69 protein-coding genes and 1 tRNA gene (2 of these 70 cut by a window edge) are annotated in these 51371 nt (G+C 65.0%); 26 read left to right on the top strand and 44 right to left on the bottom strand.

The window, feature by feature from the left end; genetic code table 11:
• Positions 1–664, top strand: partial view of a Gfo/Idh/MocA family protein gene (locus tag ACSQ3M_RS10200; RefSeq protein WP_436149945.1) — the 3' portion only. 329 nt of this gene lie to the left of the window's left edge; only the last 664 of its 993 coding nucleotides appear in the window; the start codon falls outside the window, past its left edge; it ends in the stop codon at positions 662–664.
• The gene (locus ACSQ3M_RS10195) at positions 661–1410 is read left to right on the top strand and encodes a dienelactone hydrolase family protein (RefSeq protein ID WP_436149944.1); all 750 of its coding nucleotides are present in this window, start codon (positions 661–663) and stop codon (positions 1408–1410) included. The genes ACSQ3M_RS10200 and ACSQ3M_RS10195 overlap by 4 nt, the downstream gene beginning before the upstream one ends.
• A 547-nt stretch (positions 1411–1957) precedes the next feature.
• Here the strand turns inward: ACSQ3M_RS10195 and ACSQ3M_RS10190 are convergent.
• Genes ACSQ3M_RS10190 through ACSQ3M_RS10180 form a run of 3 tightly spaced genes read right to left on the bottom strand, consistent with a single transcriptional unit; the run spans position 1958 to position 3352 of the window.
• Positions 1958–2737, bottom strand: a complete 780-nt coding sequence (locus ACSQ3M_RS10190) for an SOS response-associated peptidase (RefSeq protein ID WP_436149943.1) — start codon at positions 2735–2737, stop codon at positions 1958–1960.
• Positions 2730–3119 (bottom strand): hypothetical protein, encoded by a 390-nt coding sequence (locus ACSQ3M_RS10185; protein ID WP_436149942.1) that lies wholly within the window; start codon positions 3117–3119, stop codon positions 2730–2732. Before ACSQ3M_RS10185 ends, ACSQ3M_RS10190 begins: the two co-directional genes overlap by 8 nt.
• Positions 3116–3352 carry a hypothetical protein gene (locus ACSQ3M_RS10180; protein WP_436149941.1) on the bottom strand — a complete coding sequence of 79 codons (237 nt, stop codon included), beginning with the start codon at positions 3350–3352 and terminating at the stop codon, positions 3116–3118. The genes ACSQ3M_RS10185 and ACSQ3M_RS10180 overlap by 4 nt, the downstream gene beginning before the upstream one ends.
• Before the next feature lie 72 nt (positions 3353–3424).
• On the opposite strand from ACSQ3M_RS10180, the gene ACSQ3M_RS10175 reads away from it, so the two are divergent.
• Together ACSQ3M_RS10175 and ACSQ3M_RS10170 are read left to right on the top strand one after the other, a co-directional pair.
• Positions 3425–3733: a hypothetical protein gene (locus tag ACSQ3M_RS10175; protein ID WP_436149940.1), complete on the top strand. Its 309-nt coding sequence runs from the start codon at positions 3425–3427 to the stop codon at positions 3731–3733.
• Positions 3734–3737: 4 nt separating this feature from the next.
• Complete coding sequence (locus tag ACSQ3M_RS10170; RefSeq protein ID WP_436149939.1) at positions 3738–4106, top strand: hypothetical protein; 369 nt, start codon at positions 3738–3740, stop codon at positions 4104–4106.
• Here the strand turns inward: ACSQ3M_RS10170 and ACSQ3M_RS10165 are convergent.
• On the bottom strand, positions 4093–4338 hold the full coding sequence (locus ACSQ3M_RS10165; protein ID WP_436149938.1) for a DUF982 domain-containing protein: 246 nt from the start codon (positions 4336–4338) through the stop codon (positions 4093–4095). The two genes, ACSQ3M_RS10170 and ACSQ3M_RS10165, sit on opposite strands and share 14 nt — an antisense overlap.
• A 73-nt stretch (positions 4339–4411) precedes the next feature.
• On the opposite strand from ACSQ3M_RS10165, the gene ACSQ3M_RS10160 reads away from it, so the two are divergent.
• Entirely contained in the window at positions 4412–4672 is a 261-nt protein-coding gene (locus tag ACSQ3M_RS10160; protein WP_436149937.1) for a DUF7696 family protein, read from the top strand.
• A gap of 141 nt (positions 4673–4813) precedes the next feature.
• Here the strand turns inward: ACSQ3M_RS10160 and ACSQ3M_RS10155 are convergent, their stop codons facing one another.
• The 4 genes from ACSQ3M_RS10155 to ACSQ3M_RS10140 all read right to left on the bottom strand — a co-directional run bounded on the left by ACSQ3M_RS10155 (position 4814) and on the right by ACSQ3M_RS10140 (position 7343).
• The gene (locus ACSQ3M_RS10155) at positions 4814–5878 is read right to left on the bottom strand and encodes a hypothetical protein (RefSeq protein ID WP_436149936.1); all 1065 of its coding nucleotides are present in this window, start codon (positions 5876–5878) and stop codon (positions 4814–4816) included.
• Between the two features lie 11 nt (positions 5879–5889).
• The gene (locus ACSQ3M_RS10150; RefSeq protein ID WP_436149935.1) at positions 5890–6234 is read right to left on the bottom strand and encodes a hypothetical protein; all 345 of its coding nucleotides are present in this window, start codon (positions 6232–6234) and stop codon (positions 5890–5892) included.
• 10 nt (positions 6235–6244) lie between these two features.
• The gene (locus ACSQ3M_RS10145; protein ID WP_436149934.1) at positions 6245–6517 is read right to left on the bottom strand and encodes a Pam3-gp28 family putative phage holin; all 273 of its coding nucleotides are present in this window, start codon (positions 6515–6517) and stop codon (positions 6245–6247) included.
• Between the two features lie 94 nt (positions 6518–6611).
• On the bottom strand, positions 6612–7343 hold the full coding sequence (locus ACSQ3M_RS10140) for a peptidoglycan recognition protein family protein (protein WP_436149933.1): 732 nt from the start codon (positions 7341–7343) through the stop codon (positions 6612–6614).
• Between the two features lie 190 nt (positions 7344–7533).
• Between ACSQ3M_RS10140 and ACSQ3M_RS10135 the strand changes: the two genes are divergently transcribed.
• Positions 7534–7821, top strand: a complete 288-nt coding sequence (locus tag ACSQ3M_RS10135) for a hypothetical protein (protein WP_436149932.1) — start codon at positions 7534–7536, stop codon at positions 7819–7821.
• A gap of 7 nt (positions 7822–7828) precedes the next feature.
• Here ACSQ3M_RS10135 and ACSQ3M_RS10130 read toward each other — a convergent pair whose 3' ends face one another.
• The 9 genes from ACSQ3M_RS10130 to ACSQ3M_RS10090 are packed head-to-tail and all read right to left on the bottom strand — an operon-like array spanning position 7829 to position 17713.
• Positions 7829–8296 carry a hypothetical protein gene (locus tag ACSQ3M_RS10130; protein WP_436149931.1) on the bottom strand — a complete coding sequence of 156 codons (468 nt, stop codon included), beginning with the start codon at positions 8294–8296 and terminating at the stop codon, positions 7829–7831.
• On the bottom strand, positions 8293–10281 hold the full coding sequence (locus ACSQ3M_RS10125) for a hypothetical protein (protein WP_436149930.1): 1989 nt from the start codon (positions 10279–10281) through the stop codon (positions 8293–8295). The genes ACSQ3M_RS10130 and ACSQ3M_RS10125 overlap by 4 nt, the downstream gene beginning before the upstream one ends.
• 23 nt (positions 10282–10304) lie before the next feature.
• Positions 10305–10937, bottom strand: a complete 633-nt coding sequence (locus tag ACSQ3M_RS10120; RefSeq protein WP_436149929.1) for a hypothetical protein — start codon at positions 10935–10937, stop codon at positions 10305–10307.
• Entirely contained in the window at positions 10937–11227 is a 291-nt protein-coding gene (locus ACSQ3M_RS10115) for a hypothetical protein (protein ID WP_436149928.1), read from the bottom strand. The genes ACSQ3M_RS10120 and ACSQ3M_RS10115 overlap by 1 nt, the downstream gene beginning before the upstream one ends.
• A complete protein-coding gene (locus ACSQ3M_RS10110; protein ID WP_436149927.1) occupies positions 11227–14421 on the bottom strand; it encodes a host specificity factor TipJ family phage tail protein in 3195 nt (1064 codons plus the stop codon). Before ACSQ3M_RS10110 ends, ACSQ3M_RS10115 begins: the two co-directional genes overlap by 1 nt.
• A complete protein-coding gene (locus tag ACSQ3M_RS10105; RefSeq protein WP_436149926.1) occupies positions 14418–14825 on the bottom strand; it encodes a glycoside hydrolase in 408 nt (135 codons plus the stop codon). The genes ACSQ3M_RS10110 and ACSQ3M_RS10105 overlap by 4 nt, the downstream gene beginning before the upstream one ends.
• Positions 14815–15327 carry a DUF1833 family protein gene (locus ACSQ3M_RS10100; RefSeq protein WP_436149925.1) on the bottom strand — a complete coding sequence of 171 codons (513 nt, stop codon included), beginning with the start codon at positions 15325–15327 and terminating at the stop codon, positions 14815–14817. Before ACSQ3M_RS10100 ends, ACSQ3M_RS10105 begins: the two co-directional genes overlap by 11 nt.
• A 3-nt stretch (positions 15328–15330) precedes the next feature.
• Positions 15331–15708 (bottom strand): hypothetical protein, encoded by a 378-nt coding sequence (locus ACSQ3M_RS10095; protein ID WP_436149924.1) that lies wholly within the window; start codon positions 15706–15708, stop codon positions 15331–15333.
• Position 15709: 1 nt separating this feature from the next.
• Entirely contained in the window at positions 15710–17713 is a 2004-nt protein-coding gene (locus ACSQ3M_RS10090; RefSeq protein ID WP_436149923.1) for a hypothetical protein, read from the bottom strand.
• 49 nt (positions 17714–17762) lie between these two features.
• On the opposite strand from ACSQ3M_RS10090, the gene ACSQ3M_RS10085 reads away from it, so the two are divergent.
• Complete coding sequence (locus ACSQ3M_RS10085) at positions 17763–17990, top strand: hypothetical protein (protein WP_436149922.1); 228 nt, start codon at positions 17763–17765, stop codon at positions 17988–17990.
• Between the two features lie 9 nt (positions 17991–17999).
• On the opposite strand, the gene ACSQ3M_RS10080 is transcribed toward ACSQ3M_RS10085, so the two are convergent.
• From ACSQ3M_RS10080 to ACSQ3M_RS10005, 16 genes are all read right to left on the bottom strand, one after another.
• Positions 18000–18173, bottom strand: a complete 174-nt coding sequence (locus ACSQ3M_RS10080; RefSeq protein ID WP_436149921.1) for a hypothetical protein — start codon at positions 18171–18173, stop codon at positions 18000–18002.
• Positions 18173–18580, bottom strand: coding sequence for a gene transfer agent family protein (locus ACSQ3M_RS10075; protein WP_436149920.1), 408 nt, complete (start codon positions 18578–18580; stop codon positions 18173–18175). Before ACSQ3M_RS10075 ends, ACSQ3M_RS10080 begins: the two co-directional genes overlap by 1 nt.
• Positions 18577–19041 (bottom strand): phage tail tube protein, encoded by a 465-nt coding sequence (locus ACSQ3M_RS10070; RefSeq protein ID WP_436149919.1) that lies wholly within the window; start codon positions 19039–19041, stop codon positions 18577–18579. Before ACSQ3M_RS10070 ends, ACSQ3M_RS10075 begins: the two co-directional genes overlap by 4 nt.
• A gap of 40 nt (positions 19042–19081) precedes the next feature.
• Complete coding sequence (locus tag ACSQ3M_RS10065; protein ID WP_436149918.1) at positions 19082–19498, bottom strand: DUF3168 domain-containing protein; 417 nt, start codon at positions 19496–19498, stop codon at positions 19082–19084.
• Entirely contained in the window at positions 19491–19904 is a 414-nt protein-coding gene (locus tag ACSQ3M_RS10060) for an HK97-gp10 family putative phage morphogenesis protein (RefSeq protein ID WP_436149917.1), read from the bottom strand. Before ACSQ3M_RS10060 ends, ACSQ3M_RS10065 begins: the two co-directional genes overlap by 8 nt.
• A gap of 98 nt (positions 19905–20002) precedes the next feature.
• The gene (locus ACSQ3M_RS10055) at positions 20003–20413 is read right to left on the bottom strand and encodes a hypothetical protein (RefSeq protein ID WP_436149916.1); all 411 of its coding nucleotides are present in this window, start codon (positions 20411–20413) and stop codon (positions 20003–20005) included.
• 25 nt (positions 20414–20438) lie between these two features.
• Positions 20439–20792 carry a head-tail adaptor protein gene (locus ACSQ3M_RS10050; RefSeq protein WP_436149915.1) on the bottom strand — a complete coding sequence of 118 codons (354 nt, stop codon included), beginning with the start codon at positions 20790–20792 and terminating at the stop codon, positions 20439–20441.
• Complete coding sequence (locus ACSQ3M_RS10045; protein ID WP_436149914.1) at positions 20792–21394, bottom strand: head-tail connector protein; 603 nt, start codon at positions 21392–21394, stop codon at positions 20792–20794. The genes ACSQ3M_RS10050 and ACSQ3M_RS10045 overlap by 1 nt, the downstream gene beginning before the upstream one ends.
• Positions 21395–21406: 12 nt before the next feature.
• Positions 21407–21763 carry a hypothetical protein gene (locus tag ACSQ3M_RS10040; RefSeq protein WP_436149913.1) on the bottom strand — a complete coding sequence of 119 codons (357 nt, stop codon included), beginning with the start codon at positions 21761–21763 and terminating at the stop codon, positions 21407–21409.
• Positions 21764–21820: 57 nt separating this feature from the next.
• Positions 21821–22258: a hypothetical protein gene (locus ACSQ3M_RS10035; protein ID WP_436149912.1), complete on the bottom strand. Its 438-nt coding sequence runs from the start codon at positions 22256–22258 to the stop codon at positions 21821–21823.
• A gap of 92 nt (positions 22259–22350) precedes the next feature.
• Positions 22351–23754 (bottom strand): phage major capsid protein, encoded by a 1404-nt coding sequence (locus tag ACSQ3M_RS10030; RefSeq protein ID WP_436149911.1) that lies wholly within the window; start codon positions 23752–23754, stop codon positions 22351–22353.
• A 24-nt stretch (positions 23755–23778) separates the two neighbouring features.
• Entirely contained in the window at positions 23779–24624 is an 846-nt protein-coding gene (locus ACSQ3M_RS10025) for a head maturation protease, ClpP-related (RefSeq protein ID WP_436149910.1), read from the bottom strand.
• Positions 24602–25927, bottom strand: a complete 1326-nt coding sequence (locus ACSQ3M_RS10020) for a phage portal protein (protein ID WP_436149909.1) — start codon at positions 25925–25927, stop codon at positions 24602–24604. Before ACSQ3M_RS10020 ends, ACSQ3M_RS10025 begins: the two co-directional genes overlap by 23 nt.
• 1 nt (position 25928) lies before the next feature.
• Complete coding sequence (locus ACSQ3M_RS10015; protein WP_436149908.1) at positions 25929–27638, bottom strand: terminase large subunit; 1710 nt, start codon at positions 27636–27638, stop codon at positions 25929–25931.
• A gap of 4 nt (positions 27639–27642) precedes the next feature.
• Positions 27643–28350 (bottom strand): hypothetical protein, encoded by a 708-nt coding sequence (locus ACSQ3M_RS10010; protein WP_436149907.1) that lies wholly within the window; start codon positions 28348–28350, stop codon positions 27643–27645.
• Between the two features lie 72 nt (positions 28351–28422).
• Positions 28423–28752 carry an HNH endonuclease gene (locus tag ACSQ3M_RS10005; protein WP_436149906.1) on the bottom strand — a complete coding sequence of 110 codons (330 nt, stop codon included), beginning with the start codon at positions 28750–28752 and terminating at the stop codon, positions 28423–28425.
• Between the two features lie 64 nt (positions 28753–28816).
• On the opposite strand from ACSQ3M_RS10005, the gene ACSQ3M_RS10000 reads away from it, so the two are divergent.
• Entirely contained in the window at positions 28817–29380 is a 564-nt protein-coding gene (locus tag ACSQ3M_RS10000; protein WP_436149905.1) for a DUF4145 domain-containing protein, read from the top strand.
• A 176-nt stretch (positions 29381–29556) separates the two neighbouring features.
• Here the strand turns inward: ACSQ3M_RS10000 and nusG are convergent, their stop codons facing one another.
• Together nusG and ACSQ3M_RS09990 are read right to left on the bottom strand one after the other, a co-directional pair.
• On the bottom strand, positions 29557–30237 hold the full coding sequence (gene nusG, locus ACSQ3M_RS09995; protein WP_436149904.1) for a transcription termination/antitermination protein NusG: 681 nt from the start codon (positions 30235–30237) through the stop codon (positions 29557–29559).
• Positions 30238–30246: 9 nt separating this feature from the next.
• Positions 30247–31359: a hypothetical protein gene (locus ACSQ3M_RS09990; protein WP_436149903.1), complete on the bottom strand. Its 1113-nt coding sequence runs from the start codon at positions 31357–31359 to the stop codon at positions 30247–30249.
• A 137-nt stretch (positions 31360–31496) separates the two neighbouring features.
• On the opposite strand from ACSQ3M_RS09990, the gene ACSQ3M_RS09985 reads away from it, so the two are divergent.
• Positions 31497–32714 (top strand): hypothetical protein, encoded by a 1218-nt coding sequence (locus ACSQ3M_RS09985; RefSeq protein ID WP_436149902.1) that lies wholly within the window; start codon positions 31497–31499, stop codon positions 32712–32714.
• Positions 32715–32725: 11 nt separating this feature from the next.
• Here ACSQ3M_RS09985 and ACSQ3M_RS09980 read toward each other — a convergent pair whose 3' ends face one another.
• Positions 32726–34717: a DNA cytosine methyltransferase gene (locus ACSQ3M_RS09980; protein ID WP_436149901.1), complete on the bottom strand. Its 1992-nt coding sequence runs from the start codon at positions 34715–34717 to the stop codon at positions 32726–32728.
• Positions 34718–34782: 65 nt separating this feature from the next.
• Between ACSQ3M_RS09980 and ACSQ3M_RS09975 the strand changes: the two genes are divergently transcribed.
• Complete coding sequence (locus ACSQ3M_RS09975; protein ID WP_436149900.1) at positions 34783–35550, top strand: hypothetical protein; 768 nt, start codon at positions 34783–34785, stop codon at positions 35548–35550.
• A gap of 5 nt (positions 35551–35555) precedes the next feature.
• Here the strand turns inward: ACSQ3M_RS09975 and ACSQ3M_RS09970 are convergent, their stop codons facing one another.
• From ACSQ3M_RS09970 to ACSQ3M_RS09950, 5 genes are all read right to left on the bottom strand, one after another.
• The gene (locus tag ACSQ3M_RS09970) at positions 35556–36824 is read right to left on the bottom strand and encodes an MT-A70 family methyltransferase (protein WP_436149899.1); all 1269 of its coding nucleotides are present in this window, start codon (positions 36822–36824) and stop codon (positions 35556–35558) included.
• Entirely contained in the window at positions 36803–37114 is a 312-nt protein-coding gene (locus tag ACSQ3M_RS09965) for a hypothetical protein (protein WP_436149898.1), read from the bottom strand. The genes ACSQ3M_RS09970 and ACSQ3M_RS09965 overlap by 22 nt, the downstream gene beginning before the upstream one ends.
• The gene (locus ACSQ3M_RS09960; RefSeq protein WP_436149897.1) at positions 37111–37941 is read right to left on the bottom strand and encodes a ParB N-terminal domain-containing protein; all 831 of its coding nucleotides are present in this window, start codon (positions 37939–37941) and stop codon (positions 37111–37113) included. The genes ACSQ3M_RS09965 and ACSQ3M_RS09960 overlap by 4 nt, the downstream gene beginning before the upstream one ends.
• Positions 37942–38149: 208 nt before the next feature.
• Positions 38150–38623: a hypothetical protein gene (locus ACSQ3M_RS09955; protein WP_436149896.1), complete on the bottom strand. Its 474-nt coding sequence runs from the start codon at positions 38621–38623 to the stop codon at positions 38150–38152.
• On the bottom strand, positions 38620–38889 hold the full coding sequence (locus ACSQ3M_RS09950; protein WP_436149895.1) for a helix-turn-helix domain-containing protein: 270 nt from the start codon (positions 38887–38889) through the stop codon (positions 38620–38622). Before ACSQ3M_RS09950 ends, ACSQ3M_RS09955 begins: the two co-directional genes overlap by 4 nt.
• Before the next feature lie 82 nt (positions 38890–38971).
• On the opposite strand from ACSQ3M_RS09950, the gene ACSQ3M_RS09945 reads away from it, so the two are divergent.
• A complete protein-coding gene (locus tag ACSQ3M_RS09945; protein ID WP_436149894.1) occupies positions 38972–39562 on the top strand; it encodes a LexA family transcriptional regulator in 591 nt (196 codons plus the stop codon).
• Here ACSQ3M_RS09945 and ACSQ3M_RS09940 read toward each other — a convergent pair.
• On the bottom strand, positions 39559–40275 hold the full coding sequence (locus tag ACSQ3M_RS09940; RefSeq protein ID WP_436149893.1) for an HIRAN domain-containing protein: 717 nt from the start codon (positions 40273–40275) through the stop codon (positions 39559–39561). The genes ACSQ3M_RS09945 and ACSQ3M_RS09940 overlap by 4 nt on opposite strands.
• 159 nt (positions 40276–40434) lie before the next feature.
• On the opposite strand from ACSQ3M_RS09940, the gene ACSQ3M_RS09935 reads away from it, so the two are divergent.
• The 12 genes from ACSQ3M_RS09935 (at position 40435) to ACSQ3M_RS09880 (ending at position 45895) form a co-directional block, all read left to right on the top strand.
• Positions 40435–40638, top strand: coding sequence for a hypothetical protein (locus ACSQ3M_RS09935; RefSeq protein WP_436149892.1), 204 nt, complete (start codon positions 40435–40437; stop codon positions 40636–40638).
• Entirely contained in the window at positions 40638–41222 is a 585-nt protein-coding gene (locus ACSQ3M_RS09930; protein WP_436149891.1) for a hypothetical protein, read from the top strand. The genes ACSQ3M_RS09935 and ACSQ3M_RS09930 overlap by 1 nt, the downstream gene beginning before the upstream one ends.
• 2 nt (positions 41223–41224) lie before the next feature.
• Positions 41225–41503 (top strand): DUF2312 domain-containing protein, encoded by a 279-nt coding sequence (locus tag ACSQ3M_RS09925; protein ID WP_436149890.1) that lies wholly within the window; start codon positions 41225–41227, stop codon positions 41501–41503.
• Between the two features lie 181 nt (positions 41504–41684).
• Positions 41685–41951, top strand: coding sequence for a hypothetical protein (locus tag ACSQ3M_RS09920; protein WP_436149889.1), 267 nt, complete (start codon positions 41685–41687; stop codon positions 41949–41951).
• Positions 41948–42439 carry a hypothetical protein gene (locus tag ACSQ3M_RS09915; RefSeq protein WP_436149888.1) on the top strand — a complete coding sequence of 164 codons (492 nt, stop codon included), beginning with the start codon at positions 41948–41950 and terminating at the stop codon, positions 42437–42439. The genes ACSQ3M_RS09920 and ACSQ3M_RS09915 overlap by 4 nt, the downstream gene beginning before the upstream one ends.
• Positions 42436–42615, top strand: a complete 180-nt coding sequence (locus ACSQ3M_RS09910) for a hypothetical protein (RefSeq protein ID WP_436149887.1) — start codon at positions 42436–42438, stop codon at positions 42613–42615. The genes ACSQ3M_RS09915 and ACSQ3M_RS09910 overlap by 4 nt, the downstream gene beginning before the upstream one ends.
• The gene (locus ACSQ3M_RS09905) at positions 42608–43717 is read left to right on the top strand and encodes a DUF5131 family protein (RefSeq protein WP_436149886.1); all 1110 of its coding nucleotides are present in this window, start codon (positions 42608–42610) and stop codon (positions 43715–43717) included. Before ACSQ3M_RS09910 ends, ACSQ3M_RS09905 begins: the two co-directional genes overlap by 8 nt.
• On the top strand, positions 43710–44012 hold the full coding sequence (locus ACSQ3M_RS09900) for a hypothetical protein (RefSeq protein WP_436149885.1): 303 nt from the start codon (positions 43710–43712) through the stop codon (positions 44010–44012). The genes ACSQ3M_RS09905 and ACSQ3M_RS09900 overlap by 8 nt, the downstream gene beginning before the upstream one ends.
• Positions 44009–44392: a DUF4031 domain-containing protein gene (locus tag ACSQ3M_RS09895; RefSeq protein WP_436149884.1), complete on the top strand. Its 384-nt coding sequence runs from the start codon at positions 44009–44011 to the stop codon at positions 44390–44392. The genes ACSQ3M_RS09900 and ACSQ3M_RS09895 overlap by 4 nt, the downstream gene beginning before the upstream one ends.
• On the top strand, positions 44392–44604 hold the full coding sequence (locus ACSQ3M_RS09890) for a hypothetical protein (protein WP_436149883.1): 213 nt from the start codon (positions 44392–44394) through the stop codon (positions 44602–44604). Before ACSQ3M_RS09895 ends, ACSQ3M_RS09890 begins: the two co-directional genes overlap by 1 nt.
• Positions 44605–44654: 50 nt before the next feature.
• On the top strand, positions 44655–45464 hold the full coding sequence (locus ACSQ3M_RS09885; RefSeq protein WP_436149882.1) for a hypothetical protein: 810 nt from the start codon (positions 44655–44657) through the stop codon (positions 45462–45464).
• Positions 45461–45895 carry a hypothetical protein gene (locus tag ACSQ3M_RS09880; protein WP_436149881.1) on the top strand — a complete coding sequence of 145 codons (435 nt, stop codon included), beginning with the start codon at positions 45461–45463 and terminating at the stop codon, positions 45893–45895. Before ACSQ3M_RS09885 ends, ACSQ3M_RS09880 begins: the two co-directional genes overlap by 4 nt.
• A gap of 13 nt (positions 45896–45908) precedes the next feature.
• Here the strand turns inward: ACSQ3M_RS09880 and ACSQ3M_RS09875 are convergent, their stop codons facing one another.
• Together ACSQ3M_RS09875 and ACSQ3M_RS09870 are read right to left on the bottom strand one after the other, a co-directional pair.
• The gene (locus ACSQ3M_RS09875; RefSeq protein WP_436149880.1) at positions 45909–47219 is read right to left on the bottom strand and encodes a tyrosine-type recombinase/integrase; all 1311 of its coding nucleotides are present in this window, start codon (positions 47217–47219) and stop codon (positions 45909–45911) included.
• 111 nt (positions 47220–47330) lie between these two features.
• A tRNA-Ser gene (locus ACSQ3M_RS09870) sits at positions 47331–47420 on the bottom strand.
• Positions 47421–47582: 162 nt separating this feature from the next.
• Here ACSQ3M_RS09870 and ACSQ3M_RS09865 point away from each other — a divergent pair.
• The 3 genes from ACSQ3M_RS09865 to ACSQ3M_RS09855 form a co-directional block, all read left to right on the top strand.
• On the top strand, positions 47583–47903 hold the full coding sequence (locus ACSQ3M_RS09865; RefSeq protein WP_436149879.1) for a hypothetical protein: 321 nt from the start codon (positions 47583–47585) through the stop codon (positions 47901–47903).
• A gap of 397 nt (positions 47904–48300) precedes the next feature.
• A complete protein-coding gene (locus ACSQ3M_RS09860; RefSeq protein WP_436149878.1) occupies positions 48301–49839 on the top strand; it encodes a YifB family Mg chelatase-like AAA ATPase in 1539 nt (512 codons plus the stop codon).
• Between the two features lie 106 nt (positions 49840–49945).
• Positions 49946–51371, top strand: the 5' portion of a protein-coding gene (locus ACSQ3M_RS09855) for a response regulator (RefSeq protein WP_436149877.1). Its footprint extends 671 nt past the window's final position; 1426 of the gene's 2097 nt are visible here — the first part of the coding sequence; it begins with the start codon at positions 49946–49948; its stop codon lies beyond the right edge, outside the window.

Genomic DNA, 51371 nt, shown 5'->3' with positions numbered 1-51371 from the left:
GGCGGCCGAGGCAAAAGAGCGGCAGCTCGTCAATGCCGTCGCGTTCAATCGGCGCTTCGACCGCGGCTGCCTGCGCGCCAAGGCCGCCCTTGCCGCCCGCGAGATCGGCCCGATCCGCTATATCCAGACGATCCAGCTCGGCTATGAGCGGGCTGGCTGGTTCCTCGACCCTGCACTTGGGGGCGGAGGCCCCTATACCGGCCGTGCCAGCCATATGGCGGATCTGCTGCCATGGCTCGTCGAACGCTCTCCCGACCGTATCCGCAGCCGCTTGCGCGGCGATGGCGGCCCTCGCTCCGACCAGGGTGGCTTCATCGAGCTGCGCTTCGGCGAGCTCGAGGCGCAGCTCACCTGCATCGAGGAGGGCTGGCACATGTGGGACGAAGTGCGGATCTTCGGCGAGGACGGGCTGATCGAATTGCGCCGGCCGCTCACCTTGCCCCTAGGCTGGGAGTTCCGGATGACGCGCGAACGCGGGCGCGCCTATGAACAACTCGACGCAGACCAGGCGGTCGGCGCCGCCCTGGTCGACTTCCTGCGCGCCGTGCGCGGGGGCGGCCAGCCCGAATGCAGCTTCGCCGACGCCGCGCTTTCGGTCGAGATCGTCGAAGCCGCCTTTGCGTCGGCGCGAAGCGGCGAAGCCTGGCGGGAGTTGGGTCAATGAGCGACCGGATCGCAATGCAGGTTCTGGACATCGCGACGCCGGACGGCGTGATGGAAACCCGTATGTTCAAGCCGTCGAACCTTGCTCCGCGCGGCTGCGTCATCCTCTATATGGACGCCTTCGGCCTGCGCCCGGAATTGGACGACATGTGCCGGCGCTATGCCGAACAGGGCTATGTCGGCTTCCTTCCCGACCTGTTCCACCGCCTCGGGTCACCCCGCTTTGCGCCGCCGCGGACGGCGGAGGAGCCGCTCGATCCGGGTATGCATGCCGCCAACGACGCCACCAGCATCGAAGGCTCCCTGGTCGACACGGCCGCTATCCTGCAGTTCGTGGCTGGCCAGGCGGAATTCGACGGCTTGCGCTTCGGCGCCACCGGCCATTGCATGGGCGGGCGGCATGCGCTCGCCGCCGCCGCCCGCTATGGCGAGCAAGTCAAAGCGGCTTCCTGCCTGCATGGCGGGCGATTGGTATGGGACGGACCAGGCTCGCCGCACCGCCTCATTCCCGAGGTCCGCGGAGCGCTCTATTTCGGCTTCGCCGCGAACGACATCACTTGTCCCGATTCCCACAAGGCGGTGATCGAGAACACGATAGCCGCTTCCGGTGCCCGCGCGGTGACCGAGCATTTCGCCGCGCATCATGGCTGGACCTTCCCCGAACGCTGGTGCTTTGACGCCAGCGCTGCGAAAAAGGCGTGGGAGCAGACAATCGCGATGTTTGACCATCAGGTCTCTCGCGGATGACGAATTGCCTTGCGGTTGCAGTTTCGCCCTTAGGTCGAGTGACGCGTTGGTCTGCTCTTCGGGCTCTGGGTTTATTCTGGGAACGCGGCGCTTTCGGCAAAAGGACAAATCCCGAACCGTGATCAGGATGTAGCCGCGTTCGAGCGATCCGTTCCCCTGCGGACATCGTGTTCACGAGGCCCATTGCGAGAGCCATATGCACCACTCGGGCGGCTGCAAGCCTTTGATTTGCCTAAGCTCTCTGGAAAATCAACCCCTTACGGGATCGATGGCGGACAGGGCGGGATTAGATATCTAATTCGAATATAGAATTATCAATGGCTTAGATAAGGTCTGTTGCTCGATTTGTTACACAAACTGTTGCGCGTTCTTTGCGCGAGTCAGGTCGGCCAAAACGCCCAAACCACGGCCGCGATTGGCACAGCCCAGACAGCTATATTCAGCACCTCCCGCCCATATCGCCACAGCTCACGGCGCCAGCGCGGCCATTTCGCGCGCCGTTCGCGCTCCTTGCGGTTTTCGACGCCGATTTGCTCCCAGTGGCCCATCAGAACAGGTCGCCTTGGGCCGGTGGCTTGATCACCGGGAAGAGCGCAGGATCGGCCGGATCATCCTTCTTCACGCCGCGCGCGACGATTTTCAGCAAACCATCCGGTAAGGGACGCTGCAGCGCCTTTGCCTGTTCCCAGGGCGCCGTCATCCATGCTGCGCATTCCTCCGGCGTCGTCAGGATCACCGGCATGGCCTTGGGATGGATCGGAGCTACCTCGCCGTTCGGATCGGTCGTGAGGAAGGCGAAGAGGTCGGCCATCTCCTCACCCTTCTTGACCTTGCGCACGCTCTTCCATTGCGGGCACCAGATCCCGGCGAAGAAGGCCGTGGGCCGATCCTCTCCGAAGGCGAACCAGATGTCGCCGCCGGCATCGCGGTTGAATTCGCTGAAGCTGTTGAACGGCACGAGGCAACGGTTCGGCACGTCGAGCCAGCGCTTCCAATGGGTGCTCGAGGTGTTGCGGACGTTCGTCGTTCCGCTGCCCGGCTCCATGCGCAGGAGCAGGTCGAAGTCGACCGGCTTGTCCTTGGCTCGCAGCTTGTCGGCGCGCCTCGTCGCGGCGTCGAGCAGCGCCTTCTTCGAGGACGGCATGCCCCAGCGCGTCATTGTCAGGCGTGCCTCGCCATCCTCATTGCGGATGATTGGCGCCTCATAGTCCGGGAAGATGCCGGGCTGCGGCGGCAGGTTGGCGAAATTCGCGCCGCCGTCGTTGAACGGCGCGAACAGCTTGCGCATCGCCTCTACGTTGCGGGTGTGGCTATAGAGGTTACACATCGCTGTCCTCGCCGACGCGCCGTCGGCGACCTGGCTCGCCCGGCTCGGCCGGGAGCATGTCCGCCTTGCCCCCTTCAATCAAGGTCAGCCCCGAGAGGCTGGGCGGAAGATCAGGCGGGCGTGGGCTCATCACGTCGGGACAGTAGGCGCCGCATTTGCGACCGTATTTCTGCGGCCGCCGCAGCTCGCTGTGCGGGTCGTATGCGCATTCCGACATGAAGCTGCGGAGCACGCGCCCGAGCGGCGCGTTGAGCCCGTACTCGATCGCAAGCCGGGCGAGCCGCACCCTGGTCTCTCGCGCGCAATAATGACAGCGCAGATGCACGACCACCCACGGATAATGGCCGAGCATCGTTGCGAGCGTGACCGGCCGGCGCGTCACGGTTCGTCATCGGTCGGACGCGGCCGGGCGCCGTCTGAAAAGAACCCGCGCAGGAACCCGCGCGAGGTCGAGCGATTGGCGTCGGTGAGCAAGACGAGGAAGTCGTGCGCCAGCGCTCGCAACGCTGCGGCCTCGGACCCGTGCTCCTCCAACAATTCGGCGATCATTCCCGTGATTTCAGCATCAAGGGACGTGTCCTCGATCCGCTGGTCCGCCGGCTGCGCTGACATCATTCTTGCCCTCTCATGAGAACATAACTAGAACGTACCGGCCGAGACGGAGTCAAGCAACCAGGGAGAGAGCAGATGGACACGACGGAATTGGGGGCGATGCACAAGACCCAGCTGGTCGACCTGCTTTACCTGACACAGCACGTCATGCAGGGGTTCACCCGGACGATCCTGCTGGTCAGCAAGACGATCACCGGCGACGGTGTCGACGGAGCCGAGCTGACCCGGAAGGCTGCGCAGATGATCGCCGGGATGCTTCTCAAGGAGGCGACCGAGAAGCGCAAAGCCGGCGAGGTCGGCGAGGCGGAAATCCGCGAGCGAGCCGTCGAGCAGTTCAACATGGTGATCCGCGAGACGCTCCGCAGCGGTCAGCCGCGGCAGTAGCGTGGTGGATCAGGCGCTCGCGGAGTCGCCGAGCCTGATCCTGCGCCGAACCTGCCCCGACCACCACGACGAGAAGGAGCGCGACAAGCTCTGGGGCGTAGACTGCGAGGGCGTCTATGTCGGCTCGATCGTGCTGCACCAAGGGCGATCGGATAACGAGCCGGTCTGGCAATGGGTGGTGCATCTGCACGCCGGCAGATTCCAGAACGGCCTGCGCGGAAACGATGGATCAGCGGCGACGCGGGAGGACGCGATGATCGCGTTTCGCCAGGCGTTCCAGCGCTGCCTGGCCCATATCGGCGACGCTGGCTGGCAGCATCACCTCGAGCACATGGCGATGCTGAGGGCGCGGGCTGGGCCTAGGAAATACTGATCAGCCGATCAGCGGCCTTCGCCGCTTCGACAAAGGCGCTCCGGGCGTCGCTCGCGGGTTTCTTCCCCGATAGTGCCTCCGCGCAGGCCGAAACGGCGCCACGCCACTCAGGGCCGTGCGCGGGCCATTGCAGCAGCTGCCTGGCCGCCTGTTCGACAGATGTCACAGCGAGAAACTGACCGGGTCTTGAGGTCTCAATGGCGACCGGGGGGCTGAACCAGTGACGAGGCATGACACGCACCTCCGCTACGAACTGGCGACTCAACGCCGATTGCCGATAGACGTTCCGGCTAAGGAGATTTGCCGTGACCCATCCGCCAGCCGACCCGCCGAAAGCCTATTCCCGCCTCGCCGGCAGGGAGGTCTCGACCTGGTCGGAAGAGTGGAAGCATGAGTGCGAGATCGCCTATCTCGCAAGGCTGTCGCCGGAGAAGCTGCGCGCGATGCTCTACGGCGTTCAGGGCGGCGAGGGCGAAAGCGCCAGGGGCATCAAGGCCCACCGTGGTGAAGCGGCGGTCAGCCAGCTGGCGAGCGAAATCGAGCGATATAGGCTGACAGCAAGCTGAAGCGAGAAGTCCGGTCAACACGAGCCGAGCGGCTTCAAAGGCCGCCTCGCACCGAAGAAGGGGTTGGGAAGAACGCCGGGCGGCGATCGGTCCTCGGGAGAAAATCATGCCCGCAGAGGGGACTGAAGAGCTACGCTAAATCTAGCCAAACCTAATAGGCCGCTCAAAATCACGCAGAAAATCAGCGCAACTGAGATCGTAGATGTGCACAGGTAGGCGGTCGTCCCTTGAAAGCCAATCCCGAGTTTCTTGTTGTAGCATTATTCGATTGGCGCTCGACACGCGGTAGCCTGTAGCAAATATATTATTTACGACCGAATTTTTTGGCCTTATCAATTCCATATTAAGCGGGTGGAAGCCAAAGCCAAGAAACACAATAGTCTGGGCATGCATTACAGCGCGCTGCATCTGTTCTACAAAAGCTGGATCGTGCTCCCGCTCGGTGAACGTTTTGATTTGGGCGGCATGATTGAGAAGCTGTTCAGCACGAATGTGGTCGGAGCCTCCAAAACGCGCAGCGAACCCGCTTTTATGCCACGGCATCATTCCAACTTGACCATATGGGTGATAAAGTTGAAGCTTGGAAAGTATTATTTTGGCAGCTTCAGGCTCTAGTTTGTAATAATTCATGATAGAAAGATAAAGAAAATGCTCAATACATCGATCATAATTAAAGGAAATGATGCTTATATTTGAAAATATGTCATCTACATTGTCAGTCGAAACGCTTTCATTGAGCATTTTGAAGAACTTATCGTACCATGTATCTTTAATAGTTTCCGCTTTAATTGTAAGCTGTTCGGTTTCCTTTTTGAAAAGCGCGCTCTGCCGCTCAGCAGACAAAATACAGAAAGCAATAGCTAGTTTTCCAAGGAATATTAGGCATTTATCACTCTTATGAGCATCTAAAAAATTATCGATCGAAATAGCTTGAGGTAAAGCTCTTCTTAGAAATTGCACAGTTTCGATAAGTTGATTAGGAGAATAGACGGCCTTAGTTGCCGGATCTATAGAAAGGCCAGCATAATTATTATTATGCATATCAGATATATAGCCGATAAGCTCCTTATTCCCTTCTAGGTCAAACGAATTTCGGCTTAATTGCAAAAAATTTGTAATAAGGGGGATAAGCTGCTCGCCGGATGGTAATTTCAGCTCGCAACTTGCGCCAGCTCCCAAGATAAACAGGGTTTTCTTCCGGAACATTTGCTGGCCCGTTAGAAGGTTTTCGTCGGTGGCGCCCGTCGCGCCGGTTGCCCTTCTATAACGCGATCGATCCGTTCGTTAATAGAGCCCACGTCACTTTGAACATCTCGGAGCAGATCCATGACCTGGCCGACTTGTTCGCGCAGGCCCTGCTTGCTGACATAGGTTTCGGCGACATGGACCCTGAACTCGCCGAGTGCCGTCGCCAGCACATCAGCCTTGGCCGCTGCGGTCGCGGCAGCGAGCATGGCATCGGCGCGCGCGGATCTGATTGCGGATTCGATCCGTAACCAGAGCGCGCCGCCGGCGCCGCAAACGGTGAGGATGAAGCCGATTAGCTCGGCGGTGATCGTCACCGGCCGGCCCTTAGCGCGCAACTACGGTCGCGGGATCGTCGACCTTGGCCGCCAACGCCGGAGTAGTGACGATCTTCGACACCTCGGGCAAGGCTGCGGCCGAGGCGACGAGCCCAGCCTTGCGGCGCAGCCAAAGGCCATAGACTGCGGTCGCGATCGTGATGAGCGCCCCCACGATGGCCTCGAGTGTGCCGCTATCCAGATAGCCTTTGGTCACAAGGCCGCCGCCGACGGTCAGGAGGATCTGGCGCAGGAAGCTCCAGAACTGAACGTTGTTGAACATGCTGCTCTCCATGCTGCTGCTGGTGGTGAAGTCGCTGCGGGGACGACGCGCACGCGGCCGTCCACCGCCGGGGTGAAGACGGTCGTGGACGGATTCAGATGAGGGCGGTGACGCCGGCGCGCAGAAGATCGCCGCAGGCCTTGGCGCCCTTCACCGAAGGGTCGAAGGCGAGCCGGGAGACATCCCACTTGCCGCGCTGCTTGATGCCGAGCGTGCCTTGCACCTCGGCATGCGAGAGCACGGTCTTGGGCGTCACCGGGATCTCGTAGCGCCGGCAAAGATCGGCGACGACCCGGACCAGGCGTTCCCATTGGACCGCCGTCATCGGCGCCTTGCCGGGACCGAAGGGCTGCTCCTTCGCGCCGGCCATGCAGCAGAGCGAGACGCCGATCGAGCCGGTGTTGCAGTTGAGCGTGTGGCTGGCGCGCTGGCCGGTTCCGCCGATGCCGTTGGCCGAGATCGGGCTGTCTCCACGGACCAGGCCGCCGCCGCCTTCGATGAGAATGTGGTAGTGCGAGCGGTCGGTGTCGGAGGCGCGATGCGCGCCGGCCGTCCAGTGGCAGATGATGCGCTCGAGCCGACCGGGCGGCATCCAGTGCGCCGGCACGATGTCACCTGCCGCGGGGATTGTCGGCATGGGCTTGGCAACGACCAGCGCTTCATGCAGCGCCGCGATCGTCAGCGGCCCGGCCTTGCCGTCGACCTTGAGGCTATGCCGCCCCTGGAAGTCCTTGATCGCCGCCTTGCTCTTCGGCCCGATTTCGCCGTCGACCGCGACCGAATAGCCGAGCGCGACCAGCGCGGCTTGCACCTCGTTGGGGATCATTACACTTCTCCGGAGATGTCCGCGACAAACTCGACGCGAGGCCGGGCTGTGGGGGCAGATTGATAGTATTTACGGTGTGTTCAGCAGCTGAGCCGCACTAAGACGCATCAACCCGCGTCCCATTTACTTGGCGACTCTGAGGTGAGATAATCTACGCTGCTCAACCGGAGGTCTGTTGATGCGGTCAGTGTTGGAAGACCTCGATCCAGACGATCCGCTGGCCGGGCTCGCATCGCCGGTCTTTCGCCGGTTAGTGCTGAGAGCCGCTCGCAGCATCGTTTTGGCAGCGGTGGCTTTCTGGCTCTCGGTTGGCCAAATCTATGTCGATTATTCCGACTGGCGCCTGTCGCTCCTCGTCCTCGTCATCGCCTCGATGGGCCGATTCCAGTGGATCGCCGGGGCGTTGGTACTGTGGTTGCTTGCGCTGTACGTCGCCCCGCCAGAGCTGGTCGCGGCGATGAAGGCGGCGATGGGGTAACAGCCGCTCAAAGCAGCGCTGCAGCGCGCCAGAGCTGGTCGAGATCTTCCGCGTCGTAGCCCATCACGGCGCCGAGCTCGCTGACGAGCGGATGGCTGCGCTCATAAGCTGTCGCCGCGGCGAGCAACATCCGCGCATTGAAGCGCGCCCCTTCCGGTAGCGCAGAGATCGCCACCTCGAGCGCCGCCGGCAAGTCACCGCGCGCGGCCCAGGCCAGCGCTTCGGCTTCGCTGATCGTGCCGAGCACGGCGAGCTGCTGGGCGAACTGCCGGTCGGAGATCGAGGCCGGCACCGGGACGGGCGGCGGCGTGAACGGCTCGACCGGGAAGCCGGATATCTGCAGCGCCTGCCAGATCTCGTCGCGATGCCCCGGCGCAATCAGGATCGCGATCTCGGCCTCGCCGTCGCGGCTGAAATCGACCACGGCGGCCGAGTCCTCGGCATTGCAATAGGCCGCCCGTGTAAACGCGATCATGCCATGATCTCCTCGATATCGATGACGGCGGATTGAAAGGTCCCGTTGAAGTAGGGCGTCGCCGCATAGCCGCCGGTATAGAAGGCGCCGGCATTGGCGCCGGCGCGCAGGCGATAGGTCGAGGTCCCGGAGACGCCGGGGGTGTGCCGGAAGCTGAAGGCTCCGTTGATGAAGTCGCCGGCTGCCTTGGCGATGTTGGTCAGCGCCACCGCAATCGCGTCGGTCGTGCTGTTGTGGTGGACATGCAGCGCCGCGGCGCCATTGACCGTGTTATGTGTCAAGCCAACGCTGATGCTGCCTTTGACGCGGCTCGCGCCGGTCTTGAGCGGGAACCCCGCCGTAGTCAGCTCAACGCCTTCGCCGATCGCGGGGATGGTGTTGTCAATCGGCGTCGTCGCGGTCTGCGTGGTGTTGGCCGTCAGGACACCGCGGGCGCGGTCGACGATCTGACCCGGCAGGCGGAAGCCCGGGTGCATCAGCTCGATCCCGTCGGGCGACGTAACCCACGTGCCTGCGGCGGCAAGGCCGCTGTTCCACTCGAGGCGAGCAAGAACGGTGAAGGCTTTCGAGGTCACCGCACTGTCGGTGTACCAGGTTGCGGCATTGTCGGAACCTGTGCCGACGGCAGTCGACGATGCGACGCCGCGTGCAGCCAGCGGCGTCACCGCCGTGAGCAGCGCCTGCTGCGTGGCGCCGAGGCGGACTGTGCCAGCATCGTCGAAGGCGCCGGCATAGAGATTGAACGGCAGCGCGTTCACCGCCGCCATGGTTGCGGTCGAGGGGATGGTCAGCGAGAGCGCAGCAGTCACCGCACGGATGACATAGCTGCCGTCAGCCGCGGTAAAGCAGACCAGCGCCGGATCTGCCGCGCTCGGGTCTGTTCCAGCCAGCGTCTTCAGCGCGATCGTCACGGCGTTCGATACATGGCTCTCGACGATCTTGCCGTTGACCAGCGCGGATGTCGCCGGCTGGAGGACGGAGCCGACATTGGCGAGCACCTGCAGCCCGGACAGTTCCTCGATATCGCCACTGCCCGCCGTCAGCCGCCCCAGCATTCGGCCGGAGGCGATCGCCTGCACCTTGCCGAAAGAGACGGCGCGCGCCTCGACGGCCCAGACCGTGCCGCCGCCGGAGACTGCGATGTCACCTTTGTCGCCGTCGACCACAGACCCAGGAGGGCCTTGGTCACCACGCGGAAGGACAAAGTCAAAGATCGCAGCGCCGGCCGTGCCTACGTTTGTGACTTCTGCGTCGGAGCCGGGCAGGCTCGTCGTGACTTCGCCGACCGCAATAGTGCCAGCGGTGCCTGTCGCGCCAACGTCACCGCGTGGAATGGTGATGTTGAGCACGGCATCTTCAGGCGTGCCGACATTTTCGACATCTGCTGAGCTGCCGGGCGCGCCGGTAGTGACATCGCCAATCGTGACTGTGCCCGCGGCGCCAGTTGCTCCGGTATTGCCCTTGGGCAGCCCAAGATTCAGCAACTGGTTCGGAGCAGACCCGGTGATGGAGGCCGTCGCCTCCTCTCCAGTCTCGAGCGTGTCGACGTCGCCGATTTCCAGCGTGTTCGCAGGTCCCGGCGGACCGACGCCGCCGATCGCGGTGACGACGGCCTGATTGTCGCCCCAGGTGACGGTCGCTTGGTTGCCCTTGACGCCGTAGACCAGCTTGCCGGGATCGTCATAGACGAAGCGCACCGCCATGATGCGGGTGAAGCTTCCGCCGGTCTCGTCGACGATGTCGGCTTCATACTCGCCGCGCGACCAGGCGGACATGCTGGCCTTGGCGTAGAAGACGGTCAGGTTGCCGGCACCAACCAGGGTCAGGTTCGCCGGCCCGACCAGCGAGACTTTGAGCGCATTCGAGCCGCGCTCGCGGACGTTTACGCGGAGTGCGCGCCCGGTGAGGTCGAGCCCCACGAAGTCGAGCTGGAAGCGCAGGTCTTCTTCCGTCGAGATCTGGAAGATCGCGATCGTCTTGGTCATGGCGATGTCCGGATGGTCAGGGGTCAGGAAAGCCCGGTCACGTCGACCGCGGCGTAAAGGCCTTCATTGGCGAAATCGAGAAATCCGCCAGGGCCGATGAGGATGTTGCTCGACAAGATGTCCGATCCTGAGACGCGCAAAGCCCGTGTCGAGGTGAAATACCCCCCGACATTCTCGGTCCGGGTAGGGTTGATCAACGTCAGCGGGGCATAGGTGCGGCCTGGCGTGCCAAAAAAACTCGTATTGCAGGGCAGGATGCCGCCAGGCGGAACCTTCATGACGTCCATGTCAGAGTGGTAGACCCGCTCGCCGGAGGCGTTGAAAACCTGCATGCCGACATTCGAAAAGCCGCCCGCGGGCGGCACGTCGAATACATAAAAGTCGACCGTCTCCGATCCGCCGCCGGTAAACTCGCCATGATACCTGAAGTCGAAGGTCCAAGTGCTGCCGCTGAGAGAGCTGCCCAAGGGCTCTATCATCAAAGTAGAAGCCTTCACCGCGAGCAGTACCGCCTCGCCGGTGACCGGAAGGGAATAAAAGGAGAGTCCGGGCGTAGACAGGAAGACGGATATCTTCTGCCTAAACCCGTAATTCTTCCAGTTCTCGTCGATCTGGACGGTTCCTGTGTCGTTGATGATCCTAAGCCCAGCCGGCATCAGTGCACCCAAACCATGACGCGATGCGGCGCGTTCGATGAGTCGACGAAGATCGTGTTTCCGGAGAAGTAATAGGCGGGCGGACGCAGATTATTGTCGGGCCAGCTCGAGCCGCCGTCACTGACCATGTGCATCGCAGCATATGGCGTGCCTGTCAGGATGCCATCATTGCTCCATGACGTCGGGGTGCCGATCCCGATGTAGAACATCCCGACGTAGCGCAGCAGTCGATCACTCAGGTCGACCTTGAGGTTGCCGAACTGGTCGAAGACCCGAAGCCCGGCTGCCACTACCAGATGCCCAGCTGAACGCGCAGCACATTGCTGGCGTCATAGACGAGCAGCTGGCTGTTGGTGATCACGAGCCGCGTGCCGGTGGAGGCGCTTGAAATCGTCACCGTGCCGTTGCTGGCGACGATGAAGCGGTTGTTGATATTGATCGACCCAGCGGTGATCGCCCCGAGATTGGCACTGATCGCAGCAAGGTTCTCGACATCGATCGCGACCGCCTTGATGGCACCGGCCTGGACGGCAGCCGCCGTGATCGTATTGGCGATATAGTCTGCGGCCGCTAGCGGCTCCCACGCCGAGCCGCCCTCGCGCAGCTCGAACATCTGCGGCTTTTCGCCGGGCTCGACCAGGGCGATGATCTTCGGCCCGTCATAGCCGAAGAGGTCCGGCAGCTCGCCGACCACTCCGACGACTTCCATGCCATCGAGCAGAGCCTCGTATGGCAGCGTTCCGGGCGTCGAGTTGCCGAGGTCGATCGCTGCCGGCACCGCCGCGAACTGGTTGAACACATAAGGCGAGCGGACGCCCGACGTCGAAATGCCGAAGGCGCGCACCAGGATGATCGAATCGACCTCGCGCAGCGGGTAGCTACCGCTCGTCGCATCGCCGCGGCTGACCTCCTCATAGGTCGTCCAGTCGTCATAGGATATCTGGACGACATAGCTGGCCGGCGTGCGCGAGCGCCCGACCGTCCAGTCCATGAACATAGCGCCGTTGCGCTGGACGGCCTTGGCGCTGACATATGGCACCGCGACCGAGGCTTCGTTCTCCAGCCCGGAGGACGGCGGCGGCGGCGTGACGATGATCGCCTCGGCGAGCGCCGACCAGACCTGCGGCGCATCGAAGACCGCCTCGATATCGACATTCTCGCCGGAGAAGCCGACCGAGCGGATCAGCCAGCTGTCCTGACCCGTCTCCTGCAGCGTGCCGATGAGCAGCGTCGTCGCCTGCTGCGTATCGCTAGCCAGCACCTCATCGAGCGAGAGACCGGAGAGGTCTTCCGCCTGCTCGACATCGTCAGCGTCGAGCAGCAGCCGGTCGCCGTCCTGCGTCACCCGCACCGGCCCCCAATGACGGCCGTCGCGGGCACGCAAGGCGGCATAGGTGCCGACCTCGATCGTCACCGGCTCATCGACCGTGACTGCGAGGCCATCGCGCGTCATGATCGCCGGCGCCTGCAGCTGGTCGAAGAACCAGGCGTCGATCATGGCAAGGTCGTTCGGCAGGACGAGGCGGCCCGGCAGCGTGGTCGAGAAGCTGCGCCGCTCGCGCCTGTAGTAGGCGGTGTAGGCAGCCCAGGTCGCGATATGGACCGCGTGCGCCTCGTCAGTCACGCCGGCGGCGAACATGCGGCGCGGAACATTGGTCTGCGTCCCGGCCGTGACGCGACGCTCGCGCCGACGCTTCGGGTCGCCATCGGTCAGCCACTCGACGATGACATCGGCCGACCCGTCGGACAGATCGAGATTGAAGTCGATCGCCGACGTGTCGCGCCGGATCTGGCGCCGGGTGATGACGTGCCTCCGGACCGATTTCGGCTCATCGCGCACGATGGTGTGGACATTGCCGAGGCGAAGCGGCGAGGCGCGCATCGTGCCGAGCACCGTCGTCAGCGCCTCATAGGCCGAGACCGGCCCGCGGATCACGCCGGAGAAGCGATCGAACTGCGCCAGTGTCTCGCCATAGAACTGCAGTCGATCGAGATCGATCCGGCTTGCGGGCTCGCCGCAGCCATGCAGCGGGTCGCGCAGGATATCGGCCGCCGCCCAGACGCATTTGTCGGTCTCTTCCTCGATCCAGCCGGCGCCCTCGCCGTACCAGACCGGCAGAATCCTGCTGATCTCGACCTCGACATCGGCGAAGGCGGTGATGCCGAGCGCCTTGCCGGAGTGCACCACCATGGCGAGCTCGGTGACGCCCTGGCGCACCGCCGTCTGCGGGATATGGGCGCGCAGGCCGTCCCAGAACACCGTGTTGGTTACTTTGGCGGCGAAGCCCGCGGGATGGTCGACCGATTCCGGCGCTCCGATGTTCTGCGCGCGGATCGTGTAGCGGCCGGACGGCAAGGTAACGAAACGCGTGTAGCGCATCGGCCGCGTCGTCAGGGCGTTGCCGCTATCCTCATAGAAGGTCGAGAAGGCGCCAGTCGGGACGCCCTCCTCATTGCAGGGCGCATAGTCGAAGCGCACGCCCCAGTCGGTCGGGAACTGCTTGCCTTCGAACTTGCCGCCATCAGGCACGGCATAGACGCCCTGCGGCAGTGAATAGTCCAGCTGCAGCGTCGTCTGCAGCGGTGCACCGGAGCCGAAATCGAACGGCCCGGCATATTGCGGGAAGTCGGTTGCGCGCGGCACCTGGTTGCCGCCGACCGCCGTGACCGATGCGACCTGGCCGGGCACCAGGCTCGAGGTGCCGCCGGGCGCGATCATCTGGAAATTGGCGCCGACGAAGGGCGGCGTCAGCCCGCCATCGTCCGTCCACATCATCACGCCGCCGACGCGGATCGCCTTCAGCGCGTACTTGCCGCAGCCGATCGTCAGGCGCTTGTAGAGGATCTGGTCCTCGCCATCGTTGACCGTGTAGTCCGGCTGGCTGAGATCGGGCACATGCCAGCAGCGGCCATAGACGATCGGGATACGGTCGCCGGAGCGCGGCCGGTTGCCGCCGCCGGAGACGCCATAGACCGGCCGGTCGTCCTGCTCTTTGTTGGCCTTGGCCTGCGTCGCCTGCGAGAGCAGGTAGCCGGCGCCGGCTAGCAGCGCGGCGGAGCCGACACCCCAGATCGTACTGGCAACGGCGGACGTGGTGCCTAAGGCCCCGGCGATCGCACCGACCGCCCAGAACTGGCCAATGGCCATCAGCGCGATCGCCGCGACGACGAGGCCGATCGAGCCGGCCATCGCCTTTCCGCCACCGCGCCCGGAGGCTGCGCCGCCACCACCGCCACGCGGCAGATAGGTGACGATCACAGTGTCGGTCGGATTGACGCGGGTGTGGCGCCAGTGCCTGCGAAGCCGCACGCTCTGGTCGGTCACCGCCCAGGGCTCGCCGCGGCGGTGCACCGAAACGATATGCGGCCGTGTGCGATCGACGTTCTGGCGCATCAGGGCCGAGAGCCGCCGGCGCGCGCGCTTGAGCTCGACCGGGGAGCCTGCCGGCTTCCCGTCGCATCGCTGGAAAAGGATCGTGGTCATCGGGGCAGGTAAAAGCTCGGCTCGGCCCAGTTGCGGGCCTTGAGTTCCAGGAGGCTTTCGAAGACGACGCCATGCGGGGCGTCGGTATGCAGCACCCCGCCGCCATCGAGGGCGAGGAAGGTGCCGGCATGGCAGGCAGCGCGCGAAACACCGTGACCCTTGCGGGTCAGGAAGACGACGGCGCCATGGGCCGGGCGGCCGACTTCGCGCCAGCCGGCATGCCGGTCGCGCTCGGCCATCAGCCTGACGAGCTCGCGCTTGCTGTCGGGTGCGGTCAGCACCGCCGGCAGCTCGCGGCCGAAGATCTCGCGTTGGCACTGGCGGGTCAGCTCCCAGCAGTGCAGGCCGGCGGCTTCATAGGAGCGGCCGATCATGGCGGCGAGAAAGTCGGATTCACTGTCCATAGAGCGCCGCGTACCTTGCGAGGTCATAGATCTGGCGCGGGAAGTTCATCATCTCGATCTCTTCGAAGAAGAGGTCGCCCTCGGCCGTGAAGGCGTTGATCCGGACGCGGCTCATCTTCAGCCCGTCGAAGATTTCCGGGTTGTTCGGATCCTCGGTCGAATAGACCCGGTAGGTGATGCTGAAGGGCTGGTCGGATGCGATCGCGCTGCGCAATGCCGGGTGCAGCTCGCCGCTGACATTGTTGATCTGGGCTTTTGCCTTGACCGTGCCGCCGTCGCCCATGCCCGGCCGGGTAAAATCGAACGCCACCACCTTGAACAGAGCCGCCGGGTTGCCGGGCACTGGCAGCGTCACCGTCTCGTATAGGCCCTGGACGCGACGGCCGCGCACCAGGCGCACCGGCTCGTCGAAGGTGACGTGGTCGATCTCAATCGTGTCGAGCAGGTCGCTCGCAACGTCGTTGACCGCATAAGCTTCTTCAAGCGCGACGGAGAGCGACATCGGTCACCAGTTGTAGATGATCAGGGTGAAGCTCACCCGGAAGCGGTTCACGACGGACAGGTCGGTCTGCCAGAGACCGTCCTTGATCTGGCAGACGCGACTGACCATCCCAGCGTCAGGCCGGAAGACTGGCATCGAGAAGGTCAGCGTGCCCTGGCGCAAATCCTGTCGCGTCCACCGCTCGAAAGCTGCCCATTCCGCCCGGCTCCAGAGCAGGCTCTGGAAGGCGAACTCGGTGGCGCGCGGGCCGGGCCGAGGCCGCATCAGCGGTGGCCCGGACTCGGTCTCGCTCGACATCGGCGCGACATAGCTTTGCGCTGCCGAGGCACCGGAGAGTACGGGCACGTGCCGCAGATGCGCCGGCCAGACTGCAATCGCCATGTCAGCCCCTGCGGTGGTGGCCGGTGGAGATCGCCCGCTGCGCGGTGGCGATCGGGCCTTGGCCGCGAACGAGATCGTCGGCGATTGCGCCCTGGATGGCGCTGATCACCAGCCGCATGTCGCCATTGCTCTGGCGCTGCGGCGTTGCCTGGACCCGATCGGAGACCGTGTTCTGCACGATCATGGTCATGCCCCCGGACGCGCGCGCCGCCGGGATCGAAGGAATGCGCCCGACCATGCCGCCATCGGCGAAGGCTGGCAGCTTGCCCGAATTGATCGCGTCGAGCAGCGCCCGGTTCTGCTTGGTGGCATGGGCGTTGATGACGTATTCGCCATTCGAGAGCCGCGCCGGAATGCTGTCGCTACGCCCGGAACCGGGCCCGGAGACATAGCCGCCGGTCGCCGCCTTGACGCCGCCGCCGAAGAGCATGCCGAACAGGCCGCCCATGCTGCCGCCGACGCCCTTGGCGCCGAAGAAGCCGGCGAGCGGGCCGTCGCCGAGCAAGGCGGCCTGCAGCGCCGCTTTCACCAGCGATGCCGCCAGCCGCTTCATCACGTCCTCGGCCTTGGCGCCGTTGACGATCATATCCTCGAGCGCATCGACCGCGGCGTTGCCGAAGAATTTCTGCGCCTCGTTCAGATCCTTCTGCTTCTGCTCGAGGCGCTCTTTCGAGGCGCGCACGGCCTCGTTCGCCGTGACCTCCTGCGTCAGCTTGGCGATGTAGTTCGCCTTCTCGGTCGTGCTCAGCTTCTCCAGATCGACCTGCGCCTTGGCGATCTCGACCGCCGCCTTGCGCTCGGCATTGGATTTGCCGACGGTCGCGATCTCCGCTTCCATCACGGCGCGCTGGCGTACCAGGCTCTCGATGTAGCGGTCGAGGCGGGCCTGCGCCTGTTCCTCGTCGCTCTTGCCGCCGCCAGATCCGCCGCCACCCTTGTTGAAAAGGGATGACGTATCCGTCTTGGAGCCCCCGGCTGGACGAGGTTGCTCGGCCTCGAATTCCTTTCGCGTCCGCGTGCGCTGAAAGGCTCCTGTGCGCGGCCTTTCACGGTCGAGGTCCTGAAAATATTCCTCGCGCGCGGCCAGGTCTTTATCGAGTTGAACGCCCTTCTTCCGGTACTCGTTTGCAGCAAACTTCGTGGTATCTCGCGATGCCCCAGCAAAGCCGTTCTGCTCGATATCTGCTAGAGCAGACGTTTTCTCCGCATATCGCCCTAGATAGCCGAGGAGCTCAGAAGCCTTGCCAATCACTGCATCGATCAGACCGATGATGCCGCCGAGATTGGCCTTGAACAAATTAGCCCATCTATCAACCGCGGCAGTCCAATCACGCTCGAATGCCCGAGCTTTGTCGATGACATCGCTGTCGATGACCGCGCCGGCCTCGCGAGCTCGCGCCGCCTGTTTGTTGATCGCTTCCGCACCCTGCTCCAGCAGCGGTATCCAGTCGCGGGTGAGCCCGACCGCCTCGGCAATCTTGATCTTGTCGAACTCGGTCGCGGCGTTCCGGACCAGATTGGCAACCTGACCAAGAGCATCGTTGATGCCGATGACCTCGCCTTTGCGGTCCTTCAGCTTGATGTTGTTGTCAGAGAAGAGCTGCGAGAGATCGTTCTCTTTCTGCCGAGCCTCATTCAGTTTCTCGGCTAAACCCTCAAGCCCAGTGCCAAAATCCTTGCCCGACACCCCTGACTGGCGCCCAGCAAACTGCAACTCCTGGAACCGCTGCAAATCGAGCCCGACGCGCTTGGCGGTATCGCCGATGCGGATCAGTTCAGCGTTCGCGTCCGCCAAGCCGCGGATCAAACGATCCACTGTAAAAGCCGCAGCGAGCCCTTTGAGTGCTCCCGTGAGCGCCGACGTCGAGATCGACGGGTTGACCTTCTTGAAGCGGCTCTCGATGTCCTCGGCAGCCTTCTCTGAGACGCGCGCCGCCGCCTTCATCTCGCGCTCAAGCGCGGCAATGTTAGCGCCGACGGAGACGACGAGATCGGACGCGGCCATTGGAAGCCCTTGAGTTGTCGTGTTACGCCTGCCGCAGCAGGAGGCGGCGATGCGGAAGACAATTGTGATTGGGTTGCTGGCGGCGATCGGAGCGTTTGCCGGCGTGCTCGTGAACGGCTCGCGCACCAATGCTGCGGAAGAAATTCGTTGCCGCGTAAACGCTGAGGCGCTTCTCAGCGACCTCGCCGCACTAAACGGCAAGAAACCCTCGGCCGCTCCTGGCGCACACAAGTCTGACAGAGACGCGCTGGAAAAGGTGCTTGGGACTAAGCCCTAGTCAGAAGGCTCAATGCAGATAGGTCGGCGCCGCATCAACCATGGCGCGGAGATCGTCGAGATCGCCAGCGTCATCATTCGTGCGCTTCGCCGCTTCCTGAGAATTCGCCCGGGCGTAGCCATCGGCGCAGGCCATGAACTGCCAGAGCGACATCGCCCCGACCTGCTGCGGCGAGAAACCCATCACGCAGCCGAGACCGTAGAAGTCTCGGAAGTCGAGCTTTCCGTCCCGGCGGCCGGGTCGCTCTCGCCCCCGTCCGCCGGCGATTTTCCCACCGGCTCATCGGGCTTGCCGAACAAGGCCGCGTTGATCACCGCCAGCGCCGGCAAGGCGCTCTCAGCCCACGGCCGCGCCAGCACATAGGTCTTGCACAGCTGCAGGGCGTCGACGGGCTTCATGCCGCCGCCGATCAGGCCGAGGCGCAGCGTGTCATGCACGTCGCTCGTCTTCCAGATGCCATGCCGAAGGCGCTCGGCAATGACCATCGGCCCGGCATCGCAGATCCGTTGCAGCTCCTCGAGCTGGGCGATCGGCAGGGCGAAGGTGTAGGTGCCGTCAGCCCAGTCGAATTCGATCGCGCAGAGGCTCACGACAGGGCCGCCACACTGGCGCGGACCAGGGCGCCGTCGCCGGTGGCGGTGACGCTGACCTGGTACTTTTCGCCGCGCGTGCCGGTGATGCTCTCGCCAATATGCGCCTTGCCGGCGAACTGCAGATCGGGCGTCCCACCGCCCGATCCAGCGCCGATGATCCGGATGCGGAGGTTGCGGGATTCGCTGCTGTTGACCGCGGCCCAGAGCAGCGGCTCGGCTTCCTTGGCAAGGATGCCTTCGAATTCGGACGACCAGCTGAGCGCGAGCACGTCGGTCGCCGTCCAGGCGGCGGCGTCGGGATCGTCGCAATCAGGGATCGTGACGTCGTTGGTGTCCTTCTCGATCTGCAGCGAGATCGAGTTGAAGCCGCAGAGCTTGGTGAAAGTCTCGTCCTCGGCATCGCCATCTCCGAGATAGACGAGACCCTTTCCGAACGAGAATACGGTCGGCTGCGCCATGATGGCCTCCGTTGAATGAGCCGGTGATGAGGAACGGTGGTCAGGCCGCGGCGACCAGAGCGCGGAACGTCAGGACGGCATGGCTGGTCAGGCCATCAGGGTCTTTGAGGTATCGCGTGTCCTGATGCGCGATTTCGAGAAACTGCCAGCCGTCGCCGAGAGCGAGCTCGGCTTCGTGGAGCGAGCCGCGCACGGCGCCGGCGATCGTCTTCACCTGCACTTGTCCGGGCGGCGTGACGCCGGCCTCCGGCCGCGACCAGACATGCAAGGTGATGAAGACCTCCACGCCATCATGGCACTGCGCCCCGTCATCGACGATCTGGAACTCGCCGAGCTCGATATAGGGAAATGTCACGTCGCTGGGAACGTGATCGAGCACTCTGCCGGAGACGGCCGCAATGTCAGCGCGAAGCTTGACGTTGATCGCGCCCTGCAGCGCCAGCGACGGGTCAGCCATTGGATTTCCGAACCGCTTTCTTGATCTCGTGCTCGATCCCGGCGCGGATCTGTTTCTTGTTCCGGCGCCAGGTCGAATAGAACCAGGGCTTGGCCTTTTCCTTCTGCGTGCCCCATTCCGAGGCGGTCGCAGTGTCGAAGCCGCCGTCCGTCGTCGCGGAACCGCCGGCCTTCACATAGAAGCGGTCGCCGCGCTTGCCGCGCTCGACCCGGATCGTGCCCTTGGTCTTTCCGGTATCGACCGGGACGACCTGCTTCATCGCCTCAGCCAGGCCGAGCGCGCCGAGCAGGGCCTCGGTCGCCGCCGCCGCCCGGACATCCATCGGGATCTTGTCCAGCCGGCGCTGCAGCGCTTTTGCCCCCTTCGCCATCGGCAAGAACTCCTGCAGCGCGAGCGCGCTCGGCATGGGCAGTCGGGATCAACTTCGGGCCGCCTGGCTTGTAGGCGACGAAGCCACCCGGGAACGGGCAATCGAACGCCTGGAGGAAGGTGACGCGGGGCACCTCAGAGCGCGACGCCCGGGAACTGGACAGCGACCGAGAGGACTGAGGCCGATTTCGCGAACCCGATCAGGCAGACGTATTCGCCGGCGCCGATGTCAGCCACCGGGCAGATGCCGCCGGGCGTGTCCGACAGGTAATAGGCGATGCCAGGGGTCAGCGTCGCGCCGATCGTGATGTCGCCGCTCTTGTGAACCGCCAGCGGCTGGTTGAGCGCCGCGGCGTTCAGCGCGATGCCGCCAGCGCGTCGCGCCTCAGGGGGCGCGCTGTTGGAATCGGCGAGCATCCATCGGTCGCTGGTGGTGTCGAGATAGACCGCCTTGCCGGCGGCGATTGCTTCCCCCGCCTTGCCGTCGAGCCGCGCGGCGGACGCGCTGGCGATGACATTGGCGGCAGTGATGGAAAGGTCGGCCATGGGATTCTCCTATGTCGTGGTCGGTTCAAAGAGCCTTGCCCTCTTCGAGCAGGAACTCGATTTCACGATTGTCCGGCGCCGGCACGATCGACCGGATCTGGCAGGCCTTGTCCTTGAAGGGACCGGCGAGAAACACGACCCGGCTATCGGCGGCGATCGCGCGGGTGGCGGCGAAACTCAGGACCGTCAGCACGCCTTGCATGCTGCTCTCCAGCCGTCCGGCCTCGAGCTGCTCGCGGCCGAACTTCGGCCGGAACCCCGCCCAGACAGTCGCATGCGGTGTCCATGTCTCTGGCAACGGATTGCCATAGCCGTCATCCCCGCCCGGCACGCGGCGCTCGAAACGGACTCGGTGATTGCGCTGGCCGGCGGAGAGCATCAGGCCACCAGGTTGCGGCGGTAGGGGCCGAGCAGGCGATCGACGCTCGCCGACATCGGCGGCGCGCTCGACGAGCCGAGCACGACCGTCTCGGGAAAGCGGTACATGTCGCCGACCATCAGCAGCATAGCCTGGCGGATCGGGGCCGGCACTTTATCGGCCGTCTCGCCATAGCCAGCGCCGTAGGTGACTGCGATCGCATCCGGCGCGCTATCCAGCGCCGGCAGGCTGGCCGAGACCGGAAAGAGCACTTGCGGCCGGGAGGCCGCGGCAAGCAGGCGATAGCCGGCCGGGTCGACGACGCTCTCGCTGCCATCAGGCGCTCGCACCCTGACCTCGACGATCGCGGCGGCAGGTGCCAGCGACAGCGGCAGGCAGCGCGAGGCCGGCCAGAACGAGAAGAACTGCCGCCAGCGCTGCGCCATCAGGGCGCGGCCGAGGATGCCGCCATAGCCGTCGAGATGGCTGATAGCCGCGTCGATGGCACGCTCGATCAGCGCGTCGTCGAGGTCATGGTCGACGCGCAGGTGCGCCTTGGCCTCGGCAACCGTGACCGGCTTGGCGGTGGGAGCCGTGACCAGCTCTGGCGGCAGGCAGTGCATGGCGATGCCCGATCAGGCCGCGGGGATCTCGACCTCGGCCTTTTTCAAGGCCGCGACGATCTTCGCTTCGGTGTCGGCGTCGCCGAGGTCGACATTGTGCTGGTCGGCGAGAGCGCGCAGCTCGGTGAGGCGCGCCGCCGAGGCTTCAGCGTCGAGGCGCTTCTGCTCTTCGACCTGCTCGGCCTTCAGGCGCTTCTGCGTCTCTGCGATCTCGGCCTTCTGGCGCTTGTGGAACTCGGCCTCGGTTTCGAGAATGTCGAGTTCCTCGGCCGCATGCTCCAGCTCTGGTGGGCACTCGTCGCCCGGCTGGAACTGCGTCGGGTGGACCTCGCCTTTGCGACAGCCCTTGAACGCCCTGGTCAAACGCATGATCGATCTCCGGATCTATGAAGGGGAAGACGCCGGCGGCGGACCGCCGGCGAGCGGTCAAGCCTGGTTCGCCTGCGGGTTGTCGTGGCCATAGCCGAGCTGGGCGAGCGCCGCGATCGGCGTGCCGGTGCCATGGGTGCCCGAGAAGTCCGGCAGCAGCTTCGTGTATCGCCGCCCGCCCTTGTAGCCGAAGCGATAGACCGCAGCGGCGGCATGGGCTGCGACCAGCGCCTTGACGATACCACCCGACCCGACCGTGACGCCGAGCACGTCCGCCTGCGCGACGGCTTCGTAAGTAACGTTGTCGTCGGAATGGGTGAGCTTGAACTCGATCTTGTTGGTGGCGTCGAAGGTGATGCCGCCGACACCGATGGCGAGATAGAACTCGACGGCGTCATAGCCGCGAAGGTCGATCGCCGGCGGGGTCGGATCGGCGGTGAGCGAGGCGGCAGCGATTGCCACCACCGCCTTGAAGGCGGAATGGATGTCCTTCATCGGAAGGTCCTCTTAAAGATGGGGTGGAAGTCCGGACGGAAACGGGCGGCCGATCAGGCCGCCCGCTCAGAGGTTCGTCGCGCCGCGTCCGATCAGAACGTGGCGATCTTCATCAGCTTGATCGCCTCGAAATTGGCGACGCCGCCGCCGACGCGCTTGGTGGTGTAGAACTGCACGTTCGGCTTGTTGGTGAAGGGGTCGCGCAGGACGCGGACGCCCTGTCGATCAGGGATCAGATAGCCGCGCTTGAAATCGCCGAAGGCGATCGGGAAAGCATCGGCGCCGACGGCCGGCATGTTGTCGTCATTGTAGACCGGCTTGCCGAGGATGCTGGCGACGCTCGCCGCGTCGGAGGGCGGCGCCCAGATATAGGAGCCTTCCGCATTCTTGAACTTGCGAACGCTGCCCATGACCGCATCCGACATCAGCCAGGAGGCATTGCCGCGATAGCCGGCCTTCAACGCGTAGTAGAGATCGATGAAGGCATCGGCCGGCGAGACCGAGGACGTCGGCGCAGAAAAGCTCGCAGCCGCGCCGCTGGCGATATAGCCGAGCTTGCCCCACGCGTAGCTGGCGTTGGCGACAGTGTCATAGGTCAGGAGGCCGCGCGGTCGCTTCTGGCCATTGCCCGAGATGAAGGCGGCGCCCTCCTGCTCGGCGAAGGCGAGCTGGACCTCGTCGGCAAGCCAGGCGGCGATGTCGACGATACCATCGTCGAGCATCGTCTGCGTGGTCGACGGGTTGGCGTAGAGCTCCATCACGTTGAAGACGAGCTCGCGCAGCGTCGGCGTGCCGGTCTCGGGACGAGCCTCCTCCTCACCGACCCAGCCGGAGCCGGCGCCGCCCATGTTGACGAGCTTCTTATAGGTCGAGGTGCCGACCGGCATGACGGTGGCGATCTGGCGCATGACCGAGATCGTGCCGAGGACCCGGTCGATCGTGGCGGAGGTCTCCTCCGGCACCAGGTAGCCGCCGTCCGGATCGGACTGCGTCGTCAGCTTGGCCTTGACCTCGAGGTCGCGCAGGCCGGCATCGGCGCCCTTGCGGAAGAACTTCTCGAAAGCCGCCTTGTGCTCGGCCTTTACCGGGTCGAGACCGCCGCCGGCGCCGCCGCCGAGCTTGGCCGCGGCGAGGGCCGCGTTGACCGCGTCGAGCGCCTTGGTCAGCTCGCCGATGTCCCCGTTGATCTTCGCGACCTTCTCCGCAGTGATGACGTCGGCGAAGCCCTTCTTGATGCCCTTGAGTTCCTCCTCATGAGCCGCCTTGAACTGCTCGAAAGTCGTCTTCAGCTCCGCCAGGATCTTGTTCGGGTCGTTGGCATCGGCGCGCACGAGTGCGAGGCCGCGGAACGAGCCGGTCATCATGCCCATGGCCATGACGGCAGGGGCAGGGCCAGCGGCAACTGCGTGATGAAGTGCGTCGGAGAGGCCGGCCGGAAGGCACAGCACTGCGAGTGCCGCGAGCGCGAGGCCCGCGACCAGATAACGAATCTTCATGGTGATACTCCGGATTGAGGCCGATCAGGCCTTCATGGTTGCGAGCAGCTGCCGGGCGGCAGCGAGGTCGAGCACAGCGCCGGGCGTGGGCTCTGGATCGGCAGCGTCACGCGTGCCGGAGGCCTCGCGCAGCAGGCGGCGCCGCTCGGCACGCGGCACCCCCTGCTTGGCGAGAAGGACGTCGAGCCGCTCGCGCGCCGAGGCATCGGCGCGGGCCTGCCCGCTGGATTCAGGTGGCGCGACGAGGTCCTTGTCGACCGCGTCGGCGAAGCCCTGATCGACGGCCTCTGACGCCGACATGAAGGTCTCGGCATCGAGCAGCTTCTCGATCGCGGCGCGCTTGGCGCCGGTGCGGGCCTCGTAGATGTCGACGAGGGCGCCATCGAAGCTGTCGAACAGGTCAGCGGCATCGCGCATGTCGTGCCGGTTGCCGACGACGACGCCCCAGGAATTGTGCACCATCATGAAGCTGCCGAGCCCCATGCGGATCTCGTCGCCGGCCATGGCGATGATCGAGGCGGCCGAGGCGGCCCAGCCGAGCACCTCGACGGTGACCTTCGCCTGGTGCCCGCGCAGCAGATTGTAGATCGCGATGCCTTCAAAGACGTCGCCACCGGGCGAATTGATCCGGACGGTGATATCCTTGGCGCCGACCGAGCGCAGCGCGGCCGAGATGCGCTTCGCCGTTACGCCGCCGCCGCTCCACCAATCCTCGCCGATCACGTCGAGGATCGAGATCACGTTGTCAGCCTCGTCAGTGGCGGCCCTTGGCGCTTCCGACCACTTGGCGAGCACTTCGGACGGGGCGTCCCACTGGAAGCCCTGCGGGCACTGGAAGGCCTTGGCTTCAGGCAGTTTGCGCAGGCTCATTGCCGTCTTCCTTATCGAGAGGTGGTCCGCCGTTGTGGCCGACGCCGGCCGTATTCGGCGGGTCGTAGTAGATGTCGCCGCCCTCGCGCGGGTTCTCGTCTTCCAGCTCCAGAACCTTGTTCGGGCTGTAGACGCCCCACTGCAGGGCCTTCACATAGGCTTCCCAGCGGGTCTTCAGGTCGCCGCGCACGACGGCATTGCGGTTGAACCGGACGAAGAGCGGCGATTCATCCGGCAGGAGATCGCGGGTGATCGTCTCTTCCCAGGCGGTGTAATAATCCTCGAGCGTGTAGGCGACGAAGCCGCTGCGCTGCTGTTCCAGCCCGGTGCCCCAGTTGGAGCCCTTATCGGTGTCGCCGAGCATGAAACCGGGCACGCCGATGAACATCTCCAGCTCGGTTCGCGTGAACTGGCGCGTCTCGATGTACTGCGCATCTTCGGACGTCATGCCGAGGGGCGAAAGCGTCGCGCCCTCCTCGGTGATCAGCGTCTTGCCGGCGTTCTCGGAGCCGCGATAGGCCTCGAGGCTGGCGCGCAGCAGGTCCTGCGCCTCCTGGCCGAGCTTGTTGGGATAGGACAGGTGCAGGCCGATCGCCGTCCCATTGGCGAAGACCTTGGCGCCGTGGCGCTCGGTCGTCAGCGCCATGCCGATCGCCTCGCGGGCGTAGGTGATCGGAGTGACGCCGCGATAGCCGTCGAGGGTCAGGCCGAGCAGGTGGAATACATCGTCCTGCGGCAAGACGATCTGCTGACCGTTCTTGCGGGTGTAGGTGTAGACCAGGCTGAGATCGTCGAGCTGCTCGACCTTGACCCGGTCGGGGTGCATCGGGATCAGGTCGATCACCCGCCCCAGCGAGCGCACGATCAGGGCATAGCCGTTGCCGCGCAGGATCAGATGCGCGGTCAGCATCCGCCGGAACGACGCTGGCGTGAGGCGGCCCTTGCGCGGCCGGCACAGCACCTTCGCCAGCGGATCGTCGCTGGCATCCTCGCGGGTGCGGGCATCGACCCGGCGCTTCAGCTGCAGCGGCGTGTTGCCCATGGCGCCGGTGATCAGCCGAACCGAGCCATAGATGACGGCCGTCCGCATCGCTGCGTCGGCATTGACCACGGCGCCCGAGGCGCTCTCACGGCCCGCGCGCAAGTAAGCGTCGAGGTCCGATGACGACTGGATCAGGACACCGGGGCCGGCATCCTGAAACGAAGCACGAGGCACCGCCACGGCAGGCAGCGCGACCGGAGCCGGAGCGGCCGTGCGCCGGAATTCGGCCGACACGACGAGAGGGACGGAAGGAGGCGCCACGTCAGATCACCAACAGGCCACGGGTTTCGTAGACGGACGGCCCGCCGGCGGCTTCCGGGTTGCGGCTCATCAGGTCGAAGGCGTTGAAGAGCGCCATCAGCGGGTCGATCTTGGCCGTGCCGGAAGCCTGCTTGGTGACCAGCACGGCCGAACCGCGCAGCTCCGAACGGGCATTGCCGACTGCCCAGGCCATCAATGGGCGCGCACCGTGCTTCAAGGTTCCGTCCTTCAGCTTGCGGGCCGCGCCCTTGATCACGCCGGAAAGCCGATAGCCCTGCGGCACGGCGGCGATGCAGTCGTCGGGGATCTCGCGCAGCGACAATTCGTCGAGGATCGCAGCGATCCCGACCGCGTCGACGCCGATCCCGGCCTTCGCCGGCAGCAGCCCCGCCTTGAAGATGCGCGCGACGATGTCGGCGACCTCGGCCACGTCGGCATTGGCGCCGTCTTCGGTTTCGGCGATGTCGACGAATTCGAGATCGCCTTCTTTCTCGAAATCCTCGAGCCGCGGCGCGATCTCCTTGCGCAGCAGCTTCACGCCGCGATCGGCCCAGGCCTTGCCCCAGTGCAGCCAGCGCTTGCTGTCGCGATGACGCCCGAGCACGGCGAGGCCGAGCAGATCGTCGAGGCCACCGCCGTCGATCCCGATCGTGCAGACCTCGCTATGCGCGAGGATGTAATCGAGCGTGATCTCGGCTTTGCCGGCGCGCTCCCAGTGGTCGGCGCCTTCCCAGCGGTTCGAATGCAGGGCAAGGCCGATCTGGATGTTGAGGTGCTGCGACGCCCAGCGCCGCTCTTCCTCGTCGCCCTTCTCGCGCGCCGTCGCGTAATCCTGCTCCAGCACCGGAAGGGACACCGAGCGGCCAAGGTTTGGCAGCACCAGCGGCCAGTTCTCGACCTTGCGCCACGGCTTGGCAGCATCGGTCTGCATGGCCTCGGGGAACTCGTAGAGCACCGGCAGGATCGAGCCGTCCACGATGCGTCCGTCGCGGACCCCGCGGGCATAGTCGAGCTCGGATTTGAAGGCGCCGGCCGGCGGCTCGTCCGACTGCGTCGTGATGATGACGCCGAAACTCTCCGGCACGGCAACGCGGGCGCCGCGCAACTGGCCGATCACGCGAGAGGCATAAGCGACCTTGCCGGTCAGGTGCAGTTCGTCGAGCAGCCAGCCGGCATACTTTGCCCCGGTCGCAACCTTCGGATCGAACGTCGTGACCTTGAGGGATGCGCCGCTGAGCCGGTTTTCGATTGTCTTAAGGTGATCGCGGACGTGGAGCAGCTTCTCCAGCGCTCGATCCGCCAACACCATGCCCGCGACAGCCTCATAGGCAATCGAAGCAATCTCCTGCGTCGGACCGAAGAGCCCGAAGGGCGCGTTCGGACGGCCGTTCATAATCAGGGCGGTCAGCATCAGCGCGCCGCCGTTCGTCGTCTTCGAGTTCTTCTTCGGCGTCAGCGCGAAGACACCAGGCACCATGCGGATGCCGGTCATCGGGTCGATCGAGCCGAACACAGCCCGGATGATGTCGCGGAACCACTCGCCGCCCGCATCGGCGAGCATCGGCTGGCCGGGCACGTCAGGCAGGCGCAGCCGGTTGTAGATCGCGACCGCCCGGTTAGCCTCGGCATGGTCAAGTGGGAGCTCCGGCACAAGCGAAGTGCCGGCGCGCAGCCGCTCTTCCCAATCGGGAACTGCGAAGGACCAGGTCACGCGGTCAACCGGCCTTCGCCGGCACGCGCACCAGGGCGGCCCACGGGCCTTCCATCACGACACCATGCGCATCGAGATTGGCCTGCGCCTTCTTGCCGAGATCGGAAGGCGCGGGCGCTTTCGGCGTGTCGCCCTTGCCCTTGCCGCGGAACTCATCCTGCAGCGTTGCGAGATCGGCCCGATCCATGATCGCCAACGCCTCCTTCACGGCCGCGACATTGCCTTTCAGCGCAGCGCGGTTGAGAGCGACCAGCATCTCGCCGCGCTTGCGCAGTGCGCCGGTTTCGAGCTCGCGCCGATAGTGCTTGCGCAGGGTCGGCTCGGTGATCGACATCGCGCGGGCTATGTCCTCGACCGTCAACCCGGCCGCGACCAGAACCTCGACCTTCTCGCGGTCGCGGTCCGTCGGCTGATAGGGCTTCCGGCCGCCGGCGCCGCGGCGCTTGGTCTTGGGCGGAATCGGCGCAGGATCCGGGTTCGGCTCGCCAGCCGCAGCGAACAGGTTCTCGCCGCCGAGGCGTTCGCGCAGCTCGATCGCGAACGCCTTGCGCAATGTCGGAACTGAGACGCCTATCTCGGCAGCGATGACCGGGTGGCCGAGCCGCTCAGACGCCATGCGCTCGACGGTCGCCCGCTGATCATCGGTCGGCGCGAAGGCGGCTCGACCAGGACGCTTTTCTTTCTTTCCGCCGCTGGTATTCGCGTCGCCCAAGAAAAAAAACTCCGAATGAGGTGGGACCCGGTGCGGGCGGTCGAGGGCTTCCGGACTTTTGACCACCCCCGGTCAGACTGGCCGGAGATGCCGCTTGGTCCGCTCGGTCGCCGTCTTCGTGTTGTGACAGGAGATGCAGAGCAGCATGACGTTGAGCGGATCGAAGTCGGCGCCACCATCCTTGCGCTCGACAACGTGGTCGGCGATCAGACCGCGCGGCGCATGGCTGCAATCGCGCCTACAATGAGGGTTCTCGCAGACATAGCCGCGCTGCCGCTTGATATCGCGCACGAACTCGCGCCACTCGGCTGATAGATAGAACGGATCGGCGATCTTCTGCGGGGGTGCAGCGCGAGGGGGCAGAGTCGCGACCCTGCTCCCGATCGACTTCAGTCTCGACATTGCCGCCCCTTGGTGACGCAGCGTCGCCCGTGCGCCATAGTGGATATTGGCGTCGGGGCGAACGATGAACTGGCTGGACTTCTTTGCGTCGATTGTCGGCTCAATCGCGTCGCTGGCGTGGCCAGCGGCTGTCTTTGGCGGCGTGTGCCTGTTCCGACACGAGATCCGAAACGCCCTGCCGAAGCTGCGTCTTAAACACGGCGACACTGAAATCAGCTTCCGCCTTGAACAGGCAGAGCAAACCGCACTTACCCTTCCGGAACCGGAGGACCTTCCGCCACCGCCACCGCCAACTCCAGAGGAGCGCTCGCGGTATGAGCGGTTGGCAGAACTATCGCCGACTGCTGCCATCCTCGAAGTTCGGCTAGCAGTTGAACACGCCGCACGTGCGCTAGCGGCGTCTCATAGAATCGAGGGAGCAGAGAAAGCGCCGCTCATGCAATTGACCCGAGATTTGAGGGGTCGAAACCTGATCGATAGCGCGACGTCCGCCATTCTCGATGACATACGCGCCATTGGAAATACTGCTGCGCACAAACCGAATGAGTTCGACAAAGACGAGGCTTTGCGAGTCAAACGGCTGGGTGATCAGACGATCGACGTGCTGCTGCGCATGCTGAATTTCTGAACGCGGGTCGACATAGCTTCGCACTTGGTCGCCGATCAGGCTGACGCGGGTTCCGTGAGATACGAGCCGCCTAAGCGACGATCAAACTACCGGAATAACCGTGCGCCTATGGATTCCGATTCTCGCTGCGGGAGTCAATGGCGGCGATGCAATTGGTAAGTGATTGCTGTTCACTACTAGGCGGCGTCGAGCTGGCCGATATCGATCTGCAGCGGCGTCGACTGTCCGAAGATGTCGATCAGCACCTCGGCACGTGTCAGCCCGATCATGTCGACGACGATAGCCTGGAACGAAGCAAACGGCCCGCCGATCACCTTGACCTGCTCGCCGGATAGGAGCGGACGCCTGGGCTTCGGCGGCTGCAGCACATTCGAGCAGGGCGAGACATAGTCGTTCTGGAAGGCCGCGACCGCAGCAACCGCTGACTTCGGAACCTTGAGCCAGCCTCGCGGCGTGCCGACCACGTCGATCACGCCGTCGACATCGCGGATATCGACGATCGGCCGCCCGTCGACCGTGACGACGCTGACACCGTCATCGCCGACGAAGTCACGCCCGCGCCACCTAAAGGGCATGCCAGCGGCGAAGAGGTAGCGCGGGAAGGTCGCGACATCATGCTCGAGCTTGCGATAGCGCTGTGTGATGATCCGATGGATCGCCGGCAGGAACACGTTGCAGCCGGCATCCGTTAGCGCCTTCGACACCTTCGTTTCCATGCGCGGCGCCGTGTAGACGAGATACCATTCGGCGCCGACATCGAGATCCGCCGGAGCGGGGACCTTGGTTTCCTCGATCAGGCGCTGGTGGCCATGGAAGGCGACCTTCGCTTCAGCGTTATGTGGATTGCGGCGTCCCATCGCTGGCCCTCAAAACTTCACTTCGTCATCGCCATCGTCCCGCTTGCCGCCGGGCGGCATGGGTGAGGGCAGGAACACGCGGAACTCGCCTTTGAACGGCGGGATGCGGGCGCCTCTGGCGGCGAGCCAAGGGCGCCATGCGTCGATCTCAGGCCCGTCACAGCGATGGGCATGAAGCTCGCCGACGCGCTTGGATGCCGTGACGAGATCCGCGCTTGAAGCCGTGAACGGTTTGCCGGCATCGGCCTGCTGCACCCAGAAGCCCGGCGGCTTGCCGGCGAAGACCCGGTCGAGCAGCAGCAGCCACCAGTCTTTCGACCAGCCGGAGATCGAGACCGGAGCGCCAGCGGACTGCGTGGCATGCCGCTGAGACGCCTGCCTTTCGAGACCGATCCAGCAGCGTCCGGCAAGGTATTGCGGCCCGCTAAGCCGGCTCTTCAGCCCGCCGGCCTTCCGTTCGGCGGCATAGGCGCCGATCCCGTCGATGGCGGCGCGGCGCTGGTCGAAGGGCAGGGCCTCCCAGGCGGAGCGCAACTGCACCCGGTTGTCGCCCTTGGCGTGGGGATAGGCCTCGAGGAAATCTTCGAAGCTCGGGGTCTGGTTGCCTGGTGCAGGCTCGCCCTTGCTCGCTGGCTCACTCGCGCCTGCGCCCACGCCCTCTCTCTCATAACTGAGGTTTCTACTAAGGGGTTGGGTATCACCCTGATGATACCCTTCGGCCCGATTTGGAAGGCTAGCACCGTGATACCCTTGCACGGTGATACCCTTATTCGGAGCAGACTCAGCCGCCTGCGGCTCCACCTTCGCAGCCGGCGCAGCGTCCTCATCCTCATCGTCGGAGTTGGAGAGCGGCTGGTGCACCGCCGCAGCCTCCATCGCCGGCCACAGCTCCGGCCGGCGCAGTCGCGCCAGCATCTCGACGTCCATCTCGTAATGGTTGGTGGACTTGGCGCCGGAGCCGCCGTCCTTGACCTTGCGCAGCAGGCCGACCCTGCAGAACATCTGCATCACGCGCCGCGCCGTCGCGACCGAGCATTCGGCATCCTCGGCAATGGTCGCGAGCGACGGATAGATCCGCGTGCCGTCCTCATGGCAGCAGTCGACGAGCTTGATCAGCACCATCTTGCGCGTCTGCGAATGCAGCTTGGCCTTGAGCGCCAGGCCGAGGAGGGCCGCGCTCATGCTGCACTCTTCTCGGCCGTGATTGCCAACAGGAGCGGAGCCCCTAATGTCGGGCCGATGCCGTCGGGGGGACGAGTATGGCTATCAATGACATCGGCAAGTGGTTGGCGTTCGACCGTTACCTCTCCAAGCGCATTCTCGATCTGCCGCTGGAGCAGCAAGACTACGCGCGAGCGGTCATCGGTGAGCAACAGCTTCGGTGGCAAGAGCTTTTTGGCGCGTTCTCGGGGGCCTTTAGAGATCGAAGCTCTGCCGCCGTCGCCGTGATTTCTTCGCGCGTACGGGGAAGGGTCGGGGAGAACAGTCCAAGCATGGGCAAAAAGCCTGGCGCCGGAATTTCGGTGCAAGCGCCCTATCCGTTGCTCGAGCAGGCCTCTTTCCTTGAACAGCTGGCTTTCGTGAAAGAAAGCCCTTGGCAAGCGCTGGCCATCCTTGTTCGCCGGACGAGACACCTCATTGCGATGGAAGGCGAACTCCGCGCCGAAGACGAAGATCAGCAGCTCCGAGAGCTTTTCTCCGACGTTCGCTTCGCGCCAGTGCTCGCCGAGGTCTCGGTTGCGCTGGAAAATCTGACGTGGCTGTCGGAGATGAACTCGTCCTTGCAAGATTTCCAGCAAAGCTCGGTCCAAATGCTGACCAGCGCTAAGCTTGTTTGGGACTCGGAGGTAGCTGCAATCGGCAAGACCAGCGTGGCTGCGGCTGAGAAGCTTGCAGTCTCGGTTAGCGAGCACACCGAAGAAATTGCCACGAACAAGAAAGCCTTCGACGATATGGTCGCCGGTGCGACCGAGCAGATCAAGGCAGCACGCAAGCAGGCAACTGAGAATGGGATACTGCAGGGCGCCAACACGCTCTGGAGCAACAAAGCGTTTTGGCACGGTTTTAGATTCTGGTTTGGACTCTTCGCCTTGTTCGGGCTTTTGGGCGTAGGCCTCTATTGGGCGGCTGATGCTGGACCAAATTTCCTTTCGAAACTGCCTAAAAAGGCAGACGGCGAGCTGCCCTATGCAACTGTTGCACTGATGATCGCGTGCCTCGTGGCTGCCGGATGGGCCCTGCGGTTTCTTGGTCGCTTCGTCACCGAAAACATGACATTGCAAGCCGATGCCGCGCAGCGCGAAGTGATGATCCAGACCTATTTGGCCCTCGTTGGTGACGAGAAGGCGCTGATGGAGCAGACGGATCGCACGCTCATATTGAACGCAATCTTCCGCCCACTGCCTGGCCATCAGAGTGAAGATGTTGCTCCACCAACGCTGCTGGACATTGTAAAGAGCGCTTCGGGCAAGGGTTAGAGCGCACCAGTTCACTCCGCCGCCTCCCTAGGAAACAGCGGCAGCTCGACCATCGCCCGGCCCGGCGCAGCGTTGGCAGCCTCGCGCGGCTGGTAGTTGGCGGCGACGAGGGCGTGGGCCAGCGGCGGGCAGACGCTGTTGCCGCACATGCGGACCTGCGCCGTCTTGGTGATCGGGATGACATCGGCCTCGCCGTCATCCTCGCCGAAGCCCTCGCGCGGTTCGACGCGCAGCCCCTTGTCGATGATGTAGCTGTCGGGGAAGCCCTGCGCCCGGTAGAGCTCGCGCGGCGAGAGCATGCGCATGCCGATATCGGCGATGACATAAGGCTCGCCGTCGATCTCAACGGTGACGAGACCGAAGCGCGCTTTGGTCGTAGCAGTATGCAGCGGTTCGTGTGCGTCCTGACCGATTGCAGGGCCATAGTACTTCGACAGGAAGGCGCGGACCTCGGTCGCGTGCGTCGTGCCGGCGCAGATGGTCGGAATTGGATCGAGCGGCCCGCTTGATGCGCGCGCCGAACCCTTCATGTTCAGCACATGAGAGGCGACGAGCGCCTGCTGCGGCATGCCGTACGCCCCGCCGGCCGTCAGGGTCGAGACCGGCTTTTCGAGCGAGTGCCCGACAACGCCGGTATTGTGCTGTGCGAGGAAGGCCGCGACCGCGGCATGCTTGACGCCGCCGGCGACGACGGTGCCGAGCGGCGCGGCCGGATCGAGCGCGCGCGGATCCTGCCCCTCGCGCTCGCCATAGCCAGTCTGGACCAAGGTTCCGGCGATCAGCGCGTTCTGATCCTTGGCCGAGGCGCAGATCGTCGAATGCGGCTCCTCCGGCGAGCGGTTGAGGCCGCCCTGCTGGGCATAGGTCAGCACGGGCGCGACCAGGCAGACATCGGCCTTCGCCGTGCCGGTGGCGGTCGGCTCGTCGGCGGAGCGCGGGCGCGATTGCCCGGCCCGGCCGCCGCAGCCGGCGAGGATCGGCGCGACCAGTCCTAGCGGCGCCGCGCCGCCCGGCCGTGCCCGGTTCTCGCCGTTGGCGGTCACCGTGTGCAGCGGCTCGTCAAGACCAGAGCCGACACTGTTGGCCCGGAACTTCGTAATGAAGGGCGTGGGCAGCGCGAAGCTGCCGCCCGTCGTCATGGTGCGCACCGGCTCGTCGGCGCCATGCACGCCGTTGCGCGCGGCGGCGCTGGCCATGTCGGTGCGCACCACGAACGGCTTGGCCGCGTCGATCACATAGCGTTTCACCCCGCGGGCGATGCGCGCCATCGTCGCGTCGGCGAGCGGCCGGTTGACGCCGACGGCCCGGCCTTCCTCGCGATTGAGGAAGATCGAATGGCAGGGCAGCGACCAGTCGATGATCCCGGCCGCCGTGCGCCAGGGCAGCTTCCGGCCGGCGATCACCTCGGCATCGTCAGGCTTGCCATGTGTCGGCTTCGGCCAGACGATCTTCTCGCCGTCGCGGCGGGCGATCAGGAAGAGCCGTTTGCGGATCGTCGGCGCGCCATAGTCGCAGGCGCGCAGTTCGCGATGCTCGACCCGGTAGCCAAGCCGCTTCAGCTCGCCTTCCCAGCGCTTGAAAGTTTCGCCCTTGCGATCCTTGCAGGGCTGGCCGTCTTCCGAAATCGGCCCCCAGTCGCGGAACTCCTCGACGTTCTCGAGGATGATGATGCGCGGGCGGACCTGGCGCGCCCAGCGCACCACAACCCAGGCGAGATCGCGGATCGAGCGCTTGACCGGCCGGCCGCCCTTGGCTTTCGAGAAGTGCTTGCAGTCCGGTGAGGCCCAAAGCAGCCCGACAGGTGCGCCGCCGGTGACGGCGACGGGGTCGACCTTCCAGACATTGTGCGGCAGGTGCAGCGTTTCCGGATGGTTCATCCGGTGCAGCGCCAGCGCCTCGGGATCATGGTTGATGGCGATATCGGGCGAGCGGCCAAGCGCCAGCTCGATCCCGGTGGACGCCCCACCGCCGCCGGCGAAGGAATCGACGATCAGCTCACGCATCATGCCGCCCTCGCCAAATGCGAGCGCGCAGCTAGAATGCGCGTGTCGGGATAGGCGTGAGTGGCATGGGGCAGTTCAAGGTTTTCGGTATCGCTGTCGCGATGTGCAGCGCGCTCGTATTGGTGCTTTGCCTGACGTTCTGGCTCGACGCGGCCTGTTTGAATGAGCAGCGACGCGTCGTCATGAAAACGGCTGGCGGGGTTGGCTGCTTTGAGTTTTGGCTCAATCGATATCAAAGTCTGCTGGGCAACGTACTGACAGCCGTTGTCGCCGGCATCACCTTGATCTGGATCAGCCGACAATTCGCCGCCGCAAATCAACAGACAGCAGCGGCAGCTTCGCAGACATTGAGAGTCCGCGCAGACGAACTGGAGGCCGAAAAGCGCGGGCTTATGAATGATATTGGCGGAAATTGGCACGCAATTCAAAATATAAATACGACCGAAGTATACATTCTCAACAATATACTGAGTTCCATACGACCGAGTTTTATTCGGTCGCGTAGCAATGTTCTGGAGTTGTCGGCTTATTGTTTGTCGCAGCGCGCAAAATCTCTGCCCAATAAGCGCGAGCTGAAATACCTGAACCTTGAGGAAATCTGCGCGATCGCAATAGAGGCGTTGGACCGTCTCCTCGCCAATATGCCTGCCCTGCACGGTCGCGTCGAAAAGGGCGAAGACTTCGATCAAGCCGCCAACGCTGCAGTTTTGGGAATGGAAGGCGTCGTCAGCGCGCGCGAAGTTGTCCTGTTCGATATCAATGTGGAGCTGATTTTGACGTGGAAGGCAGTCAGACGGTTTGAGCGGTCGGCCACCGCAATTTCTCATCTCTAGATTCATCACGCCACCGCGCCTTCCGGCGCTTCCGCGCCCCAGCTATCCCAGCCCTCATGCGCCTCGCGGGCGTTGAGCTCGATCTTCGGCAGGGTCGGGAAATAGCGCTCGATCATCTCGCGCACGCAGGCTGGTTTTTCGCTGTGCCGGCCCTTGACCGGCGCATCGATCACCGAGGAAACCTGCGTTCCCGGCGCCGGGCAGGGCGGGCTGCCGCGCGTTGCGATCAGCAGGATCTCGTGGTCGACACGGGACCAGTAGCCGGTGCCCGGCGCGCCGCCGGTCTTCGGCCAGGTCATCTGCGAGACGTATTTGAAGCCCCAGGCTTCGATCACGGCATGAGCCTGCCGCTCGTGCGGGACCGTCGACCAGAGGTAGAGAACGCAATCTTTCGCGGCGATGTCCTGCACCGGCCGCGCCATGATCGCTTCGATTGGCGACACCGGATAATGGTTCGCGGCAGCCCGATCTTTCCCGGCCTCGGACCATGTCTCGTGGTCCCATTCCGGATCGGCGTAGATGACGCCATAGTGCTTGCCGGAAGCTCCGGCGGCGACGAGCGCGGCGTTGCTGTTCGCGATCTTCTCGCCGAGCTGCTCTTCCTTTTCCGCCCGGCGCTCCTTCTTCAGGGCGGTGCGGCGGTCGCGATCTTCCTTGATCACCGTGTAGAGCGCCTGCGGATCGGCGGCGCGGATCAGCTCGCGCTGATCGGCGACAGGCAGGCGCGCCAGCTCCGCCGCGAGCGAAACGGCCATGCCGCCCTGCTCGACCTCGCGCGCCAGCTCCGGCACGCCCTGGTCGATCACGACGCGGGCGAAGGCGACCGAGCGCGGCGAAACCTTGGCGATATCGGCGGCCTCGGCCCGCGTCAGCGGGGCAAGCTGCAAATCTGCATCTTGCTCGCCGGCTCGCACGCCGCCATGGCGAAACCCTTCCAGCTTGACCGCGACCATCGCCCGCTGGCTCTCGCTGAGGTGCCGCCGGTGCAGGTTGCGCGACAGCACGAAGGCGAGCGGCGCGCCGTCCTGCGCATCGTCATGCTCGCGGAACCAGAGCTTCAGTGCCCGGCGCGAAGGCTGCGGCTCGAAAAGCTCGGCCGCGAGGCCGGCGCGGTAGCGGTTGCGCCCGTCGAGAATCTCGCCATCGAGCAGCACGATCGGCTCGCGCAAGCCATGGGCCCGCACATCGCCGACGAGATCGGCAAAGGCCTCGCCCTCGATGAGGGGGAAGAGGTTGGCGAGCGAGTGGAAGCTCAGCCCAGCTGGACCTGACATGCCGTCATCTCCTCCAAGGCGAGGTTGGCGCGGATTTCGGCCGCGGCTTCGCGCAGCGTCCCGGCGGTCGCCTTGGCCTGCGCCTGGTTGAAGCGGCCCCGACCCTTGGTCTGGTCGATCAGGCTTGTGGCCGCCGCGTCGAGCACAGCCGCCGTCGACAGCCACAGGCCGCTGCTCGCGAGCTCTCCGGGTGCAAGCGACGACACCGGCAGCCGCACCATCGGCGCGACCACCCCGCAATTGCAGCAGGCCAGCGCTTCCCCTGTCGGATCGGGAGCGGTTGCCCTCATGCCGCCGCTCCCGCGAGCTGCTTGCCGAGGGCGGTGACGAGCCGGGCATAGAGCGCGTCGACAGAGCTGAGCTTCGGCTCGCGCGCCTTGCGCGCCATGGCCGAGCGCCATTCCACCTCGATCTCGATCTCGTCGAGCGCAGCGATGAAGGCCGACTCATTGCGCCACCAGGCCGGATGATCGGCGAGCGCAAGCCGTAGCGCGTCGAGGATCACCGAGCGGATCAGGTTCGTCCCCTCGATATGCTGGGAGCGCAGGCCGCGCAGGACGCATTGCGCCAGCGCCTTCGGCTCGCGCGCCAGCCGATGCAGCGCCTCGACCGAGAGCGTCTCGCCTGGCTTCATCAGCGAAAGCCCGGTCGGCGAGCGCCTGATCGAGCAGCCGGCGGCCTCGCACATGGCCTCGACCGCGAGCGCCTCCGGCTCGCCGGCGACGACGGCGGCGCGGAAGAGCTGCACGGTGCTGACGCGGGTGGTCTGGGCATTGATCGCCCGGAAGGCCTGCGCCTGCGCGCCGGGATCGGCCTGGACGATGACGCAGGGCACTTCGGTCAGGTCGAGCGCCGCCGCCGCGGTGGTGCGGTGCTGCCCGTCGACGATGGCAAAGAGCCCGCCGGGGAGCGGCGCGACGACGACGGGCGCGAACTTCGCCCAGCAGAACTGCTCGGCGATGGTGCGGACGTTGCGCCGGCCCTTGGCGCTGATCTCGCGCTGATAGAGCGGATCGACCCGCAGCAGCACGATCTTGAGCCATTGCATCTGGCAGGCCGGGCCGAAGCTCTCCGGCCGCTCGATCTTGCCTAGGGTCTTGGCGTCGATCATCCGCATGGCTGGGACTTTCGCTCGGGGTTGAAAGGGAAAGGCCGCCGGCCGCGCAGGGAGGGGGCGCGGGCCGGCGGCAGGTGTCCGGCCGCCGCCGCGGCAGCCGGAGGGGGAGATGAGATGCGGCCGGAGCCGCCGCAGGTAATGCAGGCCGGGCGCGTGCCGTCCTGCGTCACGATGCGAAAGCCGCGACCGCGGCATGCGGAGCAGGCGCTCATGCGGCGCCTCCCGCCATCACGGCGGCGTGGACGCGTTCGAAACTCTCGATCGCCCGGCGCAGCTCGGCGAGTTCGCGCCCAACGGTTGCGGCATCGGTGCGCGAGTAGCGGCCGTCGCGCTGCGCATGCGCAAAGGCGCTGCAGAGATCGCCGACCTCCTGCATCACAGCGGCATGGGCGGAGAGCGCGCAGCCATCAGGCGCGGTAGGCATGGGTCCGTTGCGCTCCAGCCGACAGCCGATCAGATCGGCCTCGACGGCAGTGACGAGCGGCGCGCCGCATTCGCGCTCTAGGCGAAGCTTGGCGTCGATCGACAAAAAGGCGACGTCCTCGCGGTCGTTGACCTTGCCCATCATCGCCGTCGACAGACCGACCAGGGCAGCAGAGCGGGCAAGCCCGCCGCAGCGCGCCATCAGGTCGGACATAGCCGCCTTGAGACGATAGAAGTCGGTATCCTTCGCCCGGCTCATCGCGCCGCCTCGGTGGAAAGCCGGGTGCGGTTTCCACGCGGCGCCGCGCAGGCAGCCCTGCTAGGTTCGGCTTTGGGGGTTGGCGTGGGCGCGATATCCGCTTCGAACAGGTCAAGCAGCCGGGAGATCGGCCCGGTCTCGGCTTGCCCGAGTTCGAGACGGCTGACGGTGGATTGCGACACGCCGAGGCGCACGGCGAATTCGGGCTGCGACAGCCCGAGCGCGCGTCGGATGCGTACGGTTCGAGGGGTGAAGTCGATGTCCATGACTGTCGCAATACCCGAAACGGGTAATAGACGTCAAGGCATTCTACCCGTTTCGGGTTACCCGAAACGGTACAATATGGTCATGGAAACACATGACCGGCTCAAGGCCGCACGAAAGGCGGCGAACTATGACACCGCCGCCGAGGCTGCGGCGGCGATGGGCGTGGCCTATTCGACCTATTCGGCGCATGAGAACGGCGAAAAGGGCCTGTCCCGCGCCGGAGCGCGCTATGCGCGCTTCTTCCATGTCTCGAAGGCTTGGCTGGTAGATGGCATCGGCGACATGAAAGGGGGTGTCAGGAGCATTCCGATCATGGGCTCGGTCGGGGCCGGCGCGACCGTCCAGCAGATCGGCGATACCTCCGGCGCCGATGCCGTCGGCGAGATCGAACTGCCCGATGCGGCCGGCCTCGGCGCGCTTGTCGTGCGCGGCGAATCGCAATGGCCGAAATGGATCGATGGCGACATCATCGTCTATCGCCGCGAGCCGCGCCGCCCGGCCGACGAACTCAACCGCTACTGCATCGTCGAGACGCTCGAGGGCGACCGCATGATCAAGATGCTCAGGCGGTCGCCCAAGCCCGGCCTGTGGGTGCTGGAAAGCCACAACGCGCCGCCGCAGGAGGTCGAGCTGCAGAGCGCCTACCGCTACGTCCTGACCATGGCGCGCTAGCCATCCGCCAGGACATGGACCCGAGTGCCGATGAAGGTGATCTGCGGATTCTCGCGGCTCGGCGCCACCGTGTCGACGACGATCTGGATCACGTCTCCCTCGTCTAATGCCTGCCCTACCCACGCATGGCGGCGAGGGACGAAGCCAAGCGGGAACCCGTTATGCGAAAGGGCTACGGCTCCGGGATCGTCGGGATGGTCGGGCGTCCGGACCACTTCGAGCCGGTCGCCGGGCCGGATTTCAACCACCGCATAGCGCGAGCGTGATCGGGTAGAGCCCTTCCAACGCACGCTGTGCGAAAGTCCGGCCACGAATGACGGATAGCTGCGCCCCGCCGGGTGGCCGGCGGTCTCGTCATCGTCGTCGAAATCGCTCTCCACGACCGGCATGTCGAGATGCGCCTTCAGTTCACCACCGAGGGCCGAAGCCGCAGTCCTGCGATCCGGGAAGAGCACCTCGCGTCCATCGATCAGCGCGGTAATCGTCCCGTCGTTGTTCTGCCGGAACGGCCGCTCGCCGATCAGCCCGTGCGGAACGAAGGCGCGCGGCGCTCCGGCAGGACCCGGCGCGTAGCCTGGCGAAGACTGTTCTGAAGGCTTCGGTGACAGCAGCGCATGGGTAAGCGCAATCGGCCAGACCAGTAGGCCGTAGAAGAAGAACCCCAAGGCCGAGCGGCCACGCGACGATGCGACCATGGCAGTGACGATCGCCATGATCACCCAGAAAATAACCAGTTCCACGCCAGCCCCCGTCTCAACCCCGGCGTGAGACTATGCTGGATTGCACTTTGGGCAAAATTACCCGTTACGGGTTGACTACCCGAAACGGGTAATGTTATGCCGCTACCCATCGCAACCCGATGGAGCACGCCCGTGTCCGCATCCCCCAGCACCGCCGCCCGCCCCGCCGAACGGTCCGTTCCGGCGCAGATGGCCGATTTCATCACCGCGCACGCCGCCTCCGCCGGCGGCGTGACCCGCGATGACCTCCTGCTCGATTTCACCGGCGAGCAGATCGACACGCACTTCGAGGCGGCAAAGCAGATCGCCCGACGCAGCGGCAAGGTCCGTCACTGATGGGCGCCGTGGTCGCCCTGGCGCCGCGCAGCGCCGCCGCGTCCGAGCGGCCATCCCTGCCGATGCGCCTCGCGCTCGGCTACCTGCATTTCGGCCCGCTCTTCATGAGCGGGCCGCGCAAGGCGACGGCGCAGGTCGGAACCTGGCGCAGCCGCGAGCGGGCCGAAGCTGCTATCGCCGACCAGACGATCGAGGCGCTGGAGCGCCGCGGCTGGGCTCAGGCCACCAGCTATGAGGGCGCCAACGAAACGCGCTGGTGCGCCATGCTCACCGCCGCCGGGGAGAGCGCCTATGCGCAGGCCGGCGGCATGCATGCCCGGCTGCCGCGCCTGCCGGCGCCGGCCGAGGTCACCATCGAGCGCTTCGACGAGGCGCTCGCGGCGATCCGCGAGGAATTCACCGAGCTTGCGGCGATTGCCGCCCGGATCGGCCCGCGCATCATTCAGGCCCGCGACGAGATCACGCTCGCCATCCGCGACAATGAGCGCATCACGGCGCGCATCGCCACGCTGACGCGCCTCGCGGGCAGCCTCGGCGAGCGCCGCGACGCCGTCCGGACGCTCCTGCTCGAGCGGAGGCGCTGACCATGGCCTATCCCAGAAACGCCGAGAACCACGATACCGGCGGCGACCCCGTCCAGGGCGACCAGCTCAAATCCATCGTCCAGCGCATCGAGCGGCTGGAGGAGGAGAAGAAGACGATCTCCGACGACATCAAGGAGGTCTACGCCGAGGCGAAAGCCAACGGCTACGACGCCCGGATCCTGCGCAAGGTCGTGGCCCTCCGGAAACGCGATCTCAGCGAACGCCAGGAAGAAGCGGCGATCCTCGATCTCTATCTGCAGGCCGTGGGCGAGAGCGCATGAGCCCGCAAGATCGCGAGACGTTCATGAAGAGTCTGCTGCTCCGCCTTCGCACGCGTCAGGCCTGGGCTGTCAACAACATGGAACTCTGGTCCGCGCTCTGCGGGCGATGCACCGCGAACTATGGCCGACGAATGCCGGACAACCTCACAGAGCACGCTCTGATTATGGGAGTCCTGACCTCATGAGCGCCCGTCCGCTCTCCACCACCTTCACGCAGGGCCTGCCGCCCAACGGCGCGACCGGCGATTTCATCGGCCGCGACGCGCATGGCAACACTTTCCTGCTGCATTGGCACAGCCATGCGGGCTGGGAGGCGATGGGCTGGGAAGGCGCCGGCGATGCCGCCTGGCCGATCAAGCACAACCTCGCCGGCCAGCAGCAGGGCCTGATCGTCGGGCATCTGCAGATAGCGGCCGCCGCCACTTCACCGACGGAGCAAATGCCATGATGACGCGTCGCTTCCTGCTGGCGGCGGCTGCCGTCACGGCCGGCTCTGCTGCACTGCCGGGTATGCCCGCGCTAGCGGCTCCAGTCTTGGCGGCGCCGAAGCAGCTGCCGGCATGGGCAGTCGGAACGCCGGAGCAGTTTAACTGGCGGATCGTCCACGCCCAAACGGCCGAGGCAGCGGTTGGACGCTGGCTCGCCGACGAGGGCTATAGCGACGGCTGCGAGGATCCCGAGCCGGACGGCCGATGCGGCATGTGCGATGCCTGCATGAATGGCTACGCGGAGGCGCATCGTGCCCCCGAGATGGACGGAAACTTCGCGCCGACACCCGGCGACTGGATCAGGGCGGGGCTCGGCCACACCTGTTGCCGCTGCGGCGATGAAAGTGACGCGTCCAACGCTCACGCAATCGGCGACGAAGCGGCCTGCAACTATTGCGTGACCGATGACGAGCGCGCCGCGATCGAGCGTTCGGAGGCCGGCCAATGATCGCCTGGCTCGACGCCCAGCTGCCGCCGCTCGATCCGGCGCTCGGCTTCATCCTGCTGCTCGCCGTCTTGGCCGGCTTCTGCTTGGCCAGGCTGCTCGACCGCCCGGCGCGCGGCACAGTGCCGGACCCTCACGCCCTCGAATACGGCGACGTCACGGAGCGCCCCCATGGCTGACCACAGCAGGATCGAATGGACCGATGCCAGCTGGACGCCGGTCCGCGCCAAGCACAAGGCGACCGGCAAGGTCGGCTGGCACTGCACCCATGCCACGCCCGGCTGTGTCCATTGCTACGCCGAGGGCATGAACAAGCGTCTCGGCACCGGCCTGCCGTTCAAGCCCGGCCATGCCGGCGAGATCGAGCTTTTCCTCGACGAAGCGATGCTGCTCGCGCCGCTGCGCTGGAAGAAGCCGCGCATGATCTTCGTCTGCTCGATGACGGACCTGTTCGCCGACTTCGTGCCCGACGAGTGGATCGACCGCATCTTCGCCGTGATGGCGCTGACGCCGCAGCACACCTACCAGGTGCTGACCAAGCGCGCGGCGCGGATGCGGGCGTATATGGCAGAGCGGGAAGAGCTGCTTGTCGCCGCCGACGACGAGGGCGGGGGGCCGATCGCACGCGCCGTCATCGCCCTCGCCGATACGGAGCGCCGCTCCATCCCGATCGCCCTCTCGCATGTGAACCCAACGCAGAATCGCTGGCCCCTCCGCAATGTCTGGCTTGGCGTCAGCGCAGAAGACCAGCGCCGCGCCGACGAGCGCATTCCCGATCTACTGGCGACGCCGGCGGCGGTCCGCTTCGTCAGCGCCGAGCCGCTGCTCGGGCCGATCGATTTCCGTTCACCACTGTACCGCGACGCCATCAACTACACTCACCAGAGTTTCCTCCGCGACCCTGCTGAGCCGGACGATTACCGGTACCACTCGGCCAAGCTCGACTGGATCATCGTCGGCGGCGAGAGCGGCCAGGGCGCCCGCCCGATGCATCCCGACTGGGCTCGCCAGATCCGCGACCAGTGCGCCGCCGCTGGTACCGCCTTCTTCTTCAAGCAATGGGGCGAGTGGGCGCCACCACCCCAGTACCTTCCTTCCGTCGAATGGTCGGAAGGTTCAGGTATCGGCGAGGTCGCATGGCCTGACGGCACGATCGGCCATGGGCACATGGACGAGCACGGCGGCGCAGGCTGCATGCTGAACCGGGCCGGCAAGAAGTACGCCGGCCGGATGCTCGACGGCGTCCAGCACAACGCCATGCCGGAGGCGCGTCATGGGTGAGGCGAAGAGGCGCAAGGTGCACCCACCCGTTCGCACGACGATCACGCCGGAGCGCGACCAGGCGCACCGGGCGCTTCAGCAGGCGATCGGCGGCAAGTTCGAGATCGGCGACAGCATGGCGGCGACAATGGACCTGCTCGCCGAGATCGTGGGCATGTCTGTGGACACCATCCCCGAAGCGGAGGCCTGCATCGAGAAGGTCGCCAGCGATCTGAAGAACGCCATTCGCGACAACTGGAGCGAATTGGCATGGGCGCGCCGCCTCCTGCGGAATCAGGCGGAGGGGCGGGCATGACCGTCTTCGTCGACGACGTCCGCCACCAGTTCGGCCGCATGGTCATGTGCCATCTATGGGCCGATACCGAGGCCGAGCTGCTCGCCATGGCCAATCGCATCGGCGTCGCGCGCAAGTGGATTCAGGGCCATCCGACGCTGAGTTTTGGCAAGCACCGGAATGCGTCATGGGTGCACTTCGATATCTCTCTCGGCATGAAGGCGAAGGCGATCGCCGCCGGCGCTGTGCTGACTGATATGTTTGGCCCGGCCGAGCATGTCGCGCGACTTCATATCGCCAGCGGCGACGAGGTCCTGATCGAACTCGCCACGCGCAAGCTGCGCCAGATCGAGCACACCCGCCTGCAGCGCCAGATTGCAGCAGCCGAGGCTATCGACTGATGGCCGCCCCCGCGCTCACCTTGCAGGACTATGACGCGGCGGTGCTTTACCTCGCCGAATGCGTCGTCGTGCATGGCGAGCGCTTCGCCCCCTTCCTCGACAAGGTGCTCGCCGGCCGCGACAAGCTGGCGAACCGGCAGGATCCGGTCGCGCGCGCCCGCGCGATCCTTGAGCAAGCTAAGGCGCGCGCGATGACCGCCGCGGTGTTATGATCTTAACTTGCGGATGGCAGTCTGGCGGGGACGCAAGTGGCGAGGGTCGGATGGCGGTCGAGTGGCTTTTGCCTGCAGCTAAGGAACTTTACGAGAATCGGCAATCTGCGCTGAACTTGTGGGAGGCCTTCCTCAATAAAGTTCTCGGTCCGAAATCCAAAATCGCAATCGTTGGGCCAGGTGGCATCGGAAAGTCCGTGCTGCTTGATCATTTGACCGGCAAGGCACAGGAGGAAGGATACGAGGCACCGGGCCAATCGCGGAAGGCGGAGTTCGGTGGCGCCAAGAGCCTAGGCAATCGCCTCGCTTTGGTCGTGGCACCCGGACAAGGCGGGCCGAAGGTCGACACCTTCAACACTGTGTTTGATCCGGAAGATGCTGTCGACGGAGTTATTTTCGTGGCAGGCGCTGGCTTCGTGACCCTAAGAAATGCTGAGGCCGAACGAGCGAACATTGGGGCGGGTTACGATACATTGGATAAATGGCGCGAGCTCAGTCTCGGAGCCGAAATTCGCTATCTGGAAGAGCTTGTCTCTCTGTTACGGCATACAAAGTCCGAAAGCGAGGCGCCAAAATGGCTCCTCGTAGCAGTGACAAAAGTCGACCTCTTTCACCCCGAAATTGATCGATACAAAAATTACTATTCGCCACATGGCGATAGCGCCTTCGCCAGGGCGCTAAACGAACTGCAAAGGCAGGTCGGCTCAGATAATTTTGAATGGGATGCGCTGCCGGTGTGTTCCGAACTTCGCGACTTTACGTGGAATGGCGTCGCGACAAAAAGCAGCCTTGATAGTGCGGCTCGCGATCATTACCTGGCGCAGTTGGTCAAGAAGATGGGCGAGATGTGTCAGTCATGACATTCTACTCTGAAAAGACTGAAGAACAAAAGGCAAGAGATCGTCGAGCTTATTCCGATTTAATTGGACTCGCCGAGGCTGTGCAAAATCAACGTGCGAAATTACGACGCCAATTTATCAATATCGCAGGGTTATGCTTCCTATTTTCTATAATCGCTGCCGTCTCTAGTATCGTAGTCGTTGTTACGATCCAAGGAGTAGCGAATGTATCGGCAGGTTTCTTTGCTGCGATTGCCGGGTTGTTTATCGCGGTCAATTACGCGGCTTTCGGGATGAGCTATCTTGTGTATAGGCGCCTAGATCGACGAGAGTTATCTGCTTTTCGAGAGGTCATGGCAATAACTCATGAGGTTCTTGAAAGCATGAAAAGTGACCTCTCTCCGCTTGAGATGGCGGAGGTCAGAATACGGCTATTGAGACTGGACAACTAGAATTGGGGAGCCTCTAAACGTCGTCAGGCGCAGTGAAGGCGATCCGCTGCAGCCATTCGCGTTTCTGTTCCAGGCTCGGCCCGGCGCCATATTTCGGCCGGCTGTATTTGTGGCCCATCAGCGCGGCGATCAGCTTTTCCGGCGCCTCGACCGCCGTCAGCCTGTCCTCGAAACAGTGCCGCAGCGAATAGATCGTGTGCCGCGGCGTCGGGCGCAGCTTCTTGTCGTGCAGCAGTTTGTTGGCCAGCGCCGACAGCGCGCTCGCCTTGTCGCGATAGCGCGGGAAGCCGTCCGGCTGCTTCCTCATCGCCGCCAGCGCCGCGCCAACCAGCGGGATCGTGCGGCGCGAATCGTCCGTCTTCATCTGCCGCCCGTCGGGCTCGACGGCGACATGCGGCACGGCGTGGCCGAGCCTGATCGTGTCCGGCCGGAGATTGACCGCTTCCGAGAGCCGCAAGCCCGTGTCGGCGATCAGGAAGATCAGGCGCCGCGCCTCGTCATTGAGCTCGCCGAAGGCTCCCGGCTTCATCAGCTCGCTCTGGACGTAAGGAGCCTCATAGGCCGCGCGCTGGCCGACGCCGCCGCCCTCGAGGCGCAGTTCCGCAAAAACCGGATCGAGGCCGAGCCGGCGGAGCCGGTTGAGCTCGCGCCACATCTTGTTGAGATGGCCGATTGCCTTGTTTGCCGTGTCGATCTCGACCTCGTCGGCGTCGATCCGGTCCTGCCAATGATCCCGGTAGTCGAGCGCATGCGAGCGGCCGAGCCCGTCGACGCGCAGGTCGCCGACGATCTCGATCAGCAAATTGACGGCCCGTTCCTTGGTGGTGCGCCAGCGCTGCAGCTGGTTTTCGGATTTGCTGGACAGGGTGGCGCGCTGCGTCGCCTCAAAGGCGCTGACGAGGCCGGAGAGCTTGAGGGCAGGAGGGACGACCAGGCCGAGCACGGCCTCGGCTGCGTCCGATCCCGGTTTGATGCCGCGCGCCTGGATCGCGTTGACGCGCGCGACGATCTCTTCGGCCGGCCGCTGCAGAAGTTCGGCTGCCGGTAAGGCGTCGTAGCCGAGCGCGCGCGTGAACTGGCGGGCCGCCACATAGCGCTGCTGCGCCTCGTCGGGCCGGCCGAGGAAGAGCCCGCGCCAGTAGGTTTCGGTCTCGGCATTGATCTTGGCGGCGGCTTTCGCGGCGGCGATTCCGCGTGGATCGTCGGCAATTCGGATCTTTGTCGACTGCCTGACGATGCCGCGCGTATCGTGCTGGGCATAGACTGCGGGCACCCGGCGCACATAATGCCACCACCCGTCGCGCTTGCCGAGAAAGCCGTTCATCGCGCCCGCCATTACACGAAAAGTAGCGCGATTTGTTACACGAAATCGGGAAAAAAGGTCAAGCTGAAACGGTTTTGGTGAATAGTATCAATGGTTTAAGGGGTTTTTGAATGGCGGACAGGGCGGGATTCGAACCCGCGATACGGTTTCCCGTATACACACTTTCCAGGCGTGCGCCTTCAACCACTCGGCCACCTGTCCGGCGCGCCGCTTATGGCCTCCGCGCGCGCTTCTTTCAAGGCCTAATGCCGCAGCCCGGCGGGGTTGCACCCAATTGTCCTTTGCCGTTGCAATGCTCCGGGTGAGGGGACACATGCGGGCCGGCCGCGTCAGTGCCGGTCATCGCGGGAATCGGGGGACGGATTGCGCTTTCTCGTCAGGATGCTGGGCTATGTCCTCGTTGCGGGCGGATTCGTCACGCTGCTAACCGACGGGGCGCGCTCGATCGCCAATTCGCTCCTGCGTTTCACGCCGCTCGGCGAGACCTTGCTGACGCTCGTCGGCGAACGCTTCCGCCTGCTGCAGCCGGCCGTCGAGCGGAATCTTCATCCCATGCTCTGGGACCCGGTGCTCTTGCATGCATTGCAGGTGCCGACAGCGGCGGCCGGGCTGCTGCTCGGCTTCCTGCTGCTCTGGCTCGGTGCTGCGCGCAAACCCGAGTTCGGCATCGTCACGCGACGGTGAAGCGGCCTCCGCGAGGGCGGCGCTGGGCGTTCGCATGGGGCAACACCTCTATTCGCGTCCGTTGCCAGTCAGCACGGCGCCATGTTCTTTCTGCGCAAGAAGACCGGCATGCCCGCAGCGGGCGAGGCGCTGCCCGGCCGCAATGAGGTCGTGCTCGTCGCCTTCGATCCGACGACATCCCTTATGAGGATCTGCTCACGCTCTTCTGGGAGAGCCCCAACCAGGCGCAGGGTATGCGCCAGGGCAACGATATGGCCTGCTGCGACCGCAAGCCTGTCTGGACGATGATGGATGGCCCAACTCAGTCTCGCCTGTCGCCGCAAAAGTTCCCTATCTGTTCTTGCAACCATAGCGCGCTTCCGTTAGCGTTACTGCGCGGGGTCGGGGTGGCGAATAGATGGTGACGCGGGTCGCGACGGTGGCGTTCGAGGGCATCGAGGCACGCGCCGTCGATGTCCAGGTCCAGGTGACGCCGGGCGGCGTCGCCTTCATCCTGGTCGGCCTGCCCGACAAGGCGGTTGGCGAAAGCAAGGAGCGGGTGCGCGCCGCGCTGATCGCCTCGGGGCTGGCGCTGCCGGCCAAGCGCATCACCGTCAACCTCGCCCCTGCCGACCTGCCCAAGGAGGGCAGCCATTACGACCTGCCGATCGCGCTCGGCGTCATGGCGGCGATCGGGGCGATCCCGGTTGATGCGCTCGCCGGCTATACCGTGCTCGGCGAGCTTGCTCTCGACGGTTCGATAACGCCGGTTGCCGGCGTGCTGCCGGCGGCGATCGCGGCCTATGCCCGAGGGCAGGGGCTGATCTGCCCGGCAGCCAGCGGACCGGAAGCGGCCTGGGCGGCGCGTGACCTCGATATCCTCGCGCCCCGCTCGCTGATCCAGCTCGCCAATCATTTCAAGGGCACGCAGGTGATGGCCCGGCCGCAGCCCGCCGTCGCTCGCCAAAGCGGATTGCTACCTGATCTGCGCGAGATCAAGGGCCAGGAGAGCGCCAAGCGCGTGCTCGAGATCGCCGCGGCCGGGGGCCACAACCTCTTGATGAACGGCCCGCCTGGTGCCGGCAAGTCGATGCTGGCAAGCCGTCTGCCGTCGATCCTGCCGCCGCTCGATCCGCGCGAACTGCTCGAGGTCTCGATGGTGCTCTCGGTCGCCGGCCATCTCGCCGATGGCGAATTGACAGACCGGCGCCCTTTCCGCGCGCCGCATCATTCGGCCTCGATGGCGGCGCTCGTCGGCGGCGGCCTGCAGGCGAAGCCGGGCGAGATCTCGCTCGCGCATCACGGTGTGCTGTTCCTCGACGAGTTGCCGGAGTTCCAGGCGCAGGCGCTCGATGCGCTGCGCCAACCGATGGAGACTGGCGAGGTGCTGATCTCGCGCGCCAACCACCGCGCGCTCTATCCGGCGAAGTTCCAGCTGATCGCCGCGATGAATCCCTGCCGCTGCGGCAAGGCGACCGAGCCGGGCTATGCCTGCCGTACCCGGCCCAATGAGCGTTGCATGGCGGGCTATCAGGCCAAGATCTCCGGACCGATGCTCGACCGGATCGACATCACCATCGAGGTGCCGGCGCTGACGGCGGCCGACCTCATCCTGCCTGCCGCCGCTGAAGGCTCGGCTGAGGTCGCCGCCCGGGTTGCGGCAGCCCGGGCTCGCCAGTCGGTGCGCTATGCCGCGCTTGGACTTCCGGGCGGCACGACCAATGCGCGCTGCCCTGCGGCCCTGCTCGACGATGTCGCGCGGCCGGATGCATCCGGGCTCGCGCTCCTGCGCAGCGCCGCCGATGCGATGCGGCTGACGGCGCGCGGCTATCACCGCGTGCTCAAGGTCGCCCGCACGCTCGCCGACCTTGATGGCGAAGAGCAGCTCGGGCGCATCCATCTCGCCGAGGCGCTGTCCTATCGCTCGCGCATCGACCAGGCAGCGCAGGCCGCCTGATCGCCCCAATCCATGCTGAAAGGTTAACGAAACCATTCAAACCGTTTCGCATCCTCGCGGATGGGGCGAACGCTTTCTCAAGAGGGTGGATGCTAGATCGGATGGGATGATCGAGCCGCTGTCCCCACTCGCTTTGCTGGCAGGCGCTGCCGTTGCTTCGGCCATGGCCTGCGCCTTCGTCGCGCTCCGGCTGCTGCGGGAGCGCCAGCAGGTCACGCGGCAGGCGAAGGCGTTGACGCGCGATGTCGAGAAGCTGAGCGATCGGCTCTGGGAGCTTGCCGACAGCGAGGAGCGCTATCGCAGCCTGATCGAGGCGCAGGGCGATCTGATCGTGCGCCGCAGCGAGGGCCGGATCATCTACGCCAATGCCGCCTATGCGGCGCTCATCGGCAAGAGCGAGGCTGAGGCTGTCGGCAGTAGCGAGCAGCCGCGCGTGCGCAGCGCCCGGCCCGTGCAGGCGCTACCGGGCGGGGCTCGCGTTTTCGACGAATGCATCGAGACGGACGGCGGCGAGCGTTGGCTGTCCTGGGTCGAGACGGTCGTCCCGGTCGCTGCGGGACAAACCGTGCTGCAGCGTGTCGGCCGCGAGATCAGCGGGCGCATCGCTGCCGAAACCGCCCTGGAGGAGGCGCGCAGCAAGGCGGAGGAGGCCAGTGCTGCCAAGTCGCGCTTCCTGGCGACCGTCAGCCACGAGTTCCGCACCCCGCTCAATGGCATTCTCGGCATGGCCGATCTGCTCGGCGATACCAGGCTCGACCCGGAGCAGGCGACCTATGTCAAGGCGCTGCGGACATCGGGCGAGGCGCTGCTCGGCCTTGTCGACGACATCCTCGATTTCGCCAAGGTCGAGGCCGGCAAGCTCGAGCTTGTCGATACCCCGTTCGATCCTGCCGCGTTAATCGAGGACGTCACCGAGTTAATGGCGCCGCGCGCCCAGGCCAAGGGCGTCGAGATCTCCGCCCTGCTCGGATCGGATGTGCCGCAACGGCTCGTCGGCGACGCCGAGCGGCTGCGCCAGATCCTGCTCAACCTCGTCGGCAACGCCGTGAAGTTCACCCATGAGGGGGGCGTGGGCATCGAGGCGGACGCCGCCGGCGGCGAATTCGTCATCGCCATCGCAGATACCGGTCCGGGCATCCCGGTGGAGCGCCTGACGACGATCTTCGAGGAGTTCGAGCAGGGCGGGATGACCGGGCATCGCGAGCAGGCCGGGACGGGTCTAGGCCTCGCCATCGCACGCCGGCTCGCCCGTGCCATGGGCGGGGATATCGAGGCAAGCAACCGCAAGAGCGGTGGTGCGCTGTTCCGGCTGATCCTGCCGCTGCGGATCGACGCGGTCGCAACCACACCGAGCGCCTCACTGGACTGGCAGGGCAGGCGCATCCTGGTCGCCTCGTCGTCTCCGTTCAGCGCCGCGCATATCGCGACCGATCTCGAACGGAATGGAGCATATGTCCGGCTGGCCGGCGATCACACGCAGGCCCTGGCCGCGCTGACCGATGATTCGGCCCTGTCCGCGGTGCTGGTCGACA

Origin of the sequence: Allobosea sp. LjRoot90 (assembly GCF_964254315.1) — a bacterium.
In the GTDB taxonomy this organism is placed as follows: Bacteria; Pseudomonadota; Alphaproteobacteria; order Rhizobiales; family Beijerinckiaceae; genus Allobosea.
The sequence above is the reverse complement of the archived record's forward strand: the minus strand, read 5'-3'. Positions and strand labels throughout refer to the sequence as shown.

What these genes read in the sequence shown, in the direction of transcription:
- ACSQ3M_RS10195 (WP_436149944.1), top strand. Translation starts at nt 661, where the DNA reads ATGAGCGACCGGATCGCAATGCAGGTTCTGGACATCGCGACGCCGGAC.
- ACSQ3M_RS10190 (WP_436149943.1), bottom strand. Translation starts at nt 2,737, where the DNA reads ATGTGTAACCTCTATAGCCACACCCGCAACGTAGAGGCGATGCGCAAG.
- ACSQ3M_RS10180 (WP_436149941.1), bottom strand. Translation starts at nt 3,352, where the DNA reads ATGATGTCAGCGCAGCCGGCGGACCAGCGGATCGAGGACACGTCCCTT.
- ACSQ3M_RS10175 (WP_436149940.1), top strand. Translation starts at nt 3,425, where the DNA reads ATGGACACGACGGAATTGGGGGCGATGCACAAGACCCAGCTGGTCGAC.
- ACSQ3M_RS10165 (WP_436149938.1), bottom strand. Translation starts at nt 4,338, where the DNA reads ATGCCTCGTCACTGGTTCAGCCCCCCGGTCGCCATTGAGACCTCAAGA.
- ACSQ3M_RS10155 (WP_436149936.1), bottom strand. Translation starts at nt 5,878, where the DNA reads ATGTTCCGGAAGAAAACCCTGTTTATCTTGGGAGCTGGCGCAAGTTGC.
- ACSQ3M_RS10145 (WP_436149934.1), bottom strand. Translation starts at nt 6,517, where the DNA reads ATGTTCAACAACGTTCAGTTCTGGAGCTTCCTGCGCCAGATCCTCCTG.
- ACSQ3M_RS10140 (WP_436149933.1), bottom strand. Translation starts at nt 7,343, where the DNA reads ATGATCCCCAACGAGGTGCAAGCCGCGCTGGTCGCGCTCGGCTATTCG.
- ACSQ3M_RS10130 (WP_436149931.1), bottom strand. Translation starts at nt 8,296, where the DNA reads ATGATCGCGTTTACACGGGCGGCCTATTGCAATGCCGAGGACTCGGCC.
- ACSQ3M_RS10125 (WP_436149930.1), bottom strand. Translation starts at nt 10,281, where the DNA reads ATGACCAAGACGATCGCGATCTTCCAGATCTCGACGGAAGAAGACCTG.
- ACSQ3M_RS10120 (WP_436149929.1), bottom strand. Translation starts at nt 10,937, where the DNA reads ATGCCGGCTGGGCTTAGGATCATCAACGACACAGGAACCGTCCAGATC.
- ACSQ3M_RS10110 (WP_436149927.1), bottom strand. Translation starts at nt 14,421, where the DNA reads ATGACCACGATCCTTTTCCAGCGATGCGACGGGAAGCCGGCAGGCTCC.
- ACSQ3M_RS10105 (WP_436149926.1), bottom strand. Translation starts at nt 14,825, where the DNA reads ATGGACAGTGAATCCGACTTTCTCGCCGCCATGATCGGCCGCTCCTAT.
- ACSQ3M_RS10100 (WP_436149925.1), bottom strand. Translation starts at nt 15,327, where the DNA reads ATGTCGCTCTCCGTCGCGCTTGAAGAAGCTTATGCGGTCAACGACGTT.
- ACSQ3M_RS10095 (WP_436149924.1), bottom strand. Translation starts at nt 15,708, where the DNA reads ATGGCGATTGCAGTCTGGCCGGCGCATCTGCGGCACGTGCCCGTACTC.
- ACSQ3M_RS10090 (WP_436149923.1), bottom strand. Translation starts at nt 17,713, where the DNA reads ATGGCCGCGTCCGATCTCGTCGTCTCCGTCGGCGCTAACATTGCCGCG.
- ACSQ3M_RS10085 (WP_436149922.1), top strand. Translation starts at nt 17,763, where the DNA reads ATGCGGAAGACAATTGTGATTGGGTTGCTGGCGGCGATCGGAGCGTTT.
- ACSQ3M_RS10080 (WP_436149921.1), bottom strand. Translation starts at nt 18,173, where the DNA reads ATGGGTTTCTCGCCGCAGCAGGTCGGGGCGATGTCGCTCTGGCAGTTC.
- ACSQ3M_RS10070 (WP_436149919.1), bottom strand. Translation starts at nt 19,041, where the DNA reads ATGGCGCAGCCGACCGTATTCTCGTTCGGAAAGGGTCTCGTCTATCTC.
- ACSQ3M_RS10065 (WP_436149918.1), bottom strand. Translation starts at nt 19,498, where the DNA reads ATGGCTGACCCGTCGCTGGCGCTGCAGGGCGCGATCAACGTCAAGCTT.
- ACSQ3M_RS10060 (WP_436149917.1), bottom strand. Translation starts at nt 19,904, where the DNA reads ATGCCGAGCGCGCTCGCGCTGCAGGAGTTCTTGCCGATGGCGAAGGGG.
- ACSQ3M_RS10055 (WP_436149916.1), bottom strand. Translation starts at nt 20,413, where the DNA reads ATGGCCGACCTTTCCATCACTGCCGCCAATGTCATCGCCAGCGCGTCC.
- ACSQ3M_RS10050 (WP_436149915.1), bottom strand. Translation starts at nt 20,792, where the DNA reads ATGCTCTCCGCCGGCCAGCGCAATCACCGAGTCCGTTTCGAGCGCCGC.
- ACSQ3M_RS10045 (WP_436149914.1), bottom strand. Translation starts at nt 21,394, where the DNA reads ATGCACTGCCTGCCGCCAGAGCTGGTCACGGCTCCCACCGCCAAGCCG.
- ACSQ3M_RS10040 (WP_436149913.1), bottom strand. Translation starts at nt 21,763, where the DNA reads ATGCGTTTGACCAGGGCGTTCAAGGGCTGTCGCAAAGGCGAGGTCCAC.
- ACSQ3M_RS10035 (WP_436149912.1), bottom strand. Translation starts at nt 22,258, where the DNA reads ATGAAGGACATCCATTCCGCCTTCAAGGCGGTGGTGGCAATCGCTGCC.
- ACSQ3M_RS10030 (WP_436149911.1), bottom strand. Translation starts at nt 23,754, where the DNA reads ATGAAGATTCGTTATCTGGTCGCGGGCCTCGCGCTCGCGGCACTCGCA.
- ACSQ3M_RS10025 (WP_436149910.1), bottom strand. Translation starts at nt 24,624, where the DNA reads ATGAGCCTGCGCAAACTGCCTGAAGCCAAGGCCTTCCAGTGCCCGCAG.
- ACSQ3M_RS10005 (WP_436149906.1), bottom strand. Translation starts at nt 28,752, where the DNA reads ATGTCGAGACTGAAGTCGATCGGGAGCAGGGTCGCGACTCTGCCCCCT.
- ACSQ3M_RS10000 (WP_436149905.1), top strand. Translation starts at nt 28,817, where the DNA reads ATGAACTGGCTGGACTTCTTTGCGTCGATTGTCGGCTCAATCGCGTCG.
- nusG (WP_436149904.1), bottom strand. Translation starts at nt 30,237, where the DNA reads ATGGGACGCCGCAATCCACATAACGCTGAAGCGAAGGTCGCCTTCCAT.
- ACSQ3M_RS09990 (WP_436149903.1), bottom strand. Translation starts at nt 31,359, where the DNA reads ATGGTGCTGATCAAGCTCGTCGACTGCTGCCATGAGGACGGCACGCGG.
- ACSQ3M_RS09985 (WP_436149902.1), top strand. Translation starts at nt 31,497, where the DNA reads ATGGCTATCAATGACATCGGCAAGTGGTTGGCGTTCGACCGTTACCTC.
- ACSQ3M_RS09980 (WP_436149901.1), bottom strand. Translation starts at nt 34,717, where the DNA reads ATGCGTGAGCTGATCGTCGATTCCTTCGCCGGCGGCGGTGGGGCGTCC.
- ACSQ3M_RS09975 (WP_436149900.1), top strand. Translation starts at nt 34,783, where the DNA reads ATGGGGCAGTTCAAGGTTTTCGGTATCGCTGTCGCGATGTGCAGCGCG.
- ACSQ3M_RS09970 (WP_436149899.1), bottom strand. Translation starts at nt 36,824, where the DNA reads ATGTCAGGTCCAGCTGGGCTGAGCTTCCACTCGCTCGCCAACCTCTTC.
- ACSQ3M_RS09965 (WP_436149898.1), bottom strand. Translation starts at nt 37,114, where the DNA reads ATGAGGGCAACCGCTCCCGATCCGACAGGGGAAGCGCTGGCCTGCTGC.
- ACSQ3M_RS09960 (WP_436149897.1), bottom strand. Translation starts at nt 37,941, where the DNA reads ATGCGGATGATCGACGCCAAGACCCTAGGCAAGATCGAGCGGCCGGAG.
- ACSQ3M_RS09955 (WP_436149896.1), bottom strand. Translation starts at nt 38,623, where the DNA reads ATGAGCCGGGCGAAGGATACCGACTTCTATCGTCTCAAGGCGGCTATG.
- ACSQ3M_RS09950 (WP_436149895.1), bottom strand. Translation starts at nt 38,889, where the DNA reads ATGGACATCGACTTCACCCCTCGAACCGTACGCATCCGACGCGCGCTC.
- ACSQ3M_RS09945 (WP_436149894.1), top strand. Translation starts at nt 38,972, where the DNA reads ATGGAAACACATGACCGGCTCAAGGCCGCACGAAAGGCGGCGAACTAT.
- ACSQ3M_RS09940 (WP_436149893.1), bottom strand. Translation starts at nt 40,275, where the DNA reads ATGGCGATCGTCACTGCCATGGTCGCATCGTCGCGTGGCCGCTCGGCC.
- ACSQ3M_RS09930 (WP_436149891.1), top strand. Translation starts at nt 40,638, where the DNA reads ATGGGCGCCGTGGTCGCCCTGGCGCCGCGCAGCGCCGCCGCGTCCGAG.
- ACSQ3M_RS09925 (WP_436149890.1), top strand. Translation starts at nt 41,225, where the DNA reads ATGGCCTATCCCAGAAACGCCGAGAACCACGATACCGGCGGCGACCCC.
- ACSQ3M_RS09920 (WP_436149889.1), top strand. Translation starts at nt 41,685, where the DNA reads ATGAGCGCCCGTCCGCTCTCCACCACCTTCACGCAGGGCCTGCCGCCC.
- ACSQ3M_RS09915 (WP_436149888.1), top strand. Translation starts at nt 41,948, where the DNA reads ATGATGACGCGTCGCTTCCTGCTGGCGGCGGCTGCCGTCACGGCCGGC.
- ACSQ3M_RS09910 (WP_436149887.1), top strand. Translation starts at nt 42,436, where the DNA reads ATGATCGCCTGGCTCGACGCCCAGCTGCCGCCGCTCGATCCGGCGCTC.
- ACSQ3M_RS09905 (WP_436149886.1), top strand. Translation starts at nt 42,608, where the DNA reads ATGGCTGACCACAGCAGGATCGAATGGACCGATGCCAGCTGGACGCCG.
- ACSQ3M_RS09900 (WP_436149885.1), top strand. Translation starts at nt 43,710, where the DNA reads ATGGGTGAGGCGAAGAGGCGCAAGGTGCACCCACCCGTTCGCACGACG.
- ACSQ3M_RS09895 (WP_436149884.1), top strand. Translation starts at nt 44,009, where the DNA reads ATGACCGTCTTCGTCGACGACGTCCGCCACCAGTTCGGCCGCATGGTC.
- ACSQ3M_RS09890 (WP_436149883.1), top strand. Translation starts at nt 44,392, where the DNA reads ATGGCCGCCCCCGCGCTCACCTTGCAGGACTATGACGCGGCGGTGCTT.
- ACSQ3M_RS09885 (WP_436149882.1), top strand. Translation starts at nt 44,655, where the DNA reads ATGGCGGTCGAGTGGCTTTTGCCTGCAGCTAAGGAACTTTACGAGAAT.
- ACSQ3M_RS09880 (WP_436149881.1), top strand. Translation starts at nt 45,461, where the DNA reads ATGACATTCTACTCTGAAAAGACTGAAGAACAAAAGGCAAGAGATCGT.
- ACSQ3M_RS09875 (WP_436149880.1), bottom strand. Translation starts at nt 47,219, where the DNA reads ATGAACGGCTTTCTCGGCAAGCGCGACGGGTGGTGGCATTATGTGCGC.
- ACSQ3M_RS09860 (WP_436149878.1), top strand. Translation starts at nt 48,301, where the DNA reads ATGGTGACGCGGGTCGCGACGGTGGCGTTCGAGGGCATCGAGGCACGC.